Source organism: Bacillus sp. FSL K6-2431 (assembly GCF_038005165.1).
In the GTDB taxonomy this organism is placed as follows: Bacteria; Bacillota; Bacilli; order Bacillales; family Bacillaceae; genus Bacillus; species Bacillus pumilus.
On the sequence record NZ_JBBOSQ010000002.1, the window covers coordinates 57,045 to 113,457 of the forward strand.

At 42.0% G+C, this 56,413-nt stretch carries 63 protein-coding genes and 2 riboswitches (2 of these 65 only partly in view); of the genes, 10 read left to right on the forward strand and 53 right to left on the reverse strand.

Annotation, left to right across the window (positions count from 1 at the left end; all coding sequences use genetic code 11):
* The 6 genes from MHH40_RS18295 to MHH40_RS18320 form a co-directional block, all read right to left on the reverse strand.
* On the reverse strand, nt 1-353 hold the 5' portion of the coding sequence (locus tag MHH40_RS18295) for a L,D-transpeptidase (protein WP_012010502.1). The gene continues 157 nt to the left of window position 1, outside the view; only the first 353 of its 510 coding nucleotides appear in the window; it begins with the start codon at nt 351-353; the stop codon falls past the left edge of the window.
* Between the two features lie 52 nt (nt 354-405).
* A complete protein-coding gene (locus tag MHH40_RS18300; protein ID WP_003216109.1) occupies nt 406-1,359 on the reverse strand; it encodes an aromatic acid exporter family protein in 954 nt (317 codons plus the stop codon).
* A 120-nt stretch (nt 1,360-1,479) separates the two neighbouring features.
* The gene (locus tag MHH40_RS18305; RefSeq protein WP_003215712.1) at nt 1,480-2,202 is read right to left on the reverse strand and encodes an amino acid ABC transporter ATP-binding protein; all 723 of its coding nucleotides are present in this window, start codon (nt 2,200-2,202) and stop codon (nt 1,480-1,482) included.
* Nucleotides 2,195-2,851: an amino acid ABC transporter permease gene (locus MHH40_RS18310; RefSeq protein ID WP_050943790.1), complete on the reverse strand. Its 657-nt coding sequence runs from the start codon at nt 2,849-2,851 to the stop codon at nt 2,195-2,197. The genes MHH40_RS18305 and MHH40_RS18310 overlap by 8 nt, the downstream gene beginning before the upstream one ends.
* A 126-nt stretch (nt 2,852-2,977) precedes the next feature.
* On the reverse strand, nt 2,978-3,742 hold the full coding sequence (locus MHH40_RS18315) for a transporter substrate-binding domain-containing protein (protein ID WP_012010505.1): 765 nt from the start codon (nt 3,740-3,742) through the stop codon (nt 2,978-2,980).
* 195 nt (nt 3,743-3,937) lie between these two features.
* Nucleotides 3,938-4,375 (reverse strand): BrxA/BrxB family bacilliredoxin, encoded by a 438-nt coding sequence (locus tag MHH40_RS18320; protein WP_003215907.1) that lies wholly within the window; start codon nt 4,373-4,375, stop codon nt 3,938-3,940.
* Nucleotides 4,376-4,545: 170 nt separating this feature from the next.
* Between MHH40_RS18320 and MHH40_RS18325 the strand changes: the two genes are divergently transcribed.
* Nucleotides 4,546-5,439 carry a YegS/Rv2252/BmrU family lipid kinase gene (locus tag MHH40_RS18325; protein WP_050943789.1) on the forward strand — a complete coding sequence of 298 codons (894 nt, stop codon included), beginning with the start codon at nt 4,546-4,548 and terminating at the stop codon, nt 5,437-5,439.
* A gap of 15 nt (nt 5,440-5,454) precedes the next feature.
* Here MHH40_RS18325 and MHH40_RS18330 read toward each other — a convergent pair whose 3' ends face one another.
* The 9 genes from MHH40_RS18330 to MHH40_RS18370 all read right to left on the reverse strand — a co-directional run bounded on the left by MHH40_RS18330 (nt 5,455) and on the right by MHH40_RS18370 (nt 15,876).
* Nucleotides 5,455-5,748 carry a YesK-like family protein gene (locus MHH40_RS18330; RefSeq protein ID WP_050943788.1) on the reverse strand — a complete coding sequence of 98 codons (294 nt, stop codon included), beginning with the start codon at nt 5,746-5,748 and terminating at the stop codon, nt 5,455-5,457.
* Nucleotides 5,749-5,813: 65 nt separating this feature from the next.
* On the reverse strand, nt 5,814-7,070 hold the full coding sequence (locus MHH40_RS18335) for a dihydrolipoamide acetyltransferase family protein (RefSeq protein WP_050943787.1): 1,257 nt from the start codon (nt 7,068-7,070) through the stop codon (nt 5,814-5,816).
* Nucleotides 7,071-7,088: 18 nt separating this feature from the next.
* Nucleotides 7,089-8,072: an alpha-ketoacid dehydrogenase subunit beta gene (locus MHH40_RS18340; RefSeq protein ID WP_003215848.1), complete on the reverse strand. Its 984-nt coding sequence runs from the start codon at nt 8,070-8,072 to the stop codon at nt 7,089-7,091.
* 12 nt (nt 8,073-8,084) lie between these two features.
* Entirely contained in the window at nt 8,085-9,077 is a 993-nt protein-coding gene (locus MHH40_RS18345) for a thiamine pyrophosphate-dependent dehydrogenase E1 component subunit alpha (RefSeq protein ID WP_050943786.1), read from the reverse strand.
* A gap of 17 nt (nt 9,078-9,094) precedes the next feature.
* The gene (gene lpdA, locus MHH40_RS18350; RefSeq protein WP_050943785.1) at nt 9,095-10,519 is read right to left on the reverse strand and encodes a dihydrolipoyl dehydrogenase; all 1,425 of its coding nucleotides are present in this window, start codon (nt 10,517-10,519) and stop codon (nt 9,095-9,097) included.
* Nucleotides 10,509-11,630, reverse strand: a complete 1,122-nt coding sequence (gene buk / locus MHH40_RS18355) for a butyrate kinase (RefSeq protein WP_050943784.1) — start codon at nt 11,628-11,630, stop codon at nt 10,509-10,511. The genes lpdA and buk overlap by 11 nt, the downstream gene beginning before the upstream one ends.
* 33 nt (nt 11,631-11,663) lie before the next feature.
* The gene (bcd, locus tag MHH40_RS18360; RefSeq protein ID WP_050943783.1) at nt 11,664-12,758 is read right to left on the reverse strand and encodes a branched-chain amino acid dehydrogenase; all 1,095 of its coding nucleotides are present in this window, start codon (nt 12,756-12,758) and stop codon (nt 11,664-11,666) included.
* A gap of 25 nt (nt 12,759-12,783) precedes the next feature.
* Nucleotides 12,784-13,761 (reverse strand): phosphate butyryltransferase, encoded by a 978-nt coding sequence (gene yqiS, locus MHH40_RS18365; protein WP_223251154.1) that lies wholly within the window; start codon nt 13,759-13,761, stop codon nt 12,784-12,786.
* A 42-nt stretch (nt 13,762-13,803) separates the two neighbouring features.
* Nucleotides 13,804-15,876, reverse strand: a complete 2,073-nt coding sequence (locus tag MHH40_RS18370) for a sigma-54 interaction domain-containing protein (RefSeq protein WP_050943782.1) — start codon at nt 15,874-15,876, stop codon at nt 13,804-13,806.
* Between the two features lie 149 nt (nt 15,877-16,025).
* On the opposite strand from MHH40_RS18370, the gene MHH40_RS18375 reads away from it, so the two are divergent.
* Nucleotides 16,026-16,262, forward strand: a complete 237-nt coding sequence (locus MHH40_RS18375; protein ID WP_050943781.1) for a DUF2627 domain-containing protein — start codon at nt 16,026-16,028, stop codon at nt 16,260-16,262.
* Nucleotides 16,263-16,296: 34 nt separating this feature from the next.
* On the opposite strand, the gene MHH40_RS18380 is transcribed toward MHH40_RS18375, so the two are convergent.
* The 29 genes from MHH40_RS18380 to MHH40_RS18520 all read right to left on the reverse strand — a co-directional run bounded on the left by MHH40_RS18380 (nt 16,297) and on the right by MHH40_RS18520 (nt 41,625).
* Complete coding sequence (locus MHH40_RS18380) at nt 16,297-17,034, reverse strand: glycerophosphodiester phosphodiesterase (protein ID WP_050943780.1); 738 nt, start codon at nt 17,032-17,034, stop codon at nt 16,297-16,299.
* A 225-nt stretch (nt 17,035-17,259) separates the two neighbouring features.
* Nucleotides 17,260-18,360 carry a Rap family tetratricopeptide repeat protein gene (locus MHH40_RS18385; RefSeq protein ID WP_050943779.1) on the reverse strand — a complete coding sequence of 367 codons (1,101 nt, stop codon included), beginning with the start codon at nt 18,358-18,360 and terminating at the stop codon, nt 17,260-17,262.
* A 456-nt stretch (nt 18,361-18,816) separates the two neighbouring features.
* Nucleotides 18,817-19,620, reverse strand: coding sequence for a sporulation transcription factor Spo0A (spo0A, locus tag MHH40_RS18390; protein ID WP_003215740.1), 804 nt, complete (start codon nt 19,618-19,620; stop codon nt 18,817-18,819).
* Nucleotides 19,621-19,905: 285 nt separating this feature from the next.
* Nucleotides 19,906-21,183: a SpoIVB peptidase gene (gene spoIVB, locus MHH40_RS18395; protein WP_003215755.1), complete on the reverse strand. Its 1,278-nt coding sequence runs from the start codon at nt 21,181-21,183 to the stop codon at nt 19,906-19,908.
* Nucleotides 21,184-21,381: 198 nt separating this feature from the next.
* Nucleotides 21,382-23,118 (reverse strand): DNA repair protein RecN, encoded by a 1,737-nt coding sequence (recN, locus tag MHH40_RS18400; RefSeq protein ID WP_050943778.1) that lies wholly within the window; start codon nt 23,116-23,118, stop codon nt 21,382-21,384.
* A gap of 33 nt (nt 23,119-23,151) precedes the next feature.
* Complete coding sequence (gene ahrC / locus MHH40_RS18405; RefSeq protein ID WP_003215836.1) at nt 23,152-23,601, reverse strand: transcriptional regulator AhrC/ArgR; 450 nt, start codon at nt 23,599-23,601, stop codon at nt 23,152-23,154.
* Nucleotides 23,602-23,760: 159 nt separating this feature from the next.
* On the reverse strand, nt 23,761-24,615 hold the full coding sequence (locus MHH40_RS18410; protein WP_050943777.1) for a TlyA family RNA methyltransferase: 855 nt from the start codon (nt 24,613-24,615) through the stop codon (nt 23,761-23,763).
* Complete coding sequence (gene dxs, locus MHH40_RS18415) at nt 24,612-26,513, reverse strand: 1-deoxy-D-xylulose-5-phosphate synthase (RefSeq protein WP_003215579.1); 1,902 nt, start codon at nt 26,511-26,513, stop codon at nt 24,612-24,614. Before dxs ends, MHH40_RS18410 begins: the two co-directional genes overlap by 4 nt.
* 150 nt (nt 26,514-26,663) lie before the next feature.
* Nucleotides 26,664-27,560 carry a polyprenyl synthetase family protein gene (locus MHH40_RS18420; protein WP_278254569.1) on the reverse strand — a complete coding sequence of 299 codons (897 nt, stop codon included), beginning with the start codon at nt 27,558-27,560 and terminating at the stop codon, nt 26,664-26,666.
* Entirely contained in the window at nt 27,544-27,804 is a 261-nt protein-coding gene (locus MHH40_RS18425; protein WP_003215880.1) for an exodeoxyribonuclease VII small subunit, read from the reverse strand. The genes MHH40_RS18420 and MHH40_RS18425 overlap by 17 nt, the downstream gene beginning before the upstream one ends.
* Nucleotides 27,801-29,147, reverse strand: a complete 1,347-nt coding sequence (gene xseA, locus MHH40_RS18430; protein ID WP_050943776.1) for an exodeoxyribonuclease VII large subunit — start codon at nt 29,145-29,147, stop codon at nt 27,801-27,803. Before xseA ends, MHH40_RS18425 begins: the two co-directional genes overlap by 4 nt.
* Before the next feature lie 70 nt (nt 29,148-29,217).
* Nucleotides 29,218-30,069: a bifunctional methylenetetrahydrofolate dehydrogenase/methenyltetrahydrofolate cyclohydrolase FolD gene (folD, locus tag MHH40_RS18435; protein ID WP_003215670.1), complete on the reverse strand. Its 852-nt coding sequence runs from the start codon at nt 30,067-30,069 to the stop codon at nt 29,218-29,220.
* 11 nt (nt 30,070-30,080) lie between these two features.
* A complete protein-coding gene (nusB, locus tag MHH40_RS18440; protein ID WP_003216031.1) occupies nt 30,081-30,476 on the reverse strand; it encodes a transcription antitermination factor NusB in 396 nt (131 codons plus the stop codon).
* 211 nt (nt 30,477-30,687) lie between these two features.
* Nucleotides 30,688-31,095 carry an Asp23/Gls24 family envelope stress response protein gene (locus tag MHH40_RS18445; RefSeq protein WP_034620383.1) on the reverse strand — a complete coding sequence of 136 codons (408 nt, stop codon included), beginning with the start codon at nt 31,093-31,095 and terminating at the stop codon, nt 30,688-30,690.
* A 25-nt stretch (nt 31,096-31,120) separates the two neighbouring features.
* Nucleotides 31,121-32,470 carry an acetyl-CoA carboxylase biotin carboxylase subunit gene (accC, locus tag MHH40_RS18450; RefSeq protein ID WP_050943775.1) on the reverse strand — a complete coding sequence of 450 codons (1,350 nt, stop codon included), beginning with the start codon at nt 32,468-32,470 and terminating at the stop codon, nt 31,121-31,123.
* 11 nt (nt 32,471-32,481) lie between these two features.
* Entirely contained in the window at nt 32,482-32,958 is a 477-nt protein-coding gene (gene accB, locus MHH40_RS18455; RefSeq protein ID WP_003215926.1) for an acetyl-CoA carboxylase biotin carboxyl carrier protein, read from the reverse strand.
* Between the two features lie 196 nt (nt 32,959-33,154).
* Nucleotides 33,155-33,787: a SpoIIIAH-like family protein gene (locus tag MHH40_RS18460; RefSeq protein WP_003216063.1), complete on the reverse strand. Its 633-nt coding sequence runs from the start codon at nt 33,785-33,787 to the stop codon at nt 33,155-33,157.
* On the reverse strand, nt 33,787-34,458 hold the full coding sequence (spoIIIAG, locus tag MHH40_RS18465; RefSeq protein ID WP_003215656.1) for a stage III sporulation protein AG: 672 nt from the start codon (nt 34,456-34,458) through the stop codon (nt 33,787-33,789). Before spoIIIAG ends, MHH40_RS18460 begins: the two co-directional genes overlap by 1 nt.
* A complete protein-coding gene (spoIIIAF, locus tag MHH40_RS18470; protein WP_003215732.1) occupies nt 34,451-35,083 on the reverse strand; it encodes a stage III sporulation protein AF in 633 nt (210 codons plus the stop codon). Before spoIIIAF ends, spoIIIAG begins: the two co-directional genes overlap by 8 nt.
* A gap of 14 nt (nt 35,084-35,097) precedes the next feature.
* Nucleotides 35,098-36,291 (reverse strand): stage III sporulation protein AE, encoded by a 1,194-nt coding sequence (gene spoIIIAE, locus MHH40_RS18475; RefSeq protein ID WP_003215689.1) that lies wholly within the window; start codon nt 36,289-36,291, stop codon nt 35,098-35,100.
* A 19-nt stretch (nt 36,292-36,310) separates the two neighbouring features.
* Nucleotides 36,311-36,724 (reverse strand): stage III sporulation protein AD, encoded by a 414-nt coding sequence (gene spoIIIAD / locus MHH40_RS18480; protein WP_095117840.1) that lies wholly within the window; start codon nt 36,722-36,724, stop codon nt 36,311-36,313.
* Nucleotides 36,721-36,927: a stage III sporulation protein AC gene (gene spoIIIAC, locus MHH40_RS18485; protein WP_003153142.1), complete on the reverse strand. Its 207-nt coding sequence runs from the start codon at nt 36,925-36,927 to the stop codon at nt 36,721-36,723. The genes spoIIIAD and spoIIIAC overlap by 4 nt, the downstream gene beginning before the upstream one ends.
* Nucleotides 36,928-36,946: 19 nt before the next feature.
* Entirely contained in the window at nt 36,947-37,462 is a 516-nt protein-coding gene (gene spoIIIAB, locus MHH40_RS18490; protein WP_034661265.1) for a stage III sporulation protein SpoIIIAB, read from the reverse strand.
* Nucleotides 37,456-38,379, reverse strand: a complete 924-nt coding sequence (gene spoIIIAA, locus MHH40_RS18495) for a stage III sporulation protein AA (RefSeq protein ID WP_003215633.1) — start codon at nt 38,377-38,379, stop codon at nt 37,456-37,458. The genes spoIIIAB and spoIIIAA overlap by 7 nt, the downstream gene beginning before the upstream one ends.
* 66 nt (nt 38,380-38,445) lie before the next feature.
* Nucleotides 38,446-38,727 (reverse strand): YqhV family protein, encoded by a 282-nt coding sequence (locus MHH40_RS18500; RefSeq protein ID WP_050943774.1) that lies wholly within the window; start codon nt 38,725-38,727, stop codon nt 38,446-38,448.
* Nucleotides 38,728-38,904: 177 nt separating this feature from the next.
* Nucleotides 38,905-39,462, reverse strand: coding sequence for an elongation factor P (gene efp / locus MHH40_RS18505; RefSeq protein ID WP_003215497.1), 558 nt, complete (start codon nt 39,460-39,462; stop codon nt 38,905-38,907).
* Between the two features lie 25 nt (nt 39,463-39,487).
* Nucleotides 39,488-40,552, reverse strand: coding sequence for a M24 family metallopeptidase (locus MHH40_RS18510; protein ID WP_170966016.1), 1,065 nt, complete (start codon nt 40,550-40,552; stop codon nt 39,488-39,490).
* Nucleotides 40,546-40,989 (reverse strand): type II 3-dehydroquinate dehydratase, encoded by a 444-nt coding sequence (gene aroQ, locus MHH40_RS18515; RefSeq protein WP_003215787.1) that lies wholly within the window; start codon nt 40,987-40,989, stop codon nt 40,546-40,548. The genes MHH40_RS18510 and aroQ overlap by 7 nt, the downstream gene beginning before the upstream one ends.
* Before the next feature lie 108 nt (nt 40,990-41,097).
* The gene (locus tag MHH40_RS18520) at nt 41,098-41,625 is read right to left on the reverse strand and encodes a YqhR family membrane protein (protein WP_050943773.1); all 528 of its coding nucleotides are present in this window, start codon (nt 41,623-41,625) and stop codon (nt 41,098-41,100) included.
* A 222-nt stretch (nt 41,626-41,847) separates the two neighbouring features.
* Here MHH40_RS18520 and MHH40_RS18525 point away from each other — a divergent pair, with 222 nt between their 5' ends.
* Together MHH40_RS18525 and MHH40_RS18530 are read left to right on the forward strand one after the other, a co-directional pair.
* On the forward strand, nt 41,848-42,804 hold the full coding sequence (locus MHH40_RS18525) for a DUF1385 domain-containing protein (RefSeq protein ID WP_003215983.1): 957 nt from the start codon (nt 41,848-41,850) through the stop codon (nt 42,802-42,804).
* A gap of 38 nt (nt 42,805-42,842) precedes the next feature.
* Nucleotides 42,843-43,238, forward strand: coding sequence for an SA1362 family protein (locus MHH40_RS18530; RefSeq protein WP_003215754.1), 396 nt, complete (start codon nt 42,843-42,845; stop codon nt 43,236-43,238).
* Here MHH40_RS18530 and MHH40_RS18535 read toward each other — a convergent pair.
* The 3 genes from MHH40_RS18535 to MHH40_RS18545 all read right to left on the reverse strand — a co-directional run bounded on the left by MHH40_RS18535 (nt 43,235) and on the right by MHH40_RS18545 (nt 45,570).
* Nucleotides 43,235-44,110, reverse strand: coding sequence for a patatin-like phospholipase family protein (locus MHH40_RS18535; protein ID WP_003215585.1), 876 nt, complete (start codon nt 44,108-44,110; stop codon nt 43,235-43,237). The two genes, MHH40_RS18530 and MHH40_RS18535, sit on opposite strands and share 4 nt — an antisense overlap.
* A gap of 103 nt (nt 44,111-44,213) precedes the next feature.
* Nucleotides 44,214-44,648, reverse strand: coding sequence for a transcriptional regulator MntR (mntR, locus tag MHH40_RS18540; RefSeq protein WP_003215946.1), 435 nt, complete (start codon nt 44,646-44,648; stop codon nt 44,214-44,216).
* Between the two features lie 85 nt (nt 44,649-44,733).
* On the reverse strand, nt 44,734-45,570 hold the full coding sequence (locus MHH40_RS18545) for a lipoate--protein ligase family protein (protein ID WP_050943772.1): 837 nt from the start codon (nt 45,568-45,570) through the stop codon (nt 44,734-44,736).
* Between the two features lie 220 nt (nt 45,571-45,790).
* Here MHH40_RS18545 and MHH40_RS18550 point away from each other — a divergent pair, with 220 nt between their 5' ends.
* Entirely contained in the window at nt 45,791-46,171 is a 381-nt protein-coding gene (locus MHH40_RS18550; RefSeq protein ID WP_050943972.1) for a rhodanese-like domain-containing protein, read from the forward strand.
* Between the two features lie 43 nt (nt 46,172-46,214).
* Here the strand turns inward: MHH40_RS18550 and gcvPB are convergent, their stop codons facing one another.
* From gcvPB to gcvT, 3 genes are read right to left on the reverse strand one after another with little or no spacing between them, the layout of a single operon-like run.
* Complete coding sequence (gene gcvPB / locus MHH40_RS18555) at nt 46,215-47,672, reverse strand: aminomethyl-transferring glycine dehydrogenase subunit GcvPB (protein WP_253622437.1); 1,458 nt, start codon at nt 47,670-47,672, stop codon at nt 46,215-46,217.
* Nucleotides 47,665-49,011, reverse strand: a complete 1,347-nt coding sequence (gene gcvPA, locus MHH40_RS18560; protein ID WP_340901450.1) for an aminomethyl-transferring glycine dehydrogenase subunit GcvPA — start codon at nt 49,009-49,011, stop codon at nt 47,665-47,667. The genes gcvPB and gcvPA overlap by 8 nt, the downstream gene beginning before the upstream one ends.
* Before the next feature lie 16 nt (nt 49,012-49,027).
* Complete coding sequence (gcvT, locus tag MHH40_RS18565) at nt 49,028-50,125, reverse strand: glycine cleavage system aminomethyltransferase GcvT (RefSeq protein ID WP_340901451.1); 1,098 nt, start codon at nt 50,123-50,125, stop codon at nt 49,028-49,030.
* A gap of 104 nt (nt 50,126-50,229) precedes the next feature.
* A riboswitch (glycine riboswitch) is annotated at nt 50,230-50,326 on the reverse strand.
* Between the two features lie 3 nt (nt 50,327-50,329).
* A riboswitch (glycine riboswitch) is annotated at nt 50,330-50,437 on the reverse strand.
* Nucleotides 50,438-50,687: 250 nt separating this feature from the next.
* Here gcvT and MHH40_RS18570 point away from each other — a divergent pair.
* From MHH40_RS18570 to sinR, 4 genes are all read left to right on the forward strand, one after another.
* A complete protein-coding gene (locus tag MHH40_RS18570; RefSeq protein WP_340901452.1) occupies nt 50,688-52,358 on the forward strand; it encodes a DEAD/DEAH box helicase in 1,671 nt (556 codons plus the stop codon).
* 14 nt (nt 52,359-52,372) lie between these two features.
* On the forward strand, nt 52,373-53,170 hold the full coding sequence (locus MHH40_RS18575; protein WP_284906908.1) for a YqhG family protein: 798 nt from the start codon (nt 52,373-52,375) through the stop codon (nt 53,168-53,170).
* Between the two features lie 182 nt (nt 53,171-53,352).
* Nucleotides 53,353-53,517 carry an anti-repressor SinI family protein gene (locus tag MHH40_RS18580; RefSeq protein WP_003217357.1) on the forward strand — a complete coding sequence of 55 codons (165 nt, stop codon included), beginning with the start codon at nt 53,353-53,355 and terminating at the stop codon, nt 53,515-53,517.
* A gap of 33 nt (nt 53,518-53,550) precedes the next feature.
* Nucleotides 53,551-53,886 (forward strand): transcriptional regulator SinR, encoded by a 336-nt coding sequence (gene sinR, locus MHH40_RS18585; RefSeq protein WP_012010555.1) that lies wholly within the window; start codon nt 53,551-53,553, stop codon nt 53,884-53,886.
* Nucleotides 53,887-53,953: 67 nt separating this feature from the next.
* On the opposite strand, the gene tasA is transcribed toward sinR, so the two are convergent.
* From tasA to tapA, 3 genes are read right to left on the reverse strand one after another with little or no spacing between them, the layout of a single operon-like run.
* Nucleotides 53,954-54,754, reverse strand: a complete 801-nt coding sequence (tasA, locus tag MHH40_RS18590; protein WP_003217403.1) for a biofilm matrix protein TasA — start codon at nt 54,752-54,754, stop codon at nt 53,954-53,956.
* 57 nt (nt 54,755-54,811) lie between these two features.
* The gene (gene sipW, locus MHH40_RS18595; RefSeq protein ID WP_003217306.1) at nt 54,812-55,384 is read right to left on the reverse strand and encodes a signal peptidase I SipW; all 573 of its coding nucleotides are present in this window, start codon (nt 55,382-55,384) and stop codon (nt 54,812-54,814) included.
* Between the two features lie 51 nt (nt 55,385-55,435).
* On the reverse strand, nt 55,436-55,963 hold the full coding sequence (tapA, locus tag MHH40_RS18600) for an amyloid fiber anchoring/assembly protein TapA (protein ID WP_050943766.1): 528 nt from the start codon (nt 55,961-55,963) through the stop codon (nt 55,436-55,438).
* 299 nt (nt 55,964-56,262) lie between these two features.
* On the opposite strand from tapA, the gene MHH40_RS18605 reads away from it, so the two are divergent.
* On the forward strand, nt 56,263-56,413 hold the 5' portion of the coding sequence (locus tag MHH40_RS18605; protein WP_233421708.1) for a DUF3889 domain-containing protein. It continues 128 nt past the right edge of the window; the window shows 151 of its 279 coding nt (coding positions 1-151); it begins with the start codon at nt 56,263-56,265; its stop codon lies off the right edge, out of view.

Sequence of the window (56,413 nt, forward strand, 5' to 3'; positions counted from 1 at the left end):
GTTTCGTCACTCGTCCCATGAATTCCGTATGTTCTACCATCTGTTCCTCGTGCATCAAATCCAATCCATCTTCTGCCAAGAGGGTTATTCTTCGCACCGCCTTCGATATTCTTTTTTCTGTAATAGGGATCTTTCGCTTTGATCATAATGGTGAATTCCCCTTCTGGCGTTAAATCTGTCGTTTTCCCTGTTGAAGCAGGATATATTTTTTGGATTTGACCTTGATCAATATAGGCAAGTTCATTTGTTTGTTTATTAATAATGACATATGGGTCTCCTGGAAGCGGGTTTTGTCCGAGTGGCCAGATAGGTGAAAGGGACATAGTCAATACGGTATAAAATAAAAGACGCATAGGCTCCTCCTTTTTCATTAGATTGACCAATGAAGGAGGAACTCATGCGTCTCTATTCTTTCATCCCTTTAAAATAGCTTTTCAATACTAAATATTGTTCCATTTCTCCGAGGAAATGAAACAGTGCAGCTCTTGCCTCAAACTCTTCTCTTGTTTGCGGCAGCGGTAGCTTATCGAACTCTTCTTTCATATCAATGAGGCGCCTTAAAAACTTATGCGCCGTGTTCCCTGGGTGAATATGTTCGCGTAAGTCTCTAATGTATTCTGCAATGATTTGTCCATGCTCTGTTGTAATGGAAATGGACGTGATCTTCGGAAGCACACGCTCGATGATTTCGAACTGCTTTTGCCTCATATTGAAATAATGATAATACAGGTTTTCATGTCTTAAGACATGGTTTTCAACATCACGATATGCGAGAGCTTTCGCTTCTTTAATCAATTGATGTGTCTCTGGTATTTCTTTGCCTGTCCAGTCTTGTTTCCCTGTCATTAAGTATTGCTCGATTTCTTCAAAAATTTTTGCAAAGTTGTCTTCAATCTGTTCGCTGTAGCGTTTGAGCTTTTTATCGACACTTGGCATATACAGGTTCATGATAAGTGCCACGCCAACACCAATCGTAATCAGCAGCAGCTCATTCCAGATGAGGTGAAGGGTAATCCCGCCCGACATGTATAAATGGAGGATGATGACTGAACTTGTGACAATTCCTTCTTTAATGCGGAGCAATACGGTTGTCGGAATAAAGACAAGCAGCATCAGACCAATCACAAAAGGATGATACCCAATCAGATCGAAAAATAGATAAGAAAATAAAATGGCAAGACTGCATGCGGCAAAGCGGGCGCCTGATGCAAGAAGCGACCGTTTCTTTGTCACCTGAATACACAGAATCGTAATAATCCCGGCAGCGGAATAATTTTGAAGGCCAAGCAGTTGCGCAATATAAATGGCGATCGCTGTTCCTAATGCTGTTTTCAGCGTTCGGTAGCCGATTTTAAACATGATATGAGTCACTCTTTTCTGTCTTGTTTCTATTCACTTATTGTGAAATGATGAACTTTTTTACTTTCCCCATTATAATCAAAAAAAGAAGGAGATGTTAAGTCTCCCTCTCTTTTTTCTTTATAATATTTTTTGTAAGAAGTCTTTCGCGCGCTGTGACGACGGTGATTCAAAGAATTGCACAGGGTTTGCATCCTCTACAATTTTCCCATCGTCCATAAAGATCACGCGGTCAGCCACTTCTTTTGCAAAGCCCATTTCATGTGTGACGATCACAAGTGTCATACCAGATTGAGCTAGCTCTTTCATGACCTCTAGCACTTCCTTGACCATTTCTGGATCTAGTGCAGATGTTGGCTCATCAAACAGCATGATGTCTGGTGTCATTGCAAGCGCACGTGCAATTGCGACACGCTGCTTTTGACCACCTGACAAGCGGTTCGGAAAATCATCTTTTTTCTCTAAAAGTCCTACCTTTTTCAGCAGATCTTCAGCTTGTTTGATGCTGTCTTCCTTCGATTGATTCTTCACATTCATTGGCGCATATGTGATATTTTCCAGCACCGTTTTATGCGGGAACAGGTGAAAATGCTGAAACACCATTCCGATGTTCTCACGCACTTTGAGTGCATTGGTTTTTGGGTTTGTGATTTCGGTATCCTGAATCGTAATGACACCAGAAGTCGGCTTTTCGAGCAAGTTGATGCAGCGAAGAAACGTCGATTTTCCTGAACCAGATGGTCCAATGACTGCGACAACTTCCCCTTCTTTAATGGTGGTGTCGATCCCTTTTAATACTTCATTTTTGCCAAAAGATTTTGTGAGTTTCTCTATGTTAATCATTTGATTTTAACTTCCTTTCCACCGATTTGCCGACAAAGGTGAGAACAAGCACGATGACATAATAGATGAGACCCGCAAAAATAAGCGGTTCAAGATAATTATACGTGACGGCACCTGCTTGATAGGCTCGTCTCATGACATCTCCCAGTCCAATCACTGTCACAATAGCAGATTCTTTTGTCAGTGTAATCGTTTCGTTCACAAGTGCAGGTGAAATATTTTTAAATGCCTGCGGAAGCAATAAGTCCTTCATCATTTTAGCATAAGGGATGCCTAAAGCAACGGCTGCTTCTTTTTGACCTTTATCAATGGCATTAATACCAGCACGAATAATTTCAGATACGTAAGCCGCAGAGTTTAGTGAAAATGCCGCTACAGCAGCCCAGTATTGATCGATTTGGAACCCGATAAGCTGAGGCAGACCGAAATAAATAATGAGCAATTGAAGCACAAGCGGTGTGCCTCGGAAGATGGATGTATAAAAATCTGCAAGCCAAATGAGCGGCTTAAATACACTAATTTTGCAAAGCGTTAATAAAATCCCTAAAATAAATCCAAGAAAAAGTGATACCACTACAATAGAAAGTGTGACCTTAAGCCCTTCTAAAATAAAGGGCATCTGAGGTATTACATCTTTAAAATCTAACATGACAGTCTCCTTTTTTATGCCTTCATACGAAATCAAAAAATAAAACAGGAAAAAAGTTCAACATGAGTTGAACTTTTCAGCGCTTTCTACTGAATTTTCGTGAATGACGCTGATCCTTTTCCTGACTTATTTTTCATCAGCAAACCATTTTTTAATTAATTTATCAAGTTCGCCATTGTCTTGCATTTCTTTTAATGATTTATTAAATTTAGCTGTTAAGTCGCTATTTTTCTTGAATGCAATGGCTGAACCTTCATTTGAACTATTCAATCCAAATGCTTGGAAGTCTTTTTCTTTTTTCAAATAACCAGCAGCTACTTTATCTTCAATAATGGCTGCATCAAAACGACCTGCTTTGATTTCTTGAATGATATCTGAGATTTTATTACGGTCTTCCACTTTTAAGTTATATTTCTTTTGCAAACCGTTTGCTTCATCCTGCTGGATTGAACCTAATTGAACGCCGACTGTTTTATCTTTTAAGTCTTTCTCTGTTTTCATCCCGCTAGATTTCTTTGAGACAACTAAGTTTTTTGCATTGTAATAAACATCAGAGAAATCTAATTGTTTTTTGCGTTTTTCTGTAGGGGTCATGCCTGCTAGGACAATATCAGCTTTGTTTGTTTTAAGGGCGGATACAAGGCTTGCGAAATCCATATCTTGAATTTCTAGCTTGTAGCCGTTCTTTTTCGCTAGTGCTGTTGCAAGATCAACATCAAAACCGACAATTTTATCTCCGTCTTTTGATTCAAATGGCGGATAATCTGCTGATGTCGCCATAACGAGTGTTTTGTCATCTCCTGATGCGTTTGAATTATTAGAAGAAGTTCCGCAAGCTGCGAGTGCAGCTGCAAGACCAGCTGTCATAAGTAATAATAACCACTTTTTCATAAGATAGTGCCTCCTAGTATTTAAAATCATGTATTGTTTTGAATATTTATTCACTATAATGTATTTTAAACACTTTCTTTTTAAGATGCAATAGTATTTCGCTAAAATTATTTTGATTCAATGGTCTTATAAAACAAAAAGCAGACCGATCTAAAGACCGGACTGCTTTATATGTCATCATTCAAACGTCACATGTTAAATTTCTTTGCAATGCTCATCGAATGCAGCTTGAAGCTTTGACACGACTTCCATTGGTTCGTGCCCTTCAATTTCATGACGTTCGACCATTTTAATGATCTTTCCATCTTTTAATAATGCAAAGGATGGTGAAGATGGCGGGAAGCCTTCAAAATATTCACGGGCTCTTGCGGTTGCCTCTTTGTCTTGTCCAGCAAACACTGTCAGCAATTGATCTGGTCGCTTATCGTAATGAACAGAATAGCCTGCAGCTGGTCTTGCAATACCGCCAGCACATCCGCATACTGAATTCACCATCACAAGTGCCGTGCCTTCTTTAGACAGGGCTTCATCCACTTCTTCAGCTGATGTAAGCTCATTATAGCCAGCCTGTTTGATCTCTTCTCTCGCTTGTTTCACAATATCATTCATAAATAAATTAAAATCAATATTCATTGTCCGTCCACTCCTTTAGCATGCCAAAACCATTTTAACAACATCATATCAAGGAAAACGCCTGCGGGCAAATGTGTTGTCTTCTCATTCCCCACTTTTTCTGAACATCGTTTATACGCCGCGAAATTGGGGAAAAGTGATGATAAAGAGATGAAAGGGAGAACTGCGTGATGGCACAATTCAAAAAAGCGATGCTCATTTATAATGGAAATGCTGGACAAAAAAACATGGAAAAAGTTCTCGGACAAACAGTACCTCTTCTTTCTCTACATATTGATGAACTCATTCTTAAACCAACAAAGCAGGCAAATGATGCTTATGAATTCTGTCGTACAATTGATGAGACGATAGAATTGCTTATCATATTAGGTGGAGATGGAACTGTGCATGAATGTATGAATGGCATCGGTGGTTTAGAAAAAAGGCCAGCTGTAGCGATTTTACCAGGCGGGACATGCAATGACTTTTCTAGAACGCTTGGTATTCCGCAACAAATGCAGAAAGCCGCTCAAATGATTGTAGACGGCGTAGAAAAAAAGGTCGACTTAATCAAAGCAGGAGATCGATACTTGTTAAACTTTTGGGGCATCGGGCTGATTGCAGACACATCCAACAATATTAATGACAAGGAAAAAGCCGTACTCGGTAAAATAAGCTACTTCACAAGTGCCTTGCGCACCTTACAGCAAACAGATCCTTTTCACGTACGAATTGAAACAGAGGAGGAAAGCTGGGAAGAGGACGCTGTCATCGTTCTTGTCATGAATGGACATTTCATCGGGACAAATAAAATTGATTTGCCGAGTGCAGCGATTGATGATGGTAAAGCAGAAATCTTAATTTGCAGAAATACGAGCTTCTCTGCTCTAAAAGAAATCTTTTCTATGAACCGGGAAGAGCTGGAGGATTTCACCGGCGATCTGTCTCTCATTCAAGCATCCAATATTCAGATTCACACAAAAGAGGAAATGGATGCTGATACAGATGGCGAAGTGTACATGACAGCCCCTGCTTTTTTAGAAGTGTTAAAACAACATTTGACCTTTATTGTTCCAGCAGAATAAAGAAAACGCCCGAGATCATTCTTTTTCGGGCGTTTTTTTGATATAGCGTCTGTATAAATATTCAAGTGCATAGCCAAGCAGCGTCCCGGCAAGAAGAGAAATTCCTAAGAGGCTATTCGCTGCTCCTTTAAATCCACCGACAATCAGCAAGCAATACAAAACTTGAATAATTGAAACGATTGATATGATCAGTAGTAATCTTTCAGGATGATTGCGTGATTTAGAAATATATCGAAGAAAAGCGAACGCAATTGCTGTGATAAACATGAGTCCAATCGTTAAAAACGCAAAAAAGTCTAGTCCAGACATACCATCGCTCCTTTCTCATCATGTGGAAATCCCCCTCTCCTTAGCGGGAGGGGGACATTCTTGTTTTAGTAAACAGATGTTTGCTCATCAATGCCTTCAAGGATTTGTTTAATCCGTTGAAGGAATCTGCCGCATACAAGACCATCAAGAACTCTGTGATCTAATGAGAGACAAAGGTTGACCATGTCTCTTGCTGCAATCATACCATTTACAATCACCGGACGCTTCACGATCGATTCTACTTGTAAAATCGCCGCTTGCGGATAATTGATGATTCCCATAGATTGTACAGAACCAAATGATCCCGTGTTGTTTACAGTGAAGGTGCCGCCTTCCATGTCACTTTGCTTCAGCGTACCTTGTCTCACCTTGGAAGCAAGCTCATGAATTTCCTTGGCGATGCCTTTAATCGTTTTTTCATCTGCATCCTTAATCACTGGAACAAAAAGAGCGTCATCAGTCGCAACAGCAATCGAGACATTGATCGCTTTCTTTTGCACAATTTTATCTCCAGCCCACATGCTGTTCATTTCTGGGAATTCCTTTAAGCCCTGAGCCACTGCTTTGACAAAGAACGCAAAGAACGTCAAATTAAAGCCTTCTTTTGCTTTAAATTGGTCCTTGAGCTGATTTCTTCTAGTCACAAGGTTTGTCACATCAACTTCCATCATCGTCCATGCATGCGGAATTTCATGTTTGCTTCTCAGCATATTTGCCGCAATCGCCTGTCTGATTGGCGTGACTGGCACTTCAACATCACCAGGCATTGTAGAGATGGAAGGCGCCGCTTTTGGTTTTGATGGCTGCACAGGCTCTGGCTTGACCGCCTGTTCATTGCCAGGTGCTGTCTTCTCTTGCATGCCGCCGTTTTCAATGAGCTGAAGTAAATCTTTTCTTGTGATTCGTCCGCCTGCTCCCGTTCCTTGCACTGCCGCTAAATCAATGCTGTGCTCATCTGCTAACCGAAGGACTGCTGGAGAGTAGCGTTTCTTTTGACTTTGATTCTCTTTTGTTTGATCTGCTTCAGGTGCTTCACTTTGCTCAGGTGCCGCTTCTTCTTTCGCACTCTGCTGTGAGCTACCTTCTACTTCAATTTCACAGAACACTTCTCCTACTTGCAGTGTATCGCCTTCTTCAGCCGATAGCTTTGTAATCGTTCCTGTAAAAGATGACGGGACTTCTGCGTTCACTTTATCCGTCATAACTTCCGCAATAGGATCGTATTTATTCACATGATCGCCAGGTGAAACGAGCCATTTGCTGATGGTTCCTTCTGTTACACTTTCACCTAACTGAGGCATTTTCATTTGTTCAATTGCCACTTGAAACCCTCCTCTTTCTTAAAACGCCGCTAGCTCTCTCATTTCAGCTTCAACCTTATCTGGGTTGACCATGAAGAATTTTTCCATCGTCGGTGCATAAGGCATTGCCGGGATTTCTGGTCCGGCTAGACGTTTGATTGGTGCGTCTAAATCAAATAAGCAATGCTCTGATATGATCGCCGCTACCTCACTCATGATGCTGCCCTCTTTTGTATCTTCCGTTAAAAGAAGCACTTTGCCTGTTTTTGATGCCGCTTCAATAATGGCTTCCTGATCAAGCGGGTACACTGTTCTCAAATCGAGAATATGCGCAGAAATGCCATCTTTTGCAAGGCGGTCTGCTGCTTGCAACGCAAAATGGACGCAGAGGCCATATGTAATGACCGTGATATCATCGCCTTCACGTTTCACATCTGCTTTTCCAATAGGGAGTGTGTAATCCTCTTCAGGTACTTCTCCTTTAATGAGACGGTAGGCACGTTTGTGTTCAAAGAACAATACAGGATCTGGATCACGCACCGCAGCTTTTAAAAGACCTTTTACATCATAAGGCGTAGAAGGCATGACAATCTTCAAACCAGGCTGGTTGGCAAAAATCGCTTCAACTGATTGTGAATGATAAAGCGCTCCGTGAACTCCGCCCCCATAAGGTGCGCGGATGACCATTGGACAGCTCCAATCGTTATTTGAGCGGTATCTAATTTTCGCCGCCTCTGAAATGATTTGGTTAATTGCAGGCATGATAAAATCCGCAAATTGCATCTCAGCAATTGGGCGCATTCCATACATCGCTGCTCCAATCCCTACACCAGCAATGGCTGATTCTGCAAGAGGTGTATCCATGACGCGCGCTTCTCCGAATTGCTCATAGAGACCCGCTGTCGCTTTAAATACGCCGCCCTTTTTCCCGACATCCTCTCCGAGCACAAACACTTTCGGATCTCGCTCCATTTCTTCTTTCATCGCCAGTGTAATGGCGTCTATATATGACATAACAGGCATTTTTCTTCCCCCTTACTCCGCATACACGTAACGAAGTGCGCTTTCAGCATCAGCATAAGCAGCGTTTTCCGCTTCATCAGTGGCTTCGTTTACGATTTGCATGATTTCTTTTGTCATCTCTTCTTTCATTTCTGAAGTCATGACGTTTCCTTCGGTTAAATACGTTTCATATTGGATGAGCGGATCTTTCTTTCTCGCTTCGAGCACTTCTTCTTTTTCTCGATAGCTTGAATCATCGTCATCACTTGAATGCGCAGTTAAACGGTAAGAGATCGTTTCAATCAACGTTGGTCCTTCGCCTCTTGCTGCACGGTCTCTCGCTTCTTTGACAGCGGCATATACTTCAAGCGGATCATTGCCATCAACGGTTACGCCAGGCATTCCGTACCCAATCGCACGATCTGAAATGCGTTCACATGCTACTTGTTTGTCATACGGCACGGAAATCGCGTACTTATTGTTTTCACACATGAAAATAACAGGCAGCTTATGCACAGCAGCGAAGTTAGCACCTTCGTGGAAATCACCTTGGTTTGAAGAGCCCTCACCGAACGTGACAAAGCTGACAAAGTTTTTCTGATCTAGTCGTCCAGCAAGTGCAATTCCCACTGCATGAGGAACCTGCGTTGTAACAGGTGAAGACCCTGTCACAATTCGATTTGATTTCTGTCCAAAATGCCCTGGCATCTGTCTTCCGCCAGAGTTTGGATCGTCTTGTTTTGCGAAACCTGACATCATTAAATCTTTTGCTGTCATTCCAAATGCGAGGACAACCCCCATATCACGGTAGTAAGGTAAGACGTAATCCTCTTCTCTATTGAGAGCGAAAGCAGCACCGACTTGCTGCGCTTCCTGCCCTTGACAAGAAATGACGAATGGAATTTTACCTGAACGGTTTAAAAGCCACATCCGTTCATCAATTTTTCTTGCTAGAAGCATTGTTCTATATATATCAATTGCTTGTTCATCAGATAATCCTAATTCATGATGACGCATGTTACTCATCTTATTTCCCTCCTTGATTAAAAATGGATCGCTTTCCCGTCAACAGCAAGGGCAGCCTCGCCAATCGCCTCTGATAAGGTTGGGTGCGGGTGAATTGTTTGCCCGACTTCCCACGGCGTTGCATCAAGTACTTTGGCTAATCCAGCTTCAGATATCATATCTGTGACATGAGGACCAATCATATGAATCCCTAAAATATCATCTGTCTTTTGATCAGCAATGATTTTGACGAATCCATCTGACTCCCCGTACACAAGTGCTTTCCCGATCGCCATAAATGGGAATTTCCCCATTTTGACCTCGAAGCCTTGCTCTTTTGCCGCTTGTTCAGTGAGTCCAACACTCGCGGTTTCCGGGTGAGAGTAAACACATTTAGAAACGAGCGTTTCATCGAGCGGCTTTGGATCTTGACCAGCCATATGCTCCACAGCAATCATGCCTTCGTGTGAAGCCACATGTGCCAGCTGAAGCCCACCAATGACATCTCCTATTGCATAAATATGCGATTCTTTCGTTTGATAATGTTCATTCACGACAATGCCTTGTTTTTCTGTTTGGATCTCCGTGTTTTCAAGACCAATGCCTTCAATATTTGGTACTCTGCCGACTGATAGAAGAAGTTTTTCCGCTTCAAACGTCTGAATGTCTCCATCCTTTTCTGCTTGAATCGTCACGAGATTCTCCAGCTTTTTAACGGTATCTGGCAGTACTTTCGCATTTGTCACAAAGGTGATGCCTTTTTTAGATAAAAGCTTTTCCATTTCTTTAGAAATGTCATGATCCTCTGTTGGCAATATGCGGTCTGCAAATTCAATCACAGTCACTTTCACACCGAAATCATTGAGCATGGAAGCCCACTCGATTCCGATCACCCCGCCGCCGACAATGAGCATCGACTGCGGAAGCTCTGGCAGTTCAAGTGCATCATCTGATGTAAGAATATGCGTCCCATCTGCTTCAAGTCCAGGCAGCACACGCGGTCTTGAACCTGTCGCAATGATAACCTGCTTTGGAATAAGCATTTCATTTTCATCTCCATTTGCCATTTCTACGGAGATGGTTCCTGGCATTGGCGAAAAGATAGATGGGCCAAGAATACGGCCGATCCCTTCATAAACATCAATTTTCCCTTGTTTCATTAAATGTTTGACGCCGCCTGCTAGTTTCTCTACAATCTCTGCTTTTCTTTTCTGTACATTGGCAAACTGCAAGGCGATGCCATTTGCCTCAACGCCAAAATCAGCAGCACGTTTGACGGTTTGATAGACTTCAGCACTTCTAAGCAGCGCTTTAGACGGAATGCATCCTTTATGCAGACATGTTCCGCCAAGCTTTTCTTTTTCTACAACTGCTGTTTTCAATCCAAGCTGTGAGGCACGAATGGCCGCTACATACCCGCCTGTGCCCCCACCAAGAATGACGAGGTCATATTCAGTTGCCATGACTAGTCACTCCTTTCTTCATCCGTTGATCATTTGGGTATTCTTTCGGAGATTCTTCTTCTTTTAAAATACGAAGTGCACCTTCTGCTAAGGATTGCAGCTCATTTTCGCCTGGATACACGACAACATCTGAAATCCAGTCAATGTGACCTCTAATACTTGATGTAATTTGTTTGCTGTACGCAAGTCCGCCTGTTAACACAATAACGTCAACTGCGCCTTTTAAGACAGCACTAGCCGCACCGATTTCCTTGGCAATTTGATAGCACATCGCTTCATAAATCAGCGCCGCACGTTCATCGCCTGCTTCAATCATGCGCTCAACTTTCACAGCATCTGTCGTACCAAGGTAGCCCGCAAGACCACCTTCACCAATAATGCGTTTCAGCATTTCCTCTTGGCTGTACTGACCAGAAAAGCAAAGATTGACGAGGTCACCTGTTGGCAGGGTCCCCGCTCGCTCTGGGCTAAAAGGTCCTTCGCCATGCAGTCCGTTATTGACATCAATGACTTTACCTTTTTCATGGACACCAATGGTGATGCCGCCGCCCATATGTGTAATAATCATATTCAAATCTTCATAGCGCTTCCCAAAGGATGCAGCTGTTTTTCTTGCGACTGCTTTTTGATTTAATGCATGGAAGATGCTTTTTCTTTCAATCGTTGGCAACCCTGAAATACGAGCAATTGGTTTTAGCTCATCCACTACAACTGGATCGACAATAAAAGCTGGGATGTTCAAACCAAGTGCAATTTCTCGTGCAATGATACCCCCAAGATTTGATGCATGCTGGCCAGCATATCCTTCTTTCAAGTCTTGCACCATTTGCTCATTGACTTCATATGTGCCACCTTCAATCGGACGAAGAAGACCGCCGCGCGCACAAACTGCATCAAACTTTGAGATGTTCATTCCTTGTTCATGCAGCGTCTTCAGGATTGTTTCTTGACGAAATGAAAACTGATCAATGATATGAGGAAACTGCTTTAATTCCTCATCTGTATGTCTGAGTGTCGTTTCAAAAATAGATCGTTCATTGTGAAACACACCAATTTTTGTTGAAGTAGAGCCAGGATTAATTGTGAGAATACGCCATTCTTTTGTCTGCAAAAACAAAACCTCCGTTTCAACTCATTCTTCAAATTAGCGACGACTTAAAATATGTTGGCCATTTTGCAGGAATTGACTTCTTGATTTGTGCATTCTTTCAATTCGCTCCTCCGCCAATCGGTCTGCCGCTTTATAAGTTGGAATGGCATCACGGTTTGAAATTTCAATCACGCGTTCAATATTTTGGTAAATACCTTCTACCTTTTTCATAGCACGATCTGCATTATAGCCATAAAGCTCATCAGCAACGTTAATCACACCGCCTGCATTGATCACATAATCAGGTGCATACACAATACCCATTTCATGAATCAGATCGCCGTGATGCGTTTCTCTCAGCTGGTTATTCGCTGCACCTGCGATGACCTTTGCTTTCAGCTTAGGAATCGTTACATCATTAATCGTTGCACCAAGTGCACAAGGGGCATAAATATCACATGCTTGATCATAAATATCGTCAGGGTCTACAGCTTTTGCGCCAAAGTCTTCTACAGCTCGTTTTACAGAGTCTTTGTTGATATCTGTGACAATTAGCTGTGCGCCTTCTTCGTGCAGATGTTTACACAAATTGTAGGCGACATTCCCAACACCTTGGACTGCAATCGTTTTTCCTTCTAGTGAGTCGGTTCCAAATGCAGCTTTGGCAGCAGCTTTCATCCCTTTATATACACCGTAAGCCGTAACAGGAGACGGGTTTCCGGATGAACCAAATGCAGGAGAAATACCTGTCACAAAGTCTGTTTCTTCATGAATCAGATCCATGTCTTCTACCGTTGTACCGACATCCTCCGCTGTGATATAGCGGCCATTTAATCCTTGTATGTAGCGTCCAAACGCACGGAACATTTCTTCATTTTTATCTTTTCTCGGGTCACCGATGATGACTGTTTTCCCGCCGCCAAGATTCAGGCCTGCTGCTGCGTTTTTATAAGTCATGCCTCTTGCTAGACGAAGTGCATCTTCGATTGCTGCTTCTTCGTTTTCATACGTCCACATTCTTGTCCCGCCTAGTGCTGGGCCAAGTGTTGTATCATGAATGGCAATAATCGCTTTTAAGCCAGATTGTTCATCCTGACAAAATACAAGCTGCTCATAATCGTATCGTTCCATATATTTAAAAAGTTCCATTGTTTATTCCTCCTATAACTTTCGCTTAATTTGATGTACAGATGGCAAGTGCAATTGAATAAAGCTTACTTTCGGCTGTATCCGACCGGCTTGTTAAAGCAATCGGTGCCTTCGCTCCTGCCACCACAGCTCCCACCTTTGCATGTGCAAAGTAGATGAGAGATTTATAAAGAATGTTCCCTGCTTCAATCGTTGGCACAAGCAAAATATCTGCATGACCGGCGACATCACTCGTAATATTTTTATGAGAAGCTGCTGTTTGAGAAATGGCATTGTCTAATGCCAGAGGCCCGTCAATGAGGCAGCCAGAAATTTGACCTCGCTTATTCATTTGCGCCAGGCTTGCCGCTGTCAAAGTGGAATCCATTGCCGGGTTCACGACCTCTACCGCAGATAACACGGCCACCTTTGGCATGTCATTTCCAACAGCTTGCGCTACTTGAACAGCATTGATCGTAATCTCTTTGAACATGTTTAAATCGGGCGCGATGTTCATCCCAGAATCTGTGACATAAATAAACCGATCAAAGCCCGGCACTTCGAATGCCGCGACATGTGATAGTACACTCGCCGTCCGCAGCCCGTACTCTTTATTCAGTACCGCTTTTAATAGAACGGCTGTCGTGACATGCCCCTTCATCAATATATCTGCATGCTTCTCACTCACTGCCTGCACGGCAATTTTGGCTGATTCTTCAGGAGAATCCGAATGAATAATATCTATCCAGTCTTCATTGATCTCATGCTGTTTCACCAGCTCCTTCAGGTTGCGCTTGTTCCCAACCAGCAGGAAGCGAGCGACCTTTCGTTCAATTGCCATCTTGATGGCATGAAGCACTTCTTCGTCTTCTGCATGAGCCACAGCAGCAGTTTTATTCTGCAACTGGGCGGCTTTCATAATCAGATCGTCAAGCTTCATATATGCCCACCTTTCCTTATGCTCGGGTTCATGGTTTTTATATGCAAGTTCTATGCCAGCTTGAAACGCAGCGAAATAAGGCATTTCGCATGAAATACATGCAGCTTTTTGCAGGTAACGTGCATTTTATTGCATGCTATCTTTTGCAAGTTGATATTTATCCATTTTATAGTAAAGATTCCGAATGCTAATCCCTAACGTTTTCGCTGTTTTCGTGCGGTTGAATTGATGCTTTTCAAGGGTTTGTTTAATGAGCTGCGCTTCAAACGCTTCAACAGCATCCGAAAGGGTCTCTCCCTCAAATTGACTGACAGCCAGTTCCTGCTGCTCTTTTTCTTCCTGCTCTTCTGATTCCATGAAGGAAATATGATCTTCATCGATCCATTCTTCTTGCGGATTCAAAAAGATCATGGCTCGTCCAAGGACATTTTCCAGTTCTCTTACGTTTCCAGGCCAGCTGTAGGATCGAAGTCTATCGAGTGCCCCTTCCGTTAAGCCGCTCACATTTCGACCATAGTCTAAATTAATTTTCTGAATAAGGCGTTTACTTAAGGAGTCAATATCTTCAAGTCGCTGCCTTAGTGGCGGAATCGAAATCGGATATCTGTTCATCCGATAATATAAGTCCTCTCTGAACTTCCCTTCTGCCATCGCTTTTTCAATATTGACATTTGTTGCGGTAATCACACGCACATCAACTGGTATCGCTTTTGTTCCGCCTACTCTAACAATTTCTTTCTCCTGCATCACGCGTAATAATTTCGCTTGTGTACTTGGCGTCATTTCACCAATTTCATCTAAAAAGATGCTGCCGTGATTCGCTTCTTCAAACAACCCTTTCTTCCCGCCGCGCCTCGCACCAGAAAATGCGCCTTCCTCATAGCCAAAAAGCTCTGACTCTAAAAGAGTTTCTGATAAGGCAGCACAGTTAACTCTTACAAAGCGATTATATTTCCGGTCACTTTCATTGTGTATAGCGTGTGCAAATAGCTCTTTCCCAGTACCTGATTCTCCCCTAAGTAAAATGGTGGCTGGGGTTTTAGCCCCTAGCTTTGCCTGCTCAAGCGCCACAAGCATTTGCTCACTTTCTCCAATAATGTCTTCAAAAGTGTACTTTGCTTCAAGTGTCCGTATGAGCTGTCTTGCTTTATTTAATTCATTCGTGAGTGATTGAATTTCTGATACATCATGAATGACGCCGACGCTGCCTTTTAAAATACCATCAACGATCACTGGCGCTACATTGACGATCACATCCTTCTTATTAGGTCCGACTTTCATTCTGACGCCTCGAACCGGCCTTCTTGTTTCAAGCACCTTCAAATGCATGCTTTCCCCTTCAGAAATATCCGCACCTGCTGGTTTGCCCACAACCTCTTTGTCTGTTAACCCCGTCATTTTCGTGTAAGCTCGGTTGATTAAAATTCCTTTCCCTTGCTCATCTACGACGGATATCGCTTCATCTGATGATTGAATGATGGCCTCAAGCATTGTGCGCACTTCTTTCAGGTTTGTGACTTCTTCCGCAAGCTCCACTGCATCTGTAATATCTTTAAAAATGGATAGAGCGCCTAGCATTCTTCCTGCGTCATCAATAATCGGTAAACGCGTTGTGACAATTTGTATTTGCTGATTCAGAAATTGTTTTTGATGAAATTCTGGCTCCCTCGACCTTAAAATATCGGGGAGTTTTGTATTTGGGATCACTTCACGTATGTGCCGGCCAATCGCATCTTTTTGCGAACGTCCAACCATTTTGGCAGCCGATCGATTAAACAGAACAACTTCTTCATCCATATTAATAAAAATCATGCCATCGTTCGTTGCATTAAAAATGCGGTCATGTTTATAGGTTTGTTCTTTTAATATTTGTATGAGTTGATGCTTTTCTGACATTAATTCTGAAATGACGTATGCCATCGAACTTGGAACAATGACAGACTGCTCTGCTTTTTCTTCCATCAGTTCTTTAAGGACAGCTGAACTGCCCGTTGTTTCAATGATGATATCAATGTCATCTTTTATGTATTCTTTCCAATCCGTTGTCGTATCAATTCCATTCTTTTTCGCTTCTACCATCCCCGGTGCCTCAAGATCAAGGTCGGCGATTGCAACGATTTGAATCATATTTGTTTTCAGCAATGTTTCAAGCAAAGCTGATCCACCCTGTCCAGCACCGACAATCAAGACTCTCTGCATCCCGTTACCCCTTTATATGAAAAAATTTGCACACCATATTTTTCCGTTGCAAAAAATTGCACAACTCTTATATTACCACGTTTTCCTTTCTTGACAAAATATTTTTTGAATTAGACAATGGAAGTAAATGACGTTTAAGGGGACATTTGATGGGGAGAATACTTGCATTAGTGATTATTTTAATACCTGGGGCGCTTGCTGCACTTGGAATTAAGCTTTTGCGTGACACTGTTTTCGGTATCATCATTGCACCATTTCCATTTTTATGGCTGCAAGGAATTGCAGGGTTGTTTTTTTTAGGGGGAGGTCTTTACGTAGTCGCTGGCTTTATTTTATATAGAGACCGCAAACGAAATAAAGTGACCACCCGCTTTAAACAGAGATAAACATGAAAAAAGACCCGCTGTTGATCGCAGGTCTTTATTTCATTTCTTCTCTTATTTTGACGGCTCTATCAGGGAAATCAGTGAAAATTCCGTCGACACCTAAGGAAAACATGCTTTTCATTTGCTTTTCACTGTTTACTGTAAATGGTCTGATCACTTGCTGGGCGGCATGGAGAGCCGATACGACTTCTTTTGTTACCCCTGCGCCCTTTATATTCGGGTGATAACCTCTTGCAGGTACTGTTTTTATGTACATCTCTGGCTGATGAATGACATCCATTGTGAGAACAGCAAGCTCAACATGCGGCATCAGCTTGTGAAAAAGAGCTAAACTGCCGTGATGAAACGATGAGACAAGTACACGATCTTCTATTTGAAAGTGTTCAATTTGCTCCTTTACCTTCTCTTCAATACCTGGATATCGATAAATAGAGTTTTTCAGTTCAATATTGATGATGAGTGATGATTGCTGCGTGACGAGCTCCAATACTTCCTCCAAAAGAGGAATGGATACAGCACCGGTTTCTTCATAAAAAGAATGACTCGCATCTCCTGCTTTTAACTCTTCATATGTATGGTCTTTCACTAAGCCTTTCATATTCGTTGTTCTATTCAGCTTCTCATCGTGAATAACAGCAAGCCTGCCATCTTTCGTCAGCTGAACATCCAGCTCAATTCCGTCAGCTCCAGAATGGAGTGCATGCTCAAAGGCTATCATGGTATTTTCAGGATAGATGCCTTTAAAACCTCTGTGTGCAAAAATTTTCGTCATATGTCACCTCTAAGTATGATGCTTCCTTTCATTATGACGTCTCTCTTTTCGTTTTTCCAGTTTGAGCACATAAAAAAACCTCTTCTGATTCGTACGAAGAGGTTCTGTATAAATTCGATCACGTAATCGCTCTGATGGCTTGCTCTGTCGTCTCTGCATCAAGAGCAAAAAGGGAAGAAACAACTGCGACTGCTGTAACGACGGTTAAACCTAACAACAACTTTTTCATAAGATAACCTCCACTTTCTTTTGAAGTATTTGTGCATCGAATTTCTTTTCAAGAAAACGAATGGCGTTTTGATAGTCATTTCGTTCCTTGAAGTATTTCGATATTTGTTCAGACAAATCCTCAAGCTCCACATATAATCTATTTTTTTCTATGTAGTCTAATTTTTCAGAGAATACGTCTGCTGCTCCACTATTTTCGCACATTAAATCTAAAATTTCAAATTTTACTATATATTCATTATTCTGGATATTGCAGCTATACTGAATGCCCTCTTTAATATATTCTTTCGCCACTTGATCTCCTAGATGAACCAAGGCATTTGCCAGAACGTATAAAGATTGGATGTAATAATGGCTATTGTCACGGTGCATTTGAATGCCCATCCCTTTTTTGGCATATTGTGCGCTTTTTTCGTAATCATGCTTCGCATAATAAAGAACGGCTAAATTGTGATAGCATTTCCCAATCAGCACTTCATTGTTAATGCGTTTACTTTTCTCAAGTGCTTCTTGGTATTTTTCCTCCGCTTCGTCAAATTGGATCAAATCGATACAATTACTTGCATGTAAAATCAAGCTGTCAATAGCCTGCGCTGTATATTCTTCATGCGCTTTGAACGTATCGATGGCTTTTTTAATATGATTAATGGATATGAAATTTTGTTTCAGTTCGTAATAGATTGAAGCAACCTTATGATGAAAAGTCCCTACTTCAAGGTCCTCATTCACACGCTTTAGACGCTGTTCTGCAATTTTGTAAAAACTGATGGCTTCATCATACTTTTTCACATATGCAGCATATTGGCCTTTGTAAAAGTAAAAATAAAAATTAATAATGTCATCTGCTTTCTCATCGAGCGTTCCGACACTCTTCATAATGTGATTGGCTTTTTCAATATTTCCAAGTAACATTTCATGTCGGCCATTCACAAGCTGATAATACAGGAGAACTTCGCGGTCTTCATCTGTATTTTTTAGCAAATTCTGAATTTTCTCTTTATAGATAGCAGATTTTTCTAGGTCATTTTGAGAAATGACCCTCGTCCACTTGCTAATTTCGTTCGCTACCTCAGCAGAGTGGATTTTCAGCTTTCCCATAACCTCACCCTCTTCTTTTCATTATTATAGCATAGTAAAAGAATGTGAAAATTATTAAATTCGACAATGGGAATATTCAGTTCAAATGGCACAATCTCTAAGAAGCCAGTGACTTTAAAACGCCAACCAATCAGGTCAATAGAAATAGAACTTTCGATCTCATTTGCTTTATTTACCAAATCCATCAGACCTTTTCCTCTCATCCTTTTTCTTAAGAATGAGCGTTTCCTTCTTCTATTTTGAAGACCAAACAATTGATTGGCGTAGCTGATTACCACTAATTTATGTCATACCCATTTCTTTCATGCTTTATTGTTCATTTTATTCTGAAAATAAATCAAGCTGAGTTGTTTAAATGAGACAATAAGATGATTGTATCAATACAACCAATTTTTGACAATATTTTTCAAAATAAAAAAACGTCTCTTTGAAGAAACGTTTTTTTATGAAAATGAACTAGCTTGCTCTATGCTCTAAGCGCAGACGATCAGCCACCATTGCGATAAATTCAGAATTGGTTGGTTTTGCTTTAGACATGCTGACTGTATAACCAAAGAGTGAGGAAATGGAATCAATGTTTCCTCTGCTCCAAGCCACTTCAATCGCATGACGAATCGCTCGTTCTACTCTGCTCGCGGTCGTGTTAAATTTCTTCGCGATGTCTGGATACAACACTTTTGTGATGCTTCCGAGAAGCTCGATGTCATTGTACACCATCGAAATGGCTTCTCTTAAGTATAAGTAACCTTTAATATGAGCCGGGACGCCAATCTCATGAATAATCGTTGTAATGCTCGCATCTAAGTTTCTGCGTTTCGGTTCAGGTTTGTTTCGAAGGACACTGTTTTGGATAGATGAAGATCGATGGGTGACTTGTGTGCCGTTTCCACTGACTTGACGAATATGACCGACTAGGTTTTCCATATCAAATGGCTTTAAGATGAAATAAGATGCGCCTAGATCAACTGCTTTTTTCGTGACATCTTCTTGTCCAAACGCCGTTAGCATAATCACACTTGGCTGTTTGGTCATGTCATTGTTTTCACGGAGGCGTTCCAGTACAGCAAGACCGTCTAAATGAGGCATGATAATATCTAAGAGGAGAACGTCGGGCTCTTTATCTTTAAATAATGTTAGACATTCCTGACCATTATACGCCACGCCAAGTACTTCCATATCTTCCTGTCCCTCAATATACTCTGTCAAAAGGCCAACAAGCTCTCGATTGTCATCAGCTACACACACTTTAATTTTCTCCACGTTCTTTCCTCCCCAATGTCGATTCCTTTAGTCTTTTGCATTTCTCTTCTGAGTGTTCAATTCGACAAAAGCATGCTATCCCCTTTAAAAAACTTTAATTTTCCGAATAATAGAGCATTATCTAGCTTTTTCTACGTTTTTCTTAACGAATCGACGATTATTGCAATTTGACAACATACCATTTTCCATTTTGTCGAAAAATCTCTTTTTCCTTATTTTATAACATGATGGCAGAGAAAGAAAGGGAAGAAAAAAACTGCCGGAAGATTCGCGGCAGTTTGATGATCAGCTTGCTTTTTTGTTTTTTTGATAAAGATCGATGCCTGCTTCTGACAACATCCATTCAATGTGTACGCCGTAGCCACTTGTCGGGTCATTGACGAAAACGTGTGTGACTGCCCCGATGACTTTTCCGTTTTGGATGATAGGGCTTCCGCTCATACCTTGGACGATACCGCCCGTTTTACTTAAAAGACGCTCATCTGTTACCTTCAATACCATCCCTTTTGTTGCCGGGAATTTCTGCGGAGTCGTGCTGACGATTTTAATATCAAACTTCTCCACTTTATCATGATCCACAACGGTTAAAATTTCTGCTGGACCTTCTTTTACTTCATTTGATAAAGCGACTGGAAGCGGTTTGTCTGATACATGATTTTCAAGCTTTTCGGTTAACGTACCAAAGATACCAAATGGGCTGTTGCGGGATATATCCCCTATCGTTTTTCGTTCGGAAGAGAATCTTGCCAATTTTTCTCCAGGATTGCCTCCTGTGCCTTTTTCAATCGATGTTACGGTTGATCTGACAATTTCACCATTGTCGACAACAATTGGTTTTTTTGTATCCATGTCAGAAATGACATGCCCTAGGGCACCATATTTTTTAGAAGATGGTTCAAAGAAGGTCATCGTGCCGATTCCTGCTGCGGAATCTCGAATGTAAAGACCAATTCGATAGGTGCCTTCACTTGCATCTTTTGCGGGTGTTAATGTTGTTTGAAAGGTTTTATGGTCTCTTTTTATGAGTAAACGAAGCGTTTCACCTGTTTTCCCTGCTTTTTGGATAAATGGGGTGAGGTCATTCATTTTCTCCATCTTTTGACCATTGATTTCAATGATCATATCCCCTGATTGAATGCCTGCGGCTTCGCCTGGTGATTTTTTGCCGTCTGCTGTTGTGATTTGATGAAAACCTACAACGAGAACTCCTACAGAGTGGAGCTTGACGCCAATGGATTGTCCTCCAGGAACGACTTTTAATTCAGGGAGAACGTCGACTTTTGTTTTCTTAATAGGAAATCCTTTAAAATCATAAACAATTTCGGCTTTTCCCGCCTTTTGTCCTGTTACTTCAAGCTGATTCTTTTTCTCTGAAAGACTAAAGGCTTGTGAAGAAGCATTGGCTGACGCTTCTATTGATGTGTCAATTGAGTGCTTCTGTTTTTCAAATACAGCAACATTTGTTGGAATGCTGATGTATTCCTTCACTATGCTCATAAACCCTGTACTTATTAAAGAAACAAGGAGAATTACACCAATGGCTTTTCTCATCTTTTCGGGCATTCATTTTTCACTCTCCTCGCTCCTTACCCACACCAGAACACTCATGTTTTGGCTACATCTTTACTTTTGCCTTCTTCGCTTTGATTTATAACCGGCAGCTATAGAAAATGATTGGATAAATTGATAAAAGAAAAAGACGATTTCGTGGGTATATACAGCGATTTTGACACAATATAAAAAAGGCAGCTGGTTTTTCAGCTACCCTGTTGTTTTGACATCATTTGCTTGATGCAGCAATTCTTTTGCGTGCTGTTTTGTCAGTTCAGTGACTTCCACACCCGCAATCATCCTGCCAATTTCACTCACTTTTTCTTCATGACTTAATGGTTTGACGCTTGTCAGTGTTCTGCCTGCTTTAGAGCGTTTAGAAATGAAGAGGTGCGTGTCAGCCATTGCTGCTACTTGCGGGAGGTGCGTAATGCAGAGTACTTGTGAGCCAGCCGCCACTTTGTAAATTTTTTCGGCAATCGCCTGTGCAACTCTGCCGCTTACGCCCGTATCGACCTCATCGAAAATAATGGAAGTGACTTCTTGTTTGGCCGAGAAGATACTTTTCACGGCGAGCATAACACGTGAAATTTCTCCACCCGAGGCAACTTTTGATAAAGATTTCATCGGTTCGCCAGGATTAGTAGAAATCACAAATTGAGCTTGGTCGATTCCGTTTTTTCCAAGCTGGACGGGCTTTCCATCTAGCAGCGGATTATCCGTGCTGCTAAAAGGCGCATACCGAATGGAAAAGGATGTATCAAACGTTGATTTTTCCATATACAAATCCTTTAGTTCTGTTTGAATTTGCTTCGCTAGCTTTTTGGCCCATTTTTTACGAAGCTCCGAAACGTTAAGTGCTTCAAGCAGGGCGTCACGGCTCATTGCATCCAGTTTGTTTTTAAGCGTCTGCAGGTGACTGTCTCGATTTTGAATTTGATCGATTTCTTCTTCAATCTTCGCCGCATACTCCAAAATTTCCTCAACCGTTGTCCCGTACTTTCGTTTTAACTGCTTCATTTCATTCAGCCTAGACTCAATAAAATCAAGACGTGCTGGGTCGAACTCTAATTGATCCAGCATGCTTCGCATTTGGAACGTCGAATCCTCTAATAAATAGTAAGAGTTCGACACTTGTTCGGATAGCTTTTTCAGATCGTCGTTGATCTCAGAAACCTGCTCGAGCTCGCTTGATGACATGCCAACCCAATCAAGTCCCCCCTGCTCATTGCGCAAGGCGTTATAGGCGTTTTGGAGTGAGGAAAAGATTTTTTCGTAGTTGCTGATCTGATGGCGCTCTTCTTGAAGCTTCTCATCTTCTCCCGGCTCTAATTGTGCCGCTTCAATCTCTTCTAGCTGAAATTGCAGTAAATCTAACCGGTGCACCATTTCCTGCTCATTCTCAGAGAGCTGTTTTAGCTTTTGGGCTGTCTTTGTATATTGCTCATATGCTTCTTGATATTGTGACAGAGCAGGTGCAATTTCTTCTGCTCCAAATTGATCGAGTAAATGCAGATGATTTTCATCCTCCATCAATAACTGGTTATCGTGCTGTCCATGTATATCGAGCAAAAGGCGTCCTACTTCGCGTAAAAGTGAGATTGTAACGAGCTTGCCATTGATGCGGCATATGCTTTTCCCGTTATTGTTCATATCACGGCGAAGAATCATCATTTCATCCGTTGCGTCAATTCCCTGCTCTTCGCATAAAGCAAATACAGGGTGGTCAGCTGCTGGCACAAGAAAAAGCCCCTCCAGCTCAGCCTTTTTCTCACCATAACGAACAAATTCAGACGACCCTCTACCTCCCACAAGAAGTGAGACAGCATCAATCATGATGGATTTCCCTGCACCTGTTTCCCCTGTTAGGACTGTGAGTCCTTTTTCAAATGAAACTGTTAACTCTTCAATGATTGCAAAGTTTTTAATGGTTAGTTCTGCTAACACTCATTTGACACCTCTTTTTGTAAACCTGATTCTTTATAGAAGCTCTAAAATTTTGCTTGAAACTGTTTCCGTATCATCTGGAGTGCGGCAAATGATCAAAATGGTGTCATCTCCGCAAATGGTTCCCATGATTTCTTCCCAATCTAAATTATCCATTAAAGCCCCAATCGCCTGTGCATTACCCGGCATGGTTTTGAGGACGATTAAATGACTGGCAGCATCCATTTTAATAAATGCATCCATTAAGGATCGCTTTAGTTTAGACAGCGGATTAAACCGCTGATCCGCTGGAAGGCTGTATTTATATGTTCCATTGTTCGTTGGCACTTTCACTAAATGCAATTCTTTAATATCTCTTGAAACGGTCGCTTGTGTAATGTTATATCCATCGGATTTTAAAATATCGACTAGTTCATCTTGTGTTTCAATCTCTTGGCTCGCGATGATTTCTCTAATCTTAATATGCCTTTGACCTTTATTCATTTTTGACCCCCCTAGGCGTTTGATCTCAGTTTGTCTTTACGTTCTATGTTATATGAACCACAGTTCAAAAAACAAGCGTTACGTGAGAAACGGTCAACTCTCATCTTTTGACCATGTAAAAAGGAATAATAGCGAGCTATTATTCCTTTTGTTTCAATCTCATGTGTCAGCCGGCTCAGGACTGTTTTTCTTTTCTTTCAATACAGAATGGGCTTCCTTGACGATCTTTTCAAGCTCTGAAACCTGAAGCGCCGCATTCTCTTCTTGATCGGGATGAAGCACTAAATGGAGAAGGAACTCAATATTCCCGTCTCCGCCAGTAATAGGCGAAAATGATACATCCTTCACATCATAGCCTTCTTGTGCAGCAAATTCATTCACCTCTTCGAGTACACCAAGGTGGACCGATGGATCTCGCACGATGCCTTTTTTCCCAACAAGCTCTCTGCCTGCTTCAAATTGAGGCTTGACGAGTGCAATACAGTCTCCGCCCGGGACAAGAATGTGCTTTAAAGCCGGAAGGATGAGTTTAAGTGAAATAAAAGAGACATCAATTGACGCTACTTCTGGCAATCCTTCAGTAAAATCTGCTGGGACGGAATGACGGAAATTGGTGCGCTCCATGACGATTACCCTGTCATCCTGCCTTAATTTCCACGCAAGCTGATTGTAGCCAACATCAACAGCATATGATTTGACTGCTCCATTTTGAAGCGCACAATCTGTAAATCCACCTGTTGATGAACCAATATCAATTAGCAATTTCCCTTCAACGGTTAAGTCGAATTCTTTTAGCGCTTTTTCCAGCTTTAATCCGCCGCGGCTCACATATTTCAGAGGGTTCCCTTTCACAGTGAGCGGTGTATCACGAGCGATTTTCTCTCCTGGTTTATCCAAACGGTTTTCATTTGAGTAAACGATCCCTGCCATAATGGCACGCTTTGCTTTCTCTCTCGTTTCCATTAGTCCTTGTTCGACTAATAAAACGTCAAGTCGTTCTTTCTTTGATGTCATGATCCAATTCCTTTTCTTGGTGCTGCGGGAAGCAGGTCACGTAAAGTGTCAGCAACCTGTGCTTTCGTCAAACCAATTTCTTCAAGCAGGGCATCAACACTTCCATGCTCAATAAATTCATCTGGAATGCCCATACGTTCTACTTTTATATGAGATGCTTTCTTATCGTGTATATATTCTAAGACGCTGCTGCCAAATCCGCCTTGGAGCACAGCTTCTTCAATCGTTAAAATTGGAATACCTTCAGAAAAAATGTCATTTAACATCGCTTCATCAAGAGGCTTAATAAAACGAGCATTGACAACACGAACCGATTTCCCTTCTTTTTGAAGTTCTTCTGCAGCTTGGAGCGCCATTTTAATTGTCGTACCAAATGTTAAAATCACAGCATCCTTCCCTGGACGAAGAACCTCCCAGGACCCAATCGGAATGGTTTTCAGCTGATCATCCATTTTGACACCTAGCCCATTACCGCGCGGGAAGCGCATAGCAATAGGACCGTCATCATACTGAATGGCTGTATTGACCATGTGCTGTCCTTCATTTTCATCTTTTGGCATCATGAGCACCATATTCGGCATATGACGCATAAAGGCAATATCAAACACACCTTGATGGGTTTCTCCATCTGCACCGACAAGTCCCGCACGGTCAATGCCAATAAATACATTAAGGTTCTGACGGCAAATATCGTGTAGCACTTGGTCATAGGCTCTTTGCAGGAACGTTGAATAAATCGCTAAAAATGGCTTCATGTCCTGCGTCGCAAGCCCAGCTGCCATTGTGGCTGCATGCTGCTCGGCAATTCCTACATCAAACATCCGCTCTGGAAATTCCTTCGCAAAGCCTTCAAGCTTTGAACCAACAGGCATCGCAGGCGTGATCGCAACAATCCGCTCATCTTCCCGCGCCAGCTTTCTGACCGTTTCACTAACGAGACCACTCCAAGAAGGAGCTGCTGCTGCCGGTTTTACAAAATCACCTGTATCAATTTTGTATGGACCTGTACCGTGCCAAGTCCCGATTTTATCGGATTCTGCCGGCTGATAGCCTTTTCCTTTTTTCGTGATGACATGCAGAAGAACCGGACCTTTTGTTTTCTTTGCATATTCAAGATTTTCAAAAAGATCTTCATACGAATGTCCATCGACAGGACCTAAGTAGGTAAATCCCATTTCCTCAAAGAACATGCCAGATACAAGTAGATATTTGAGGCTGTCTTTGATACGCTCTGCTGTGGCAGCAAGCTTTCCACCTACAGCTGGAATGCGCTTGAATAAATATTCAAGTTCGTCTTTTACCCATTGGTATTTGCCAGCTGTACGTAATCTGCCAAGCATTGTGTGAATCGCACCGACGTTTGGTGCAATACTCATTTCATTGTCGTTTAATATGACAATCATATCTTTCTTTTCATCACCGATATGATTCAAAGCTTCTAGCGCCATACCTCCGGTTAGTGCACCGTCTCCGATAATCGGCAGGATATATTCATCTGTCCCTTTGATATCACGCGCTGCCGCCATACCCATCGCGCCAGATAACGAGGTTGAACTGTGACCCGTCTCCCACACATCATGCTCGCTTTCATTTCGTTTAGGAAAACCGCAAAGCCCTTTATATTGACGAAGTGTATCAAACTCCGCCCCTCTTCCCGTTAACAGCTTATGAACGTAAGACTGATGTCCAACATCCCAGAGGAATTTGTCTTTTGGGCTGTCAAATACTTTATGAAGCGCAACAGTCAGTTCAACGACTCCTAGGTTCGGACCGATATGCCCACCAGAGTTAGCTAAGGACTCAATTAAAAACATGCGAATGTCAGCGCTAAGCTCCTCTAATTCTGCATTTGACATTCCTTTTAGAAACGTTGGATTTTTTATTGATAAAAGATCCAATTAGGATCAACTCGCTTTCAACAAAATTTCTATATACATCTATAATGCCTCATTCCTTTGAAAACCAATAGGGAATAAGAGTTGTCTCATCATAATAAACTGTTTACAGTTTACCACAATTGCTCGAGGACCCTCAAATCTAGGCTGTTTTTAATGATCTCTTGAGGCAATTAGATCACATAAATCATGCAACAATTGCTGCTCTAATTGAAGATTTGAGACAATTTCTTTTGCACGTGTGATGTGCTCATGCAGCTTTTCTTTTGCTCCTGAAAGCGTTAATAAAGAAGGATATGTCGACTTTTCATTTGCTGTATCAGAGCCGACCCGTTTTCCGATTTTTTCTTCGCTTCCTTCGAGATCTAAAATATCATCACGGATTTGAAACGCAATGCCAATATGATAGCTAAATTCCCTTAGCTTTTCGATATCGTCATCTGATGCTCCTGCTAGCATTGCACCTGCTGCGACGCTGAACGTAAGGAGTTTTCCTGTTTTACGGGCGTGAATGGATTCTAGTTCAGCAAGCGATACTTGCTTTTGCTCTGCTTCCATGTCGTCAAATTGACCGCCAACCATTCCTAGAGCACCTGCTGACTTTACAAGCTCATCCACAATTCTGAGCTTTTTGTCAGCAGAGACGCTGCTAGACAGCTGAGATGTAATCAGGCGGAAGCTTTCTGTTAAAAGGGCATCACCTGCGAGAACCGCTGTTGCTTCTCCGTACACTTTATGATTTGTCGGTTTTCCTCTGCGAAGGTCATCGTCGTCCATGCAAGGAAGGTCATCATGTATCAATGAATACGTATGAATCATCTCAACCGCACAGCCGACAGGTATACCGTCTTCTTCGTTTTTACCGTAGGCATTTAGAAGAGCAAGAACGAGAACAGGTCGAAGCCTTTTCCCGCCCGCTTTAAGAGAATAGAGCATAGAAGATTTCAGGTCTTCAGGAATCGTCAATTCCTGAACATATGTAAATAAATAATCTTCAATGGTCTGTTTTCGTGTTGTTAAAAATTCATTTAAATTACTTGTCACCAGCATCGGCCTCCTTCACTGAGAAGGGAGCTAGCTCACCGTCCTCTTTTAAAATGAAATCCATTTGCTTTTCAACATGCTGTAATTTTTCATGACAAAGCTTCGAAAGGGTCATCCCTTCTTGGAAATAATGAATGGCCTGCTCAAGTGGTACATCTCCTTCTTCGAGCTTTCCCACAATCTCCTCAAGACCTTTCATCGCCTCTTCAAATGTCATTTGTTCTTCTTTTTGTTTATTGGATTCTGTCATGTTGATTGCCCCTCCTTCTCAATAACCTCACAAATCAGACGTCCATCCTTCATCGTGATGGTCAGCTGATCCTGCGTCTCTACTTGGTTCACACTTTTTATTAGTTCATCTTCTTTATAGGCTAAGCTATAGCCTCTTTCCATCACTTGAAGTGGATTTAATGCATTTAGTTTACCAAGAACCGATTGGAACTGCGAATGAATTGTTTTCATTTGCACATTCATACTGCGAATGAGCTGTTCTGTTTCATTGGCGTGGCGTTTTTTCGCTTGAAGCAGCTGCTCTTTAGGGTGAAGCGGCTTCAGCCTGTATGTCTGGCGATCTAGCTGACTGCGTTTTAGCTCAATTTGCCTCGATAGCTGTTTTTGAAAACGGTCAAATACCAAATCGAATTGCTGCTCTTTTTGCTCCTGTAATCGTTTTGGAAAACGGAAGGCATAAGAGGATTGCAGCGCCACAAGACGATCCTTCGCTTGTGAGGTTTGATTCTTTACCGCTCTTGTTAGCCGTATATCGATTGATTTGATTCGTTCAATTAAATCGGTCGTGCTTGGAACAGCAAGTTCGGCTGCTCCTGTTGGTGTGGGTGCTCTCATATCTGCAGTGAAATCACTGATCGTAAAGTCTGTTTCGTGTCCAACTGCAGATATGATTGGAATGTCTGATGCGAAGATGGCTCTTGCGACAGCTTCTTCATTAAAAGCCCAAAGCTCTTCAATCGAACCGCCTCCTCTTCCGACAATCAAGACATCACAGAGCTGTTTTTCATTCGCTTCCTTAATCCGCTCTACGATGGAACGGGTCGCATGCTCACCTTGAACGAGCGCCGGAAGCACAATGATTTTCGCCTGCTGATAGCGCCGATTAATTGTCGTAATGACATCTCGAACAGCCGCTCCTGTTGGAGACGTAATGACACCAACAACCTCTGGATATTCAGGGATTGGCTTTTTATAGCGCGCATCAAATAAGCCTTCACTTGCTAGCTTTTTCTTCAGCTCTTCATAAGCGAGATGAAGAGCACCAACACCATCAGGCTGCATTTCTTTTGCATATAATTGATAGTTGCCGCTTGGTTCATAGACTTGAATTCCGCCGCGTACAAACACCTTCATTCCACTCTTAGGTGAAAAAGGCAGCTTCGCCGCAGAGCGCTGAAACATGACAGCTTGCATGCGTGCGTTTTCGTCTTTTAAGGTGAAGTACACATGTCCTCTTGAATGAATCTTGACATTGGATAGCTCACCTTTGATCCAAATATCTTCTAAATGCGGATCAACATCAAATTTTCTTTTTATGTATTTTGTAAGGGCTGTGACCGTCACAAAGGCTTTTTCACTCATGACGTATTCCTCCTCTTCAAAAACGCACATTCATCCACCAGCAGCATGCAGGTGGATGAATGGATAAAGCTTATGCTAATGTACGTTTTGCTGATTTAACCGTATTATGTGCAAGCATCGTAATCGTCATTGGACCGACTCCGCCAGGGACTGGTGTGATATAAGAAGCTTTTTCTTTTGCCTCTTCAAAATCAACATCTCCAACAAGCTTTCCATTATCCAACCGATTGACTCCTACATCGATCACAATAGCGCCTTCTTTAATTTGGTCAGCTTTAATAAAGTTTGCTCGACCGACGGCAACAACTAAAATATCCGCTTTCAACGTATGTTCTGAAATATTCGCTGTTCTTGAATGGCAATAAGTAACCGTTGCGTTTTCGTTTAACAGTAATTGTCCTACTGGTTTACCGACAATATTGCTACGTCCGACAACAACGACTTCTTTTCCAGAAAGACTGACGCCCGTTTTATTTAGTAATTCAACAATGCCTGCTGGTGTGCATGGAAGGAATGTGTCTTCCCCAAGGAGCATTTTCCCGATATTCAATGGATGGAAACCATCAACGTCTTTTTCAGGCGAAATACGTTCAATCACGGCTTTTTCAGAAATATGTTTTGGCAGTGGAAGCTGAACAAGAATCCCGTGGAATTGATCGTTCGCATTGTACTGATCAATCAGCTGAAGCAATGCTTCTTCTGTTAAAGAAGCATCTAAATGATCTAGCTGGAAATGCATCCCCATTGCTTCTGCTGCTTTTTTCTTCCCGCGTACGTAAGAAAGTGAAGCCGGATCATCACCGATTAGAATAACGGCAAGACCAGGTGTGACACCTTTTTGTTTTAGCTCTTCTACTTCTTTTGCTAATTGCTCACGCTTTTCTTTTGCTGTTTCTTTCCCATCGATGATTGTTGCTGTCATGTCGAATCCTCCTATTGCTGCTTTAGGTCGTTTTTAATGTTTGAAAGTACTCCATTTACAAATTTCGATGCTTTATCGTCACCGAATAATTTGGCCAGTTCAATCGCTTCATTCATTGAGACACTAACCGGGATATCTTCTTGATACACCATCTCGTACACAGACAGCCTTAAAATGGCTCTGTCTACGTTTGCAATACGATCGAGTTTCCAATTCACTAGATGCTGTGAAATCATGTCATCGAGCTTGTCCTTTTGTTCAAGCACACCGAAAACCAGCTCCTCGAAAAAAGGATCTGATTCTTGTTCATCCAGCGCATGTGTAATGGCCTCTTTCGGATCAATATTGCTCACATCAATTTGAAATAATGTTTGTAGCGCCTTTTCTCTTGCAGTTCTTCTTTTCATTATTTACTCCTTTAACCACTTTATCCGCTTGTCGTTAAGCCATACAGAGATCATAACATATTTTGACCGTGGTCGCACCAAGATCCATGCGAGCTGTGACGAAAAACGAATCAATCAACGTGTGAGATCTTTATTATTCGGAAATGACCCAAAAATGGGCTTTAAAAAACCAAAGAGGCAATGCCTCCTTGGTTTCACTTGAACTCTTTTTTTACATTTCTTGATCTACTTCAGCCTCAGATGCTTTAGTATCAAATTGAATACCAACGACATGAATATTGATTTCATTAATCGTTAAAGCAGTCATGTTCAAAAGAGTTTGACGGATATTTTCTTGTACAGCAGTGGATACCTTTGGAATGGATAGGCCAAATTCAACCACACAATATACATCGATTGTGATGCCTTCATCAGAGACATCTACTTTCACACCTTTACGGTGATTTTTCTTACCAAAGCGTTCTGCTACATCAGCAGCGAAATTGCCGCGCATTTCGGCAATGCCTTCGACTTCTGAAGCGGCGATCCCAGCAATGACCTCAATCACTTCTGGTGCAATTTGCACTTTTCCCAATTGATCTTCATCAAGGTTCATTTCAAGCAAATTGTTTTCTGACACGATCATTCACCTCCGAAAGCTGTGATTATTTCATGATTTGGTATGTTTCTAAAAACTTCGTATTAAAATTACCACTCACAAATGTTTCATGCTCAAGCAATCTTAGATGGAATGGGATCGTTGTGTAGACTCCTTCAATGACGAATTCTTGAAGCGAGCGTTTCATTCTCGCAATCGCTTCTTCTCTCGTCTTACCATATGTGATCACCTTTGCAATCATACTATCGTAATATGGCGGAATCACATAGCCCGGATAAGCGGCAGAATCAACACGTACTCCTAGACCGCCTGGCGGAAGATACATTTTAATTTCACCAGCTGAAGGCATGAAGTTTTTCTCTGGGTTCTCTGCATTAATACGGCATTCGATTGCCCATCCTTCATATACGACATCCTCTTGTGAAAGAGAAAGCTTCTCACCTGATGCGACTTTAATTTGTTCTTTGATCAAGTCAACACCTGTGACCATTTCTGTTACAGGATGCTCTACTTGAATACGGGTATTCATTTCCATGAAGTAGAACTTCTCTTCATTATAATCATAAATGAATTCGACTGTTCCAGCACCAGTGTATTCAACAGCTTCTGCAGCTTTTACGGCTGCTTCACCCATTTGCTCACGGATGTCTGCATTCAGCGCTGGTGATGGCGTTTCTTCAAGAAGCTTTTGCATTCTTCTTTGAATCGAGCAATCACGCTCTCCTAAATGAATGGTATTGCCATGCTGATCTGCAAGCACTTGGATTTCAACGTGTCTAAAGTCTTCAATGAACTTTTCTAAATAGACGCCAGGGTTACCAAAGTTTTGCGCTGCTTCCTGCTGCGTGATGGTGACACCGTTAATAAGCTCTTCTTCGGTACGAGCCACACGGATTCCTTTACCACCGCCGCCGGCAGTTGCTTTTATAATCACAGGATACCCAATACTTGCTGCTGTTGAAACAGCATCATCAAGATCTTTTACAATTCCTTGAGAACCAGGAACAATCGGAACGCCAGCATCTTTCATTGTTTCCCTTGCGACATCTTTCGTTCCCATTTTGGAAATCGCTGACGCAGTTGGCCCAACAAAGATGACATTGCATTCCTCGCAAAGCTCTGCGAAATCTGCATTTTCAGCAAGGAAGCCGTATCCTGGATGGATGGCATCTGTCCCTGTTAATTTGGCTACACTAACAATATTCGTGACATTTAAATAACTATCTTTTGAAGCAGTCGGTCCGATGCAATATGCTTCATCAGCCATTTGAACATGAAGCGCATCGCGATCCGCTTCAGAAAATACCGCAACTGTTTCAATTCCAAGCTCTTTACAAGCGCGGATAATTCTAACTGCGATTTCTCCTCTGTTTGCAATTAATAGCTTTTTAATCATGATCGTACTCCTTACTCTGCTTTCACTAGAAAGAGGGGTTGTCCGAATTCTACAAGCTGACCGTTCTCAGCTAATACTTCGACGATTTCACCTTTTACTTCTGCTTCGATTTCATTAAACAGTTTCATCGCTTCTACGATGCACACAACTGTGTTTTCCTTCACCTTAGAACCTGATGTCACATATGGATCTGCTTCTGGTGAAGATGAAGCATAAAATGTGCCAACCATTGGGGATGTGATTTTATGCAGATTTTCAGACGCAGCTGCCTCTTGTGCAGGGGCTTCGGTCTGAGCTGGAGCTTGTGCTTTAGGAGCTTGTTGAGCTGGAGCTGCTTGGACAGGAGCCACTGGTGCCGCTACTTGCTGAACGACTTCTTTATTTTTCTTCAGTTTGATTTTTGCACCTTCGTTTTCGTACGTAAATTCATCAATTGTTGATTCGTCAATTAATTTAATCAGTTCATGAATTTCTTCAATTTTTAACATGGATTTGCACCCCTATGTATGGATTTATCTTTTTCTTTATAGGCTAGTACTAAAAGTACATACTATAACCATCTTACAGGAGGATTTCATTGAATTCAACTACTATTGTGGCGAAGCGCTTTGTGAGAGCACCTTGGAGAGGGCACCAAACCGCATCAAAAAACGCCCTTTACGGCAAAGGGCGCCTGTTCATTTTTTATTCATTGGAGGGCTCAAAAGTGACCGCTACGTTATCAAGACCTCTCATTTCTTTTGTGACCATATCAATAATATCGGCCGCTTGGGACTTTGATTTTTTGTCAGAACGAACTGTGATGCTCACTTTATCTCCCTCTGCACTCACTAGCGCATCTTTATAACCTTTTGTTTTAATTAAGGTTTCGAGCTGACGCTCCGTTCCTTCTGCCTCACTAAGCGCTGTCATTTGGTCATACGCTTCGCTTTTTTCTTGTGCTGTTGCATCATCACTGGATACGATTTCGTTGAACTCTTCACGCTGTTTGCTTCGTTTATCTTCAAGCTCTAATCTGTATGTTGTAAAAAGCTCATCGTCTGTTTGCTCTGACACAGCCTTTCCTTCTTCACCGCTTGTTTCGATATCCTCTTGTTTACCATTTGTTTCTTTGTCAGTGGACTTCTCATCAGCGCCTTTTTCCGTTCCTTTGTCCATCCCTTTTTCTGGTTCAGTCTTTTTCTCTTCCGTTCCTTTTGATTTCATCTCTTCTACTGTCACTGCATTTTCACCTTGTGGAGACATGATATAGTACACACTTAAGACGACAACTAAACTTAGCATCGTTAATAGCCAAACCGTTTGTTTTTTTAACATCATTCCGAATCCTCCTTGATTTTTTTAGGGGCAACAGCCACTCTATGGCTCGGTACATCAAGCACTCGTGTAACCGCTTCAATGATGGTTTTCTTTATTTGAACGTTGTCTACTCCTTGAGCAACAACGAGAACACCTCGAATATCTGGTTTTTTCGTTTGCACCACGACTGGCGTTTCTTCATTGCCATTTTTGATGATGACGATTTCTTCTTCTTTTGTTTGATCGGTGACACTTCGCACGCCGCCTTCTTTATCTGTTTCTTCGGTCGTTGTGCTTTTATTGGATTTGTTTTTTTCAAACACTTTTAAAGAAGTGGCGTCTACATTGACCACAATCGATACATCCTCAACGCCAATAATGGTCTCTAAAATTTCTTTCAGCTGATTTTCGTATTCTTGCTCCACATCTTCAATCGAATTCTTTGATTTACTTGACGATGCCGGCTTGAATACCTCCTGCTCTTGTGAGGTTGTTTTTTTAGAAGTAGGAACAGCAGCTTGTTCTTTGCTTGATGGCGGTGACAAGATCTGACTGACTAACATGAAAGATACGCCGATGATGAATACAAGCAGCAAGTAATGGTGCTTCGTTAATTTTGGTTTCCCTTCACCTTTTTCAGGCGGCTGCAAGAATGATTTCAGCTTTTGTTTCCAGTCCTTGTTATTCATGATCTGCTGCGTCACCTCCCTCAATGTTCAGCGCAATGTGCTCAGGACTCGTATTCCAAACATCAGCAAGCGTCTCTTTCACCCTCTTGATCTCTTTGCTAGAAGATCCAGCGCTTTCCTCCTTTTGCCTGGAGAGATCAATGTCCACCTTTGCCACCGTTTCTACAGCATCACCTGTGAGCGGGGAAAGAACTGCTTTGATGCGAAATTGATCCGCCTCCATATTCTGATCCAGGTGCTCTTCATCTGCCAACACTTCTACGTGTTTCATTTCGTAGCTCTCCTTCTCCAGTGGCTCCTTTGCGCTTTTTTCTAGTTGGACAGCCATTTGCTTTAAAATATATGCACGCTGAGAGGCTTGTATTTCTTTTTTTTCTAAATTCATCTGATTTTTTATTTCTTCTGACTGTGCTTCTTCCTTTCCCTTCATCAATTCTGAGAAAATTTGGTCAGGGTCTGCCCGAAATAAAGCAAAAATCGGATTGAGCATCACCACAATCAACAGGAGGCTGACGACCATTTTGGCATATCTTTGCATGCTTGAATTGGGAAGCAGAAGATCAATGACAATCGCAAATAAGATAAAGAGAATAATACTTGTGATCCATTCCGTGAGAAAACTCAAAAGGTGTCCCCTCCTTACTTCATCATCATGGTCAGGTTGCCAGCAGTGATAATGACGGTAATGCTTAAAAAGAACATGAGCGACACGACAGCAAGTGCAGCAAAGATATAAAGCACACTTTTTGAAATGACATCAAGGCAGCTGATAATCGGTCCGCCTCCTAATGGCTGAAGAATGGCTGCGGCAAGCTTATATATAAGGGCTAGGGAGAGCACTTTGATCGCAGGGAAAGCGGCAATTGAAATGAGAATAGCAACGCCAACAAGTCCGACCGTATTTTTAAGTAATACAGAGGCACTGATGACGGTATCCGTCGCATCTGTAAACATTCTGCCAAGGACGGGGATGAAATTTCCGGTAATAAATTTGGCTGTACGAAGTGCGATACCATCCGTAACCGCAGCAGATGCACCTTGCACAGAAATGACGCCAAGAAAGACAGTTAAAAAAACGGCTAACCCGCCTATCGCCACATTTCTTAACAGCTGGGCAAGCTGGGTAACCTTGTATTGTTCAGTCAGCGTACTGACAATGCTCAATATCGCTGATAAAAAAATAAGCGGAAGAACGACATATTGAATAAAAACGCCGCTCGTATTCATTAAAAATAAAATAACAGGATGAAAGAATCCGGCTGAGACAAGCCCGCCTGATGAAGCAATCAGTGCTAATAACAGAGGAATAAGAGCAAGAATAAAACTGGTCATCGTTTGAATCGCTTCTGTTGCATAAGAAATCGCCACATGAAAGCTGTTGAGTGCAATAATGATCAGCACCATATAAACAAGTGCGTATGCGACTTTACTGACAGTGCTTTGTTCAAATGCATTCTGCAAAAGCTGTAAAAGCGAACAAAAGATGGTGAGTAAAATCAGTGTACCAAGGAGCTTTCCGTTTGCGATGACCTCGTGAAAAAGATAATGAACAAAGGCTTTCAGCCATGTCTGGGGAGACAGCTCTTTATCGCCATCAATCATTTCCTTCACTGTTCCTTTTTGGCTTTCTGGCAGAAAGCCGCCATACTCGTCCAATATGGTTTCCCAAAAGTCACTAATGGAATGAAGCTCAAGTGCATCAGCCTGTCCAGTTGCCACTTCTTCTGCTGCTGGTGCTTCATTTGATAACGGCTCTTTTTCTTCTGCACCTGCGTGCGGAGCGAACAGCCAGAAGAAAAGCATCAGTCCCATAACAGCTGTCACCCGTTTCATTGTCATCACCTCTTTTCAATTAAGTCATGGACGGGATCATACCTAAGATGGTCTCAATGATGACTGTTAAAATGGGGACTGCCATGACCAAGATGAGAATTTTGCCGCCAAGCTCTATTTTTGATGCAATGGCGCCTTGTCCAGCATCTTTTGTCAGCTGGGCGCCGAATTCCGCAATATAGGCAATGCCGATAATTTTTAAAATGGTTTCAACATACTTCATATTGACGCCGGCACTTGCCGCAATTTTTTCTATCATCGAGATAATGGCATAGATTTGATCTATTAAATAAAGAAAGATCACACACCCTGTAAATACAACAAGCATAAAGGCGAAGGTTGGCTTTTGTTCTTTGACGATTAATGCTAAAAAAGTAGCGATTAAACCAAGTCCAACAATTTGTATGATGTCAATTTGTAAGCCCTCCCCTATCCTTGAAATAGAAATACGGCTTTAATCTTTTTAAACAAATCATCTACAATGGTTGCCACCATAAACAAAATGTAGATAAACCCAAGCAGCGTGACCCACTGAGCGTACTCCTTTTTCCCCATTTGATCTAAAATCGTATGGAGGAATGCCACAACGATGCCTACTCCCGCAATTTGAAAAATGACGTTTACATCAACGCCCATGCTCTCGACTCCCTTCCTCTCACATCAATAAAAGAATCAGTAGTAATCCGCTTAAAAATCCGAGGCTTCTGACCATTTTTTCATTTTTGGCTTGGGCGATTTCAGCTTCCTTCTCCTCCGATTCCAAATGACCTAAAGCAAGCTTGATATATTTTTGCTGAGATGTGACATCATGCTGGCCAAGTGTTTCTCCAAAGTGCTTCAGTGCCTCATATTCGCCTTTTTTTAAGACGGTTTTTTTCCAAACATCCTCAAGACTCTCATTCCATGCATGCCGTGCGGAAAAGGTTCCGACTTTCAGCTTTTCTGCAAATTGTTCAAATAACCGATTCACAGGAGGACCTACTTGCGACGCAATTTGCTCTGCTGCACGCGCTAGCGGTGTTTGACCATACATAATTTCAGCTTCAAGAGACTGGAGCGCAAACCGGAGCTGCCGAATTTGTTTCGGCCGGTCGCTATATCGTTTGGCAAACTCGAACCCTCCCCAAGTCGTAGCCGCGACAATCAAGATAGCGCCAATGAGCTTTAACATACGTCCACTCCCCGCCTCCATTTCATCTCTTGTCCGCCTTGGTCATATATCCGCCCGATCGTGCCGGGACCGTCCTTGCGATTTAATTCAACATAACGTTCAAACACTCGAAGCTCCCATAACGGCTTCAATGATGGACGTTTATACACATTTTCAAGTGAATAGCCATGAACGGAAACGATAATGGTGACCCCAGCATGAATCGCTTCTAAAAGTGCCTGCACATCCTCGCTTTTTCCGATTTCATCGACGATCATGACCTCTGGACTCATAGACCGAATCATCATCATCAAGCCCTCAGCCTTTGGACATGCATCGAGCACGTCAACCCGGTGTCCAAACTGGTGCTGCGGCACCCCTCTTATACACCCAGCGATTTCTGAACGCTCATCTATAATGCCTGTTTTTTTAGGAGGAATTGCTTTTGTGCCTGTGCTAGCCAGTCTTGCTATATCCCGCAACAATGTCGTTTTCCCTGTTTGCGGTGGACCGATGATCAGTGTATTGCACCAGTGCTCGTCATATAAATAGGGAAGAAAGGGAAGCGCAATCCCGACTTTTTCTTTTGCGATGCGGATATTAAATGAAGAGATATCTCTTAATCCTTTGACAATGCCGTTTTCAACGATTACCTTTCCTGCAAGTCCCACCCGGTGTCCGCCTGAAATGGTGATGTAGCCTTGCTTTAGCTCTTCTTCAAGTGTGTACATACTATAATTGCTCAGCCTGCCTAATAGCTGAGACGCATCTTCTCCTGTTGTGTGATAAGAAAGAAAGCGCGGTTTTCCTCTTTGCATTAATTCAATAGGACGATCCGTGCGAATGCGGATTTCTTCTATTTGATCCCATTCTGCTTCTTTTAGCAGTCTAAGTTCTTGTCCAATCGAGTGCGGGAGAATATCCAACAAACTCCGCAACGAATTCCCCTCCTTTTTTTCTTCTCTAAAATGTATGATGGGAGACGTTAATTATGCCAAGCCGTTTTACTTATAGATCCCAACAAGAATAAATACGACACCAATGAAAATAAAGACGAGCTTGGCATAGGATAACTGCCCTGCGATTTGATAGATTCCAATCGTCATCGTGATAATAAAAATGAGCGGCCCAATGATCGCCAATATACTATTGATGACAACCGCTTTTCGAACGTCATTTGTGACTAAAATGAGGATGGCGGCCGTCAGTTCAATCGCTGCCGATAAAAACCTCATGCCTGCCATCGCAGCGACTGATGGATGTAGACCTGGGAGAAATTGTTTCATATAGAACCTCCAGCTTTTTTTACACTATATGCTTGTCTAGCTGGAAGTAGTCTTGTTTTTCAGGAAGGAAAAGAGATGAATGAGAGAATTGAGAGAAGGCCTGCCTTTTGGGGAGTCTTACATGTTTTACAATAAAAAAAGACTGTAAACACGAGGTTTACAGTCTTTCTTCATTTATTACGCTCTTGACACGTATGAACCGTCTGATGTATTAATGACTAGTTTATCTCCTTGGTTCACAAAGAAAGGAACGTTGACGATTAAACCAGTTTCTGTTTTTGCAGGTTTTGATCCGCCTGATGTTGTGTCGCCTTTAATACCAGGCTCTGTTTCTACTACTTCTAGTTCTACCGTGTTTGGAAGTTCTACTCCAAGTGTTTCAGCACCGTACATCACAATATGAACCGACATATTTTCTAGCAAATATTTCAGCTCATCTTTAATTTGTGTTTCACTTAGTTCAAGCTGCTCATAAGAACTTGTATCCATGAAGACATGCTGGTCGCCATTTGCATACAAGTATTGCATTGTTTTTGTTTCGATTTGAGCTTTCGCTACTTTTTCGCCTGCACGGAATGTTTTTTCTTGAATAGCACCAGTACGCAGGTTACGCAGTTTCGAACGAACAAACGCTGCGCCTTTCCCTGGCTTTACGTGTTGGAAATCTACTACACGCCAAATACCGCCGTCCACTTCAATTGTCAGGCCTGTACGAAAATCGTTTACTGAAATCATTTTGTCATCCTCCTACATTTCACCATCATAATATGATAAGTTCTTTCGGTGAGTGGGTCAATCGTTTATTGCCGTCAGCTGTCAGGACAATATCATCCTCAATTCTCACGCCGCCGACATCCGGTAAGTAAATTCCCGGCTCAACTGTCACGACCATTCCTTTTTCTAAGACGACCTCTGATCGTGAGGAAAGGCCTGGCGCTTCATGCACTTCCATCCCTAGCCCGTGGCCAGTTGAATGCCCGAAGTATTGACCATAGCCATACTTTTCAATGATGTCACGTGTGATGCGATCAGCTTCTTTTCCTGTTAAGCCAGGCTTGATTCTATCCACACCAGCGTTTTCTGCTTCTAATACGATATGATAAATTTCCTTTAGCTTATCGCTCGGTGTGCCAACAGCGATCGTTCTTGTCATATCAGAGCAATATCCTTTATAGTAAGCACCGAAATCGAGTGTGACTAAATCACCAGATTCAATCACCTTTTCACTCGCTCTTCCGTGCGGCAGGCTTGAACGAACACCTGAGGCGACAATCATATCGAATGAAGATCCTTCAGCGCCTTCTTTTCTCATGAAAAATTCAAGCTCGTTCATGACAGCAATTTCCGTCAAGCCCGGCTTGATGTAAGTGAGAATATGATCAAAGGCGTGATCTGCAATCTTCGCAGCTTCCTCTAATATCTTAATCTCTTCACTAGACTTAATCAAGCGCAACTTTTCAACTGATTCTGAGACCGGAACAAGCTCAATATCACCTGCTTTACCTGCATACTGCTGGTAAGTGGCAAATGTCATATGGTTTTGTTCAAACCCAAGGCGTTTGATCCCAAATTCCTTTGCCGTTTGAGCTGCGGTTTCTACGATGTTTCCTTTATGTTCAATAATGTCGAAGCCTTTTACTTGGTCCTTCGCTTGCTCTGTATAACGGAAATCCGTGATAAAAGCTGCCCGGTCCTTTGAAACAACGGCGAGACCGGCTGAGCCAGTAAAGCTGGTCATGTACTGTAAATTAAAGCTGCTCGTAATGACTAGACCATCGATCTCTAATTCAGATAAAAGTGTTCTTAACTTTTCAAGTTTCATGATACTGCTCCCCCTTCACTCACTAAATAACGAATCGCCAATTTATACCCTTCTAAACCAAGACCAACGATTTGCCCTTGGCATACTGGAGCAAGTACAGAATGATGGCGGAATTCCTCTCTCTTATGAACGTTTGAGATATGTACTTCAACGACGGATAAAGAAATACTTGCAATGGCATCTCTCAGGGCATAGCTGTAGTGTGTAAAAGCCCCCGGGTTAAACACGACTCCATCGTACTGGTCTTCTGCTTCGTGGAGCGCATCAATCAAATCTCCTTCGTGATTTGATTGAAAGAACGTTAACTGGATATTGGCTCTTTCTGCAAACTGGAACAAATCTGTCTCTAAATCTGTCAGCGTCTTACTTCCGTAAACAGCCGGCTCTCTTTTGCCAAGCCTATTTAAATTGGGCCCATTCAGTACAAGAAAATGAGGCATACAACCACTCCTTCACCCTAATTCAATCTATATCGAGATCTGTTTCTTTTTCCTTAGAAACCTTTCGTTTCCAAAAATATTTTATCATATGAATAGGTGATTTACACTTTATTCTGTCTTTTTCCCGAGTGCCCTCGCAAGCTTTTGACTCGTTAATTCATTATATTCAAACGAAATACTGTATCCGACAAACATGCCGTATAAAATATATAGGCAAAATGTTGTGACGATGGTGCTTTGCTGCAAATCCTGGACTTGCTTTACATCTGGGAAAATGGGATTAAATACGTAAAAAACGAGCAGCCATAAAAGCGCGCCATATATCAGCCCCATCCAATAGCCTTTGATCCGTTTCAAAAGCCCATAATAAATAAAGGCTGCTCCGATCGATAAAACCCCTAAAAGCACAATGCTGATAAAAGTACCAAGTCCGCCCTTTTTCCACTCTCCGAGCACAAAAGGCTGAAGGAGCATATTGGGACTCACCTCTGAGAAATGAAACATATGGGTCAGAAACCCGATAAAGCCCCAAAAAACACCGCCAACAAAGCCTGTCGCAGCTGCTCTTGCCAATAGCGATGACGTTTGTACAGCCTGATTGTTTTCTTCTTGGTTTTTCTTTTCATCACGTTTCATTTGTGAACACCTCCAGCAAGTAGTATGTCCAAAATGTCATAAAAAAAAGGATTTCCATCCGTGAGTGTAAAATTTTTATAACAGGGTATACTAGCTAAAAAGAGGTAGATAGAATTCTAGTAGATAATCGACCTGTGCGCTAGTGATTTCCCCTCATTTCCTGTACAATAAAGGTATAAGGAAATGCATGTAAATTACAGGAAACAGGCAGGTTGATGAAATATGTCCAATCAAACAAAACCTCCAGCATATGGAGGGCAGGCAGTTGTCGAAGGTGTCATGTTCGGAGGTAAAAAGAACTATGTGACAGCGATTCGGCGTAAGGATCAGTCCATTGAGTTTTTAAAGCTTCCCCGGACCTCCAATAAACGAACCGCCTTTCTCAAGAAAATCCCCTTTGTCAGGGGTGTTGCTGCACTTGTTGAAGCAAGCGCAAATGGCAGTAAGCACTTGAACTTCTCCAGCGAGCGCTATGACTTAGATCCTTCAGAAGATCATACTCTTGAAAAAGAACAAAAAAGCTCGAAATTATCTATGATTTTCGGCATTGCTGTGATCGGAGTTCTCTCTCTTCTCTTTAGTAAATTTGTCTTTACCCTAGTACCTGTCTTTTTAGCTGAACTTGTGCGGCCCGTCTTTTCAGGGAATTTCGCACAAATCGCAGTGGAAACATTCTTTAAACTGGTCCTGTTATTAGGCTATATTTACTTTATTTCCATGACCCCTTTAATTAAAAGGGTATTTCAATATCATGGCGCAGAACATAAAGTCATAAACTGCTATGAACAGAATCTTGACATCACAGTGGAAAATGTCCAAAAACAATCACGGCTTCATTATCGATGCGGTAGCAGCTTTATTTTATTCACTGTCATTGTCGGAATGTTCGTCTATTTACTCGTACCGACAGATCCTTTATGGGTGAGAGTTCTGAATCGCTTGGCGCTCATTCCGGTTGTTCTCGGCATTTCATTTGAAGTGCTTCAGCTTACGAACAAACTCCGAGAAGTGCCTGTGCTGAAAGCGCTTGGCTATCCTGGCCTTTGGCTGCAATTGCTCACAACAAAAGAACCCTCTGACGATCAAGTCGAGGTAGCCATTGCAAGTTTTAATGAACTTCTTCGTTTAGAGGAAGCATCTGAGAAACAAGCGTCAGATTCTGCTCATCAAGTGATCTAACTTATAAATCCGGTAAATTCCTTCGGAGGTGGACAGTTATGAATCGCCGAGTACATCCTGCTTTTACCATTATTTTCGCTTTAGGTGTTTTGGGATTTGTGTATTTACTCACAACGAATCCAGGCAGACTTTTTACAATGCTGCTATCAGTTGTGATCATTGGAGCGGTTATGTTTTTCCTATTTAGATGGCTGATGAATCGAAGAACTGGAACAGAAGGCAATCTTTATCGTAAAGCAGTCAAACAATCAAAACGTCGCTACCAGCAGCCTAAACCAAAAACGAAAAGCCAGATGAAAAATCGGGTCACTCATTTGCGAAGCGTGCCGACTGACCACAAGTCTAAGCCCGTCCTTCTCAAAAAGAAAAGCCAAACACAGTTAACTGTGATTGAAGGCAAGAAAAACAAAAAGAAGAATCGCGCTTTGTTTTAAAATGTCCAGCTTTTTAAAAATTGCTCGGCCTTCTGTCTGCCTAGATCGACGAGCGCCTTTTTCTTTTCTGTCATCAACTGAAAATCAGTGGCAATGACGTGTTCTACTGGAATAAAAATAACATGACGTTCGTGTTTTGTGGCAATGTGTCTTTCGTCATGAGCACCACGCATCGTTTCAAAAAGAGCGCCAAACAGTTCAAACGCATTGCGGATGGAGTGTTGAGGGCGTTCTTTTTCGTTTGGGGTTAATGTGACACCGACGAATGGTCTTTTTTTCTCTTCGGCAAACAACCAAATTGGAAAATTGCTAAGCACGCCTCCATCCACAATGGTACAAATGCCTTTTGATGACTTTAGTTTGACAGGCTCGAAAAAATACGGCAGACTGCAACTCATCCGGATTGCCCTTGCAACAGAAAAGCGCTCTGGATTTAAGCCGTATGAAGGAAGGTCGTCTGGCAGAACGAGGATTTTCCCATTTGTTAAATCAGAGGCAACAATTTTCAGCGAATCTTTTTTGAGATCCCCAAATACGGTGACCCCCTTTCGTTTCAACACATCTGTCAGCCATTTTTCCAGCCGGTCGCCTTTGTACAGACCGAGACGCCAGTAAATGGAGACCCACCTAAGCATTTTAAACGGAATGAATTGACATCTCCTATCAAGCAAGTGATGTTCATCCATTTCATCTAAAAGCTCCCGAATCTCCTGACTTGTAAAGCCTGCTGCGATGAGTGAAGCAATGATCGCTCCAGCACTTGTACCAGCAAGGCGGACAAATTGATATCCTCTTGCTTCAAGCGCTTCATAGGCACCCGCAAGTGCTGCCCCCTTAATGCCTCCACCTGAGAACACACCATCTATCTTCATCAAGGAGCCCCCTTTGATATCACGCTATTAATAGTGTAAGAGCATATGCTTTCAATTAGAACTTTAATCAAAAAGGACACCCTCTGCATGGGTGTCCTTTTTCTTAAGATTCTTGATTTGTTTGTTCGTTTTTCTTTTGAATCGCTTTCAGCTGAACAGATCGCTCGTCGTTTTCTTCAAAGAATTGAACGAGATCGCCGATGCGGTCAATGCTGTTCCAGCTGAGATGATGTTCAATGCCTTCTACATCATCATAAATTTTCTCTTCGTCTACACCAATGATTCTTAAAAATTGCTCTAGCAGTTCATGTCTGTATACGAGACGTTTTCCAATTTTTTTGCCTTTCGGGGTTAAAATTAGACCACGATACTTCTCATAAATGAGGTATTCATCTTTATCTAGCTTCTGAACCATTTTTGTTACAGAGGAGGGATGGACAGCGAGTGCTTCTGCAATATCAGAGACTCTGGCATATCCTTTTTCTTCTATCAGCATATATATTTGTTCAATGTAATCTTCCATACTAGGTGTAGTCATAAAACCCCTCCATAATGCACCTTTACTTAATAATCATAACAATTCTACACCATCGCCCTTTAAAAAACAAGGAGTGTCCTTTGTCCTAACGCTTGTAATTCCACTCGTCTGAGGCATATTTCGTTTTGGCAAGATGGTGGACAAATGCTAACTCTTCATCTGTCAGCTCATAAGGCACAAGCTCAATATTTAATCCTTTTTCAAATCCTCGTTTAAACGCCACACGCGCATCGTCTATTGTACAAGTTCGGTTTGAGATTTCATTGATGGCGACCGCTTTGTTTTTAAAGCTTCTCTGCATCCGCTCTCTCACACGGTCGTTAGGATAAAGAAATAAATCGAACAGTTTGTCCTCATCAAGGTCAATTAAGATGGAGCCGTGCTGGAGGATCACTCCTTTTTGTCTCGTTTGAGCACTGCCTGCTACCTTTCTGCCTTCTACGACAAGCTCGTACCAGGAAGGGGCATCAAAGCATACAGACGATCTTGGATTTTTTAAGCTTTCTTTTTCTTTATCTGTTCGAGGAATGGCAAAATACGCATCGAGTCCCAGTTCTTTAAAGCCCTCTAAAATGCCTTCTGAAATGACGCGGTACGCCTCTGTCACCGTCGCCGGCATTTCTGGATGTTCCTCTGACACAATCACGCTGTAGGTCAGCTCCTGATCATGAAGAACCCCCCGCCCTCCAGTTGGTCTGCGGACAAACCCAAGGCCATAGCGCTCGACTGCTTCCATGTTAATTTCTTTTTCAACATGCTGAAAATACCCAACAGACAATGTCGCAGGATTCCATCCATAAAAGCGGATGACAGGCGGGATCAGCTTCTCACTATGCCAATAAAGCAAGGCTTCATCCATTGCCATGTTAAAGGCAGGGTCTTGATTTCCTGTATCAATGAAACACCATTTCTCTTTTTGCATATAAAAATCCCTTCTCTTTTACGTAGTCAATGTTAGATGATGGTCATGACCACCGATATTCTCTCTCCATCAGTCTATCAAATAGGGAACGAATTGAAAATAATTCTTACCATTTATGATGACAAGTTTCTTTTGCTTTACTATAATAGTATTTGTCTAAAACGTACCATCAGACAGGCCACTGTGCTGATGCTCAAGAAGGAGTCGAGTTGTATTGTCAATGTTCAACTATATCGTCCTCTCACTTTGTGGACTTTTCGTTCTTTATTCTGTCGGCAGCTACATTTATCAGCAGCGTATTATGAAAACGCTGACGGAAGAAGAATTTATTAAAGGTTACCGCAAAGCTCAACTCATTGATGTGAGAGAGCCAAATGAGTTTGATGGCGGACATATTTTAGGGGCAAGAAACATTCCCCTTTCCCAGCTAAAGCAGCGCAAAAATGAAATTCGTCCTGACAAGCCTATTTATCTTTATTGCCAAAACAATTTGAGAAGCGGAAAAGCAGCGCAAACGTTACGTAAAAACGGCTGTCGTGAGATTTATAATTTAAAAGGCGGCTTTAAAAAATGGGGCGGCCGCATTAAAACGAAGAACTAACAAAAAAGACTCTGGGAGCATGATCCCCCTGAGTCTTTTTTCTTTATCTTTCAAAAACGAGAACTGGATTCCGGGCAGCCTTTGTTTCATCCATTCGTTTGACGACCGTTGTATGCGGCGCTTCCTGCACGACTTCTGGATTCTCTTCCGCTTCTTTTGCAATCTGAATCATCGCTTCGATGAAGGCATCAAGAGTTTCTTTTGATTCTGTTTCAGTTGGTTCAATCATGATACATTCCTCTACATTAAGCGGGAAGTAGATTGTTGGCGGATGATAGCCAAAATCAAGTAATCGTTTGGCAATATCCAGTGTGCGCACACCTAATTTTTTCTGACGTTTACCTGAAAGGACAAATTCATGCTTACAGTGACGGTCAAATGGCAAATCGAAATGAGTACTTAAGCGGCGCATCATATAGTTCGCATTTAACACGGCATTATCAGTGACAGCCTTTAAACCGTCTGGGCCCATAGAGCGAATATATGCATATGCTCTGACGTTAATGCCGAAGTTACCATAGAACGGCTTCACTCTGCCAATTGATTCTGGTCGATCATCATCGAAGTAAAAGCGGCCTTCTTTTTTCACAAGCACCGGCTTTGGCAAGTACGGGATCAAATCCTTTTTTACGCCTACAGGACCTGAACCAGGGCCTCCGCCTCCATGTGGACCTGTAAAGGTTTTATGAAGATTTAAGTGAACGACATCAAATCCCATATCCCCCGGTCTTGCTCTACTTAAAACGGCATTCAAGTTCGCTCCATCATAATAAAGCTTGCCACCAGCTTCGTGAACGACTTCAGCCATTTCTAAAATATTTTCTTCGAATAGGCCAAGTGTATTTGGATTCGTCAGCATTAAAGCCGCAGTTTCTTCATTGACAACACGGCGCAGGTCCTCTAAATCAACAAGCCCATTCTCATCAGATGCGACGGTAATGGTTTCAAACCCAGCCACTGTCGCAGATGCTGGGTTCGTTCCATGAGCAGAATCCGGCACAATGACTTTTGTTCGTTTATGATCTCCTCTTGCTTCATGGTACGCACGGATCATCATGAGCCCTGTCCATTCCCCGTGTGCTCCTGCCGCAGGCTGTAATGTCACAGCGTCCATCCCCGTAATTTCTTCAAGATGATCACCTAGATCATACAGCAATTCTAATGCTCCCTGCACAGTGTCTGCCTCTTGTAGTGGATGGACTTGCGCGAAGCCTGCAAGGCGTGCAACCTTTTCATTAATCTTTGGATTATATTTCATTGTACAAGAGCCAAGAGGATAAAATCCGGAATCGACCCCGTGATTACGTCTTGATAATGCTGTATAATGACGCATAATATCAAGCTCAGATACTTCAGGAAGCTCAGCATCATCATGACGGATATACGTGTCATCAAATAAAGCTGGGATCTCCTGTTCAGGTACATCTAAATCAGGCAGGCTATAACCAATTCTTCCTTCTTTGGATAATTCAAAAATAAGCGGCTGATCTTGTTTATTCATGGCGATCCCCCAATTCCTTCATGAACGTATCAATTTCTTCTTTTGTTCTTAGCTCTGTCACGGCGACAAGCATGTGATGTTGAAGCTCTGAGTAGTCTCTCCCTAAGTCATAGCCGCCGATGATTCCTTTTTCAAGCAATCGTTTATTGGCTTCTTTTACAGGTTCTTGTAATTTGATTACAAATTCATTGAAATGGGCCCCTTCTACATCAGCAAGCAGTCCATATGCTTTTGCCTGCGTCTTCGCATAGTGGGCTTTTTGTACGTTTTGATAGGCGATGTCTTTGATGCCTGTTTTTCCGAGTGCTGTCATGGCAACGGAAGCGGCTAATGCATTTAATGCCTGATTCGAACAAATATTAGACGTCGCTTTATCTCTCCGAATATGCTGCTCACGCGCTTGAAGGGTTAGCACAAACCCACGAACACCATTTTCGTCTTCTGTCTGCCCGACTAATCGACCTGGCACTTTTCGCATCAACTTTTTCGTCACAGCAAAATATCCGCAATGCGGCCCGCCAAACGCTGCTGGAATACCAAACGGCTGTGCATCACCAACGACAATGTCTGCTCCAAGTTTTCCTGGCGGCGTCAGTAACCCTAGTGCAAGTGGATTACTAGAGACAACGAACAGACTTTTCCCTTGATGGGCAATAGGTTCGATGTCTTTTAACGGTTCGACGACACCAAAAAAGTTTGGATATTGCACAAGAACTGCTGCTGTATCTTCGCAGACAGCCTTTTCTAATGCTGCTAGGTCCGTCTGCCCTTTTTTCGCAGGCACTTCAACAACTTCGATGTGCTGTCCTTTGGCATATGTTTTTAGCACGGCTCTTGCTTCAGGGTGAACCGTTTCAGAAACAACCACTTTTTTCTTTTTTGTATGCCCAGCAGCTAGCATTGCCGCTTCAGCTAATGCTGTCCCGCCATCATACATCGAGGAGTTAGCAAGATCCATACCTGTCAGCTCAGCAATCATTGTTTGAAATTCAAAAATGGCTTGTAGTTCACCTTGCGAAATCTCCGGCTGATAAGGTGTGTATGCTGTATAAAATTCAGAACGTGAGATGACATGATCCACAATGACAGGCTGGTAATGATCATATACACCGGCACCAAGAAACGATGCATAGGAGACCGTATCTTTATTCTTTGCAGCTAATCGGGATAATTCCCTTACAAGCTCTGTTTCAGATGCGGCTGCTTTAATGTTGTATGCTCCTTTAAATCTCACTTTTTCTGGGATATCTGAAAAAAGCTCATCAATCGACTGAACGCCGATGACATCCAGCATTTCTTTTTGATCTTGCTCGGTTTGCGGCAAATACCTATGCTTCATCCTCTATTCCCCCTTGTTATTTGGCTCTTTTATAAAATGGTGTTGCGACGATTTTCGCTTTTAGACGTTTTTTGCGAACTTGTACTTCTATCTCTGTTCCAAGCTGCGCCTGAGCAGATTCAATTAAAGCAAGCCCGACATTTTTCTTTAATGTTGGGGACTGTGTGCCCGTTGTGACTACCCCAATCTGCTTTTCTCCTGAAAAGACCGGATAGTCTGTGCGCGGAATCCCTTTATCTATCATTTCAATGCCGACAAGCTTTCGCTTCGGCCCTTCTTCTTTTTGCTTCTTGAGCGCTTCTTTGCCAATAAAATTGGCTTCTTTATCCGTTTTGACAGCAAAGCCAATCCCGCCTTCTAATGGAGAGATATCCTTTGATAGCTCCTGCCCATAAAGCGGAAGTCTTGCTTCAAATCTCAAGGTGTCACGTGCACCGAGCCCGCACGGTATTAATCCTTTTGGTGCGCCTGCTTTTAATAAAGCCGACCAAATGTGGACCGCATCTTCTGACTGGCAGTAGATTTCAAAGCCATCTTCTCCTGTGTAGCCAGTTCTTGAAACAAGCACCTCTTTTTGAGCAACCTCAGCTTTTGATAAAAATGTAAATGGCTTAAGCGATGTCACTTCTTCATCCGCCACATCTTTCATGATGTCAGTGGCAAGAGGTCCTTGAAGGGCTAGCAAAGCGATTTGATCAGAGACATTTTGGATCAATACGTCATTCTCACCTTGATGCTGAAGCAGCCATTCCACATCTTTTTCAATATTTGATGCATTAATGACAAGTAAATAATCGTTCTTTTCTTTTTGGTAGACGAGCAGATCATCCACTGTCCCGCCATCTTCATAGCACATGGCTGTATATAGTGCCTTGCCGTCTGTCAGCTTAGACACATCATTGGTTAATAACCTTTGTAAAAAAGGAAGGGCATCTTGACCTTTGATTTCCACCTCACCCATGTGAGACACATCAAAAAGCCCTGCCTTTGTTCGAACAGCTTCGTGCTCTTCTTTAATGGAAGAAAATTGGACAGGTAATTCCCAGCCCCCGAAGTCAATGGTTTTTGCGCCAAACGTTTCATACGCATGAAAAAGCGGTGTTCGTTTCAACATCAATCGTTTCCCCCTTTTTTCTTTCAGTGCAGATCACAAGCTGAATTTTCAGAAAAAAATCACAGCAAAAAAGGACAGAGCGCTCCCTTTTATCAAAAAGAAGTCTCTGTCCTTGCACCTGAAAGTTTACAGCACAACATCATTGTGCGTTTTCCCCTTTGGTGGTTTGCTAAAAAAACGATGAGCAAACACTCTCCAGAGTTGCGTCCGGTAAGAGTACTTTTGCCTGAGAGATTCACTGAAACGATTCAGCTTGCTCCTTCGGCGCCTGCCAGTGCTAAATAACCGCCAAGTCTCTCCCCATACCATCATCCGCTCATATTCTTCACATTTATTGGACATACTATCAAAATGGGTGACTTATTTGCTAGATCACTTACCAACATCCTACCATTAGAAACGGATGAAGAGCAACAGAAAAATCATTAACATTTTTTAAACAACCATTCATTATCGTTCGCTTTTATTCAAATATCTAGTCTTTTCAAGACCTCTTAAAAAATGAAGCGTTTAAATACAGAACAATTTTATCCTCAACCTACTAGAAAGGCAGGCGACCACATTGAATATTCAAACGATTTTTGATCAGGATTGGGCAAGTGAATTTCAGCAGCGGCTTGCAGGAGACGGACCCTGGGCGAACTGGGAAATGTACCGTTTAGCGATGCAGGTCCAAAAAGTCACAGCCATTGATTCATTTGAAGGACTGCAAGCTCCTGCCCATCTGCCTGCATTCACGCCTTTAAAACATCAGCTTGAAGTAGCCAGAAGAGTCGTAGAAGAGATGAACGGAAAAGCCATTTTAGCAGATGAAGTGGGACTTGGAAAAACCGTAGAAGCAGGACTTATTATCAAAGAATACATGATTCGTGGACTTGCCAAAAAAATTCTCATACTCGTCCCCGCCTCTCTCGTATCTCAATGGGTACAGGAGCTGCGGATGAAATTTTATATTGATGCTGTCGAACAAAAAAAGAGCTACGTGTGGGAGCAGTGTGACGTCGTGGTTTCCTCCATTGATACAGCCAAGAGGCAGCCGCATCGAGACACTATTTTATCCATTGCCTACGATATGGTCATTATTGATGAAGCACACAAACTGAAAAACAATAAAACGAAAAACTATGAATTTGTGAGAAATCTAAATAAGAAATTCTGCTTGCTGCTGACAGCGACGCCTATCCAAAACCGTATTGGAGAAATATTTAATCTTGTCTCCCTTCTGAAGCCAGGTCACCTAGGGAATGAACATCAGTTTAAAGATGTCTTTGCCAAAAAGGATTTACAGCTAGAAGACCATGATCGTTTAAAACAGCTTGTGAATAAAGTGATGATTCGTAACCGAAGGCAAGACACGGGCATTGAGTGGACAAAACGGCATGTCAAAACGATTTCCATTGATTTCTCTCCGACGGAACAAGCATTATATGATGAAATCTGCAAGCTGAAAGAGAACCCGTCCTATACTAAACATATGTTTTCCATCATGACCTTGGAACGAGAATGCTGTTCAAGTCGCGAGGCGGTCTATATGACAATTAAAAAAATGCAGGAAGATGAAAAACATATCCTTGGATCCTCTGCTATAGCGCAAATTATGGAGAAAATCAATCAAGTGCAGCAAAACACAAAGGCGCTTGAAGTCGTTAGGCTTATTCAACAGTTAAATGAAAAGGTCATTATTTTCACCGAATACCGCGCGACACAAATTTATTTACAATGGTTTCTTCAGCAAAATGGCATCAGCTCCGTTCCTTTTCGGGGCGGCTTTAAGCGGGGCAAAAAGGATTGGATGAAAGATTTATTTAGAGAACGGGCGCAAGTGTTAATTGCTACAGAAGCCGGCGGCGAAGGAATCAACCTTCAGTTTTGTAACCAAATCATCAACTACGATCTTCCGTGGAACCCGATGCGTTTAGAACAGCGGATTGGACGTATCCACCGCCTTGGACAAGAGCGAGATGTCCACATTTACAATATGGCAACTAACGGTACCGTTGAGGAACACATCTTAAAGCTTTTATATGAAAAAATTCAGCTGTTTGAAAACGTCATTGGCGATCTAGATGATATTTTAACGCGAATCGATATCAAAGATGCCGAATCAGAACTGCATCAGATTCTCTTTCAGCACGAATCAGACGGTGACATGAAAAAGAAATTAACTCAGTTTGCTTCCTATTTAACAGAAGCAAAAACACCGCTTTTAGAAAAAAGACAGCAAGGCTCATAAAGGAGAGTTGATCAATGAAGCAGCGTGACATACATACCTTTCTTCTCCGTTTCTTTCAGGCAAATCAATGCGACATACTAGAAGAAAGTGCTGGACATATGACCGTACAACTAACCATCGATATGGATAAATTGATTATGAACCGCCCTTTTTATTGGCACTGGCTTGAAAAAACTGGTGGTGTTCCGGAGCCGCGGCAATTGACCCTCATCACCGATCAAAAAAAAGTGGATGATACCATTGAGGGTGAATTTATCCACTTCGGCTCCCCTCGTTTATTCCAAATTTTTGAAGCCACCAAACAGCAGGGCCGATTTATCCGTCTCTATGAACGAGTCACCCCGCTCATGGCCAACCAGATCGCACTCGAGCCCTGGCTTGGTCTCAATGTGAAAATTTCTTATCTCGCAGATCGAAAGAAGGATAAGCTTTTATCACTAGGACTTCACCTAATACGCGGAGAAGTCGTGGAACAATTTCAAGAAAAGCTGGAAACCCGTGAGCTGTCATCTCAAATTCCCGATTACTGCTTTACGATGAGTACAATGATCAAGCCAGAAAGCGGCGTCAAACGGCTCTACAGTTTAATGGAGCATTACGCCCATGAGGAACCAGATGATTGGGCGGTAAGAGCTGTTCAAAAATGGAAAGAAGACACTGAACTTTTAAACCAATTTTATGAAGGGACTTCAGACACGTCTGTAGAATATGAAATAGAAAGACAAGCACTCAAAACTTTATACGAACCAAAAATCAGTCTAACGATTGAAAATGGCGGACTTTTTTACTTACAGCAAAAAAGAGGAGGTTGACCTATAGGTCCCCTCCCTTTCATGTGACGTACAATTTTCGATCAGCCAAAAGCAACGTTTGTCTGTTTGTATTGGGCGGAAAAATGACGCAAGCAAACTATGAGGTCTTACCACCTGTGTCTTTCCATTTCATGCGTTAAGTGCCTGAAATACATGATTCAGTATTTTAGGAGGGTATTTGTATGGAAAAGAAAACGAACATATTAGACAGTGAATGGGTTCAATTATTACTTGAAGCTCGTAAAGCAGGGCTAACAGTAGAAGAAGTCCGTCAATTCCTCAAATCAAGTGAAAAGTCCTCTGAGTCTCACCCTCTGGTAAGAAGTCATTCTATCAAACCTTTCTGAATGTGCTATAATATCGAAAGGAAGGTGATGACATTGATTGGCCAGCGTATTAAACAATACCGCAATGAAAAAGGCTACTCACTATCAGAACTGGCCGAAAAGGCTGGGGTAGCGAAGTCTTATTTAAGCTCAATAGAAAGAAACTTGCAAACAAACCCCTCCATTCAATTTCTTGAAAAAGTCTCCGCTGTTCTGGACGTCTCGGTTCATACACTGTTACACGAAAAAGATGAAACCGAATACGATGGTCAATTAGATAGTGAATGGGAAAAACTAGTTCGAGATGCAATGACATCAGGGGTTTCGAAAAAGCAATTTCGTGAATTTTTAGATTATCAAATCTGGAGAAAAAAGCAAGAAGAGGAGTAAAGCGCACATTTTAGCGCATACTCCTCCAATTGCTATGCAGAACTTGATATCAGTCTAAAGACTGACTTTATTTTTTATCTTCGCTGTGTGCTTTTTCGTTTTCTTTCACGTAGCCTTTTTCATCCGTATGCTTTTTGGGATTGATCGTTAAACCATTCCACTGAGTCGCTTCGAAGGAAAGATCAATTTGAATCGCATCGCCTTGGTATTTATTTTGGATATAGTGACCAGCTTTATCCTTCGTCTGGTCATTGACAAATTCAATGATCATTTCCATTTTATCGTAATCAAACGGGTTCTTTGGTATGCCGTCATACTCTGGAGCCACTGTTCCATCAACAGTTGCTACATTAATCTTCCCACTTTCATGTAAAAACTTCTCATCGACGGCATGACGAAGCTTTTCAAATGCAGTCTGATCCTGTTTTGCCGTTAGTTCATGCAAGTCAAGCAGGTTTGCAGCATCTAAGATAATATTTTTCGGATAACCATTTCCACCTTCGGCTCCAACCGTCAGAACACTCACCTGAAACTGACTGAGAAATTCTTCAGCTGTATTCTTACCGCCATTTTTCGAGGAAGCTCCATCTTGAAACTGGCTGTAATCAAGACTCATCAGCACTTGATTGATCGCAAGTGATCCTTTATTTTCAAAATTAAATTCTTTCTTGATGCGATCACCAGGTTTTAAGTTTGAAAGGTTGATGGCGCCGGAGTTCTCTTTTGCAGATAAATCCAGCTCTCCTGTCGAGTAGACCGCATTTGCCGTTTCTACATCGTTAAACGCCGCCCATGTCCCCCCACCAATTAATGCCAGGCCTAAAGCCCCTGATAATACACCTAAACGAATTGATCTTTTCTTTGCCATGAATGAACCCCCTAATAAATTGTTTTATTGAAACCTAATTAGGTTACAAACGAAAATTTAAGCTTGTTCCTCTGACATCTGTAAATCGGCCGTGTGTCTTCGGTGTTTTGCAGCGCCTACAAAATGAAGAGTCGAATAAACGAGCAGCATCACACCTGGTATAATGAGCAGCAACGCGGTTCCAGCCGAAGTCCCTGCATACGAAAGAAGCTTTCCTGCATATGGAATGGTCACACCCGTATACTGCGCAGCCACCTGATCCGCTTTTACTAGCGTGCCGTCCTGATACATATTGTGGTCACCTTTCGTCTCAAAGGCTTTATTTGCTCCCTTTCCTTTCACCCCAACAATTCGGTGGGTCACATAAGACTGGTCCTGCTTCGTTTGAAATGTGATAATATCCCCTTTTTTAAGTGCCTCCGGTGAAGTCACTTCTTTTACGACAATGAGTGAGCCAGTCGAAAATTCTGGTTCCATTGAGCCAGATAATACTTGCTTGAATTGATAACCGAAAATTTGAGGATCTCCCCCTGTAGTTCTTGATGACAATACGACAATAATACATGCAATCATCACCGTGAACACCACCACATAAAGAATACTTCCAGACATCTTCATCCATTTTTTCATGACCTCTTCTCCCCTTCGCCTATCATTGTTTCATTTAGAAGACAGCTCCATTTAGGATGCCTTTTCTTGACACTTTGCGAGCTGCATATGTTTAGACCATATAAATGCTTCTCCAGATCCTTCAAAACCTTTAGGGTAATAGATTTTAAACACATAGATTCCATTCGTTTTTGCTTTATCTGTCGTGACAGTCGTTGTTTGTTGAGAAAGAAGGGACTGTATAGAGCCTTTTTCAAGAATATGACCATCTTGTAACGGCTTTTGCTCACTTTTCACTTTATGTAATTCCCATTTCCATTCAGAGTGTGCAATAGGTTGTCCACTATTTTTTAATGTCATGCTCAAGCTTTGAGGCGCGCAGACTGTTCCTTTGATCATCGTTTGATCAATGAGTTCCAAATGACTTCTATCCCATTTGGAAGGCTGACAATGCTGGTCCGTCTGTTCAAAATTTTCGCATGTTTTCATGACAAAATTTGAGTGCTCAATATCGTTAAAAGAAGCGTTCGTTGTTGAGATCAAGAGTGACATGAAAATCAAACAAATGGCACAAAAAAGTACAAAGAACGACTGTTTCATTCATTCTCCAACTCCTTGAACGATTGTTCTTTAATAAGAACGATTACATACAGTATAAGGAAATACCTATAAAACCCAAAACGTCAAATTAGTCCATTTTGTTCTTAAACAAGAATGATTACGAGAAAATTCTTCCATTTTCTCATTCTTTCGCCGTATTCAATATTTTTTTGTGTGACATTTGTACTTCTTAAAAATTTACATAAAAGTGCAGCATTTGGTCAGAATAATAGCAGGTGAGGTGATGTGAAGTGAAATATGGAAAGATGATAATCATGCTCAGTTTACTGTTGGGTCCTATGATACAAGACGCCAATCCTGCGGATGCGAGAGGTTTCACTGCCGCCGCAGATCAATGGGAAACGCGGGCAGTCAAAGAAGCAAAGAAACGATATCCGCTAACGCAAGTCTTATTCAAACAAAAAGTATGGGACCGTCATCGTGAGAAGG

Bases quoted from the DNA above. Each gene is read 5' to 3' on its own strand.
- MHH40_RS18300 (WP_003216109.1), bottom strand. From the start codon at position 1,359: ATGTTTAAAATCGGCTACCGAACGCTGAAAACAGCATTAGGAACAGCG.
- MHH40_RS18305 (WP_003215712.1), bottom strand. From the start codon at position 2,202: ATGATTAACATAGAGAAACTCACAAAATCTTTTGGCAAAAATGAAGTA.
- MHH40_RS18310 (WP_050943790.1), bottom strand. From the start codon at position 2,851: ATGTTAGATTTTAAAGATGTAATACCTCAGATGCCCTTTATTTTAGAA.
- MHH40_RS18315 (WP_012010505.1), bottom strand. From the start codon at position 3,742: ATGAAAAAGTGGTTATTATTACTTATGACAGCTGGTCTTGCAGCTGCA.
- MHH40_RS18320 (WP_003215907.1), bottom strand. From the start codon at position 4,375: ATGAATATTGATTTTAATTTATTTATGAATGATATTGTGAAACAAGCG.
- MHH40_RS18325 (WP_050943789.1), top strand. From the start codon at position 4,546: ATGGCACAATTCAAAAAAGCGATGCTCATTTATAATGGAAATGCTGGA.
- MHH40_RS18330 (WP_050943788.1), bottom strand. From the start codon at position 5,748: ATGTCTGGACTAGACTTTTTTGCGTTTTTAACGATTGGACTCATGTTT.
- MHH40_RS18340 (WP_003215848.1), bottom strand. From the start codon at position 8,072: ATGCCTGTTATGTCATATATAGACGCCATTACACTGGCGATGAAAGAA.
- MHH40_RS18345 (WP_050943786.1), bottom strand. From the start codon at position 9,077: ATGAGTAACATGCGTCATCATGAATTAGGATTATCTGATGAACAAGCA.
- lpdA (WP_050943785.1), bottom strand. From the start codon at position 10,519: ATGGCAACTGAATATGACCTCGTCATTCTTGGTGGGGGCACAGGCGGG.
- bcd (WP_050943783.1), bottom strand. From the start codon at position 12,758: ATGGAACTTTTTAAATATATGGAACGATACGATTATGAGCAGCTTGTA.
- yqiS (WP_223251154.1), bottom strand. From the start codon at position 13,761: ATGCCTTATTTCGCTGCGTTTCAAGCTGGCATAGAACTTGCATATAAA.
- MHH40_RS18370 (WP_050943782.1), bottom strand. From the start codon at position 15,876: ATGCAGAGAGTCTTGATTGTCGGTGCTGGACAGGGTGGATCAGCTTTG.
- MHH40_RS18375 (WP_050943781.1), top strand. From the start codon at position 16,026: ATGGGGAGAATACTTGCATTAGTGATTATTTTAATACCTGGGGCGCTT.
- MHH40_RS18380 (WP_050943780.1), bottom strand. From the start codon at position 17,034: ATGACGAAAATTTTTGCACACAGAGGTTTTAAAGGCATCTATCCTGAA.
- MHH40_RS18385 (WP_050943779.1), bottom strand. From the start codon at position 18,360: ATGGGAAAGCTGAAAATCCACTCTGCTGAGGTAGCGAACGAAATTAGC.
- spoIVB (WP_003215755.1), bottom strand. From the start codon at position 21,183: ATGCCCGAAAAGATGAGAAAAGCCATTGGTGTAATTCTCCTTGTTTCT.
- ahrC (WP_003215836.1), bottom strand. From the start codon at position 23,601: ATGAATAAAGGTCAAAGGCATATTAAGATTAGAGAAATCATCGCGAGC.
- MHH40_RS18410 (WP_050943777.1), bottom strand. From the start codon at position 24,615: ATGACATCAAAGAAAGAACGACTTGACGTTTTATTAGTCGAACAAGGA.
- MHH40_RS18420 (WP_278254569.1), bottom strand. From the start codon at position 27,560: ATGCTGGTGACAAGTAATTTAAATGAATTTTTAACAACACGAAAACAG.
- MHH40_RS18425 (WP_003215880.1), bottom strand. From the start codon at position 27,804: ATGACAGAATCCAATAAACAAAAAGAAGAACAAATGACATTTGAAGAG.
- xseA (WP_050943776.1), bottom strand. From the start codon at position 29,147: ATGAGTGAAAAAGCCTTTGTGACGGTCACAGCCCTTACAAAATACATA.
- folD (WP_003215670.1), bottom strand. From the start codon at position 30,069: ATGACAGCAACAATCATCGATGGGAAAGAAACAGCAAAAGAAAAGCGT.
- nusB (WP_003216031.1), bottom strand. From the start codon at position 30,476: ATGAAAAGAAGAACTGCAAGAGAAAAGGCGCTACAAACATTATTTCAA.
- accC (WP_050943775.1), bottom strand. From the start codon at position 32,470: ATGATTAAAAAGCTATTAATTGCAAACAGAGGAGAAATCGCAGTTAGA.
- accB (WP_003215926.1), bottom strand. From the start codon at position 32,958: ATGTTAAAAATTGAAGAAATTCATGAACTGATTAAATTAATTGACGAA.
- MHH40_RS18460 (WP_003216063.1), bottom strand. From the start codon at position 33,787: ATGTTAAAAAAACAAACGGTTTGGCTATTAACGATGCTAAGTTTAGTT.
- spoIIIAG (WP_003215656.1), bottom strand. From the start codon at position 34,458: ATGAATAACAAGGACTGGAAACAAAAGCTGAAATCATTCTTGCAGCCG.
- spoIIIAE (WP_003215689.1), bottom strand. From the start codon at position 36,291: ATGAAACGGGTGACAGCTGTTATGGGACTGATGCTTTTCTTCTGGCTG.
- spoIIIAC (WP_003153142.1), bottom strand. From the start codon at position 36,927: ATGGGCGTTGATGTAAACGTCATTTTTCAAATTGCGGGAGTAGGCATC.
- spoIIIAB (WP_034661265.1), bottom strand. From the start codon at position 37,462: ATGTTAAAGCTCATTGGCGCTATCTTGATTGTCGCGGCTACGACTTGG.
- MHH40_RS18500 (WP_050943774.1), bottom strand. From the start codon at position 38,727: ATGAAACAATTTCTCCCAGGTCTACATCCATCAGTCGCTGCGATGGCA.
- efp (WP_003215497.1), bottom strand. From the start codon at position 39,462: ATGATTTCAGTAAACGATTTTCGTACAGGCCTGACAATTGAAGTGGAC.
- aroQ (WP_003215787.1), bottom strand. From the start codon at position 40,989: ATGCCTCATTTTCTTGTACTGAATGGGCCCAATTTAAATAGGCTTGGC.
- MHH40_RS18520 (WP_050943773.1), bottom strand. From the start codon at position 41,625: ATGAAACGTGATGAAAAGAAAAACCAAGAAGAAAACAATCAGGCTGTA.
- MHH40_RS18525 (WP_003215983.1), top strand. From the start codon at position 41,848: ATGTCCAATCAAACAAAACCTCCAGCATATGGAGGGCAGGCAGTTGTC.
- MHH40_RS18530 (WP_003215754.1), top strand. From the start codon at position 42,843: ATGAATCGCCGAGTACATCCTGCTTTTACCATTATTTTCGCTTTAGGT.
- MHH40_RS18535 (WP_003215585.1), bottom strand. From the start codon at position 44,110: ATGAAGATAGATGGTGTGTTCTCAGGTGGAGGCATTAAGGGGGCAGCA.
- mntR (WP_003215946.1), bottom strand. From the start codon at position 44,648: ATGACTACACCTAGTATGGAAGATTACATTGAACAAATATATATGCTG.
- MHH40_RS18545 (WP_050943772.1), bottom strand. From the start codon at position 45,570: ATGCAAAAAGAGAAATGGTGTTTCATTGATACAGGAAATCAAGACCCT.
- MHH40_RS18550 (WP_050943972.1), top strand. From the start codon at position 45,791: ATGTTCAACTATATCGTCCTCTCACTTTGTGGACTTTTCGTTCTTTAT.
- gcvPB (WP_253622437.1), bottom strand. From the start codon at position 47,672: ATGAATAAACAAGATCAGCCGCTTATTTTTGAATTATCCAAAGAAGGA.
- gcvPA (WP_340901450.1), bottom strand. From the start codon at position 49,011: ATGAAGCATAGGTATTTGCCGCAAACCGAGCAAGATCAAAAAGAAATG.
- gcvT (WP_340901451.1), bottom strand. From the start codon at position 50,125: ATGTTGAAACGAACACCGCTTTTTCATGCGTATGAAACGTTTGGCGCA.
- MHH40_RS18575 (WP_284906908.1), top strand. From the start codon at position 52,373: ATGAAGCAGCGTGACATACATACCTTTCTTCTCCGTTTCTTTCAGGCA.
- MHH40_RS18580 (WP_003217357.1), top strand. From the start codon at position 53,353: ATGGAAAAGAAAACGAACATATTAGACAGTGAATGGGTTCAATTATTA.
- tasA (WP_003217403.1), bottom strand. From the start codon at position 54,754: ATGGCAAAGAAAAGATCAATTCGTTTAGGTGTATTATCAGGGGCTTTA.
- sipW (WP_003217306.1), bottom strand. From the start codon at position 55,384: ATGAAAAAATGGATGAAGATGTCTGGAAGTATTCTTTATGTGGTGGTG.
- tapA (WP_050943766.1), bottom strand. From the start codon at position 55,963: ATGAAACAGTCGTTCTTTGTACTTTTTTGTGCCATTTGTTTGATTTTC.